Annotated in this window: 39 protein-coding genes (2 of these 39 only partly in view); 25 read left to right on the plus strand and 14 right to left on the minus strand. The window is 69.9% G+C overall.

Annotation, left to right across the window (positions count from 1 at the left end; all coding sequences use genetic code 11):
- From ACFFQA_RS05155 to ACFFQA_RS05165, 3 genes are all read right to left on the minus strand, one after another.
- A protein-coding gene (locus ACFFQA_RS05155; protein ID WP_377850453.1) for a thiolase family protein crosses the window boundary here: on the minus strand, nucleotides 1-642 show its 5' portion. 615 nt of this gene lie to the left of the window's left edge; 642 of the gene's 1,257 nt are visible here — the first part of the coding sequence; its start codon is at nucleotides 640-642; its stop codon lies off the left edge, out of view.
- 128 nt (nucleotides 643-770) lie between these two features.
- Nucleotides 771-2,024 (minus strand): HRDC domain-containing protein, encoded by a 1,254-nt coding sequence (locus tag ACFFQA_RS05160; protein WP_377850454.1) that lies wholly within the window; start codon nucleotides 2,022-2,024, stop codon nucleotides 771-773.
- Between the two features lie 338 nt (nucleotides 2,025-2,362).
- Entirely contained in the window at nucleotides 2,363-3,028 is a 666-nt protein-coding gene (locus ACFFQA_RS05165; RefSeq protein WP_172806562.1) for a response regulator, read from the minus strand.
- Between the two features lie 324 nt (nucleotides 3,029-3,352).
- On the opposite strand from ACFFQA_RS05165, the gene ACFFQA_RS05170 reads away from it, so the two are divergent.
- A complete protein-coding gene (locus ACFFQA_RS05170; protein WP_377850492.1) occupies nucleotides 3,353-4,483 on the plus strand; it encodes a dipeptidase in 1,131 nt (376 codons plus the stop codon).
- Between the two features lie 94 nt (nucleotides 4,484-4,577).
- Here ACFFQA_RS05170 and ACFFQA_RS05175 read toward each other — a convergent pair whose 3' ends face one another.
- Nucleotides 4,578-5,135: a DUF3000 domain-containing protein gene (locus tag ACFFQA_RS05175; RefSeq protein ID WP_377850493.1), complete on the minus strand. Its 558-nt coding sequence runs from the start codon at nucleotides 5,133-5,135 to the stop codon at nucleotides 4,578-4,580.
- A gap of 87 nt (nucleotides 5,136-5,222) precedes the next feature.
- Between ACFFQA_RS05175 and hemE the strand changes: the two genes are divergently transcribed.
- From hemE to ACFFQA_RS05195, 4 genes are read left to right on the plus strand one after another with little or no spacing between them, the layout of a single operon-like run.
- Complete coding sequence (gene hemE, locus ACFFQA_RS05180; RefSeq protein ID WP_377850455.1) at nucleotides 5,223-6,293, plus strand: uroporphyrinogen decarboxylase; 1,071 nt, start codon at nucleotides 5,223-5,225, stop codon at nucleotides 6,291-6,293.
- Between the two features lie 7 nt (nucleotides 6,294-6,300).
- Nucleotides 6,301-7,734, plus strand: coding sequence for a protoporphyrinogen oxidase (hemG, locus tag ACFFQA_RS05185; protein ID WP_377850456.1), 1,434 nt, complete (start codon nucleotides 6,301-6,303; stop codon nucleotides 7,732-7,734).
- Nucleotides 7,722-8,414 (plus strand): hydrogen peroxide-dependent heme synthase, encoded by a 693-nt coding sequence (gene hemQ, locus ACFFQA_RS05190; RefSeq protein ID WP_377850457.1) that lies wholly within the window; start codon nucleotides 7,722-7,724, stop codon nucleotides 8,412-8,414. Before hemG ends, hemQ begins: the two co-directional genes overlap by 13 nt.
- A 5-nt stretch (nucleotides 8,415-8,419) precedes the next feature.
- Nucleotides 8,420-9,067, plus strand: coding sequence for a hypothetical protein (locus ACFFQA_RS05195; protein ID WP_377850458.1), 648 nt, complete (start codon nucleotides 8,420-8,422; stop codon nucleotides 9,065-9,067).
- A gap of 197 nt (nucleotides 9,068-9,264) precedes the next feature.
- Here the strand turns inward: ACFFQA_RS05195 and ACFFQA_RS05200 are convergent, their stop codons facing one another.
- The 6 genes from ACFFQA_RS05200 to ACFFQA_RS05225 form a co-directional block, all read right to left on the minus strand.
- A complete protein-coding gene (locus ACFFQA_RS05200; protein WP_377850459.1) occupies nucleotides 9,265-9,621 on the minus strand; it encodes an SCO6045 C-terminal-like domain-containing protein in 357 nt (118 codons plus the stop codon).
- Nucleotides 9,618-10,424 carry an MbnB/TglH/ChrH family RiPP precursor modification enzyme gene (locus ACFFQA_RS05205; RefSeq protein WP_377850494.1) on the minus strand — a complete coding sequence of 269 codons (807 nt, stop codon included), beginning with the start codon at nucleotides 10,422-10,424 and terminating at the stop codon, nucleotides 9,618-9,620. The genes ACFFQA_RS05200 and ACFFQA_RS05205 overlap by 4 nt, the downstream gene beginning before the upstream one ends.
- 5 nt (nucleotides 10,425-10,429) lie before the next feature.
- Nucleotides 10,430-11,302 carry a TIGR04222 domain-containing membrane protein gene (locus ACFFQA_RS05210; RefSeq protein ID WP_377850460.1) on the minus strand — a complete coding sequence of 291 codons (873 nt, stop codon included), beginning with the start codon at nucleotides 11,300-11,302 and terminating at the stop codon, nucleotides 10,430-10,432.
- 199 nt (nucleotides 11,303-11,501) lie between these two features.
- Nucleotides 11,502-12,473 carry a TIGR04222 domain-containing membrane protein gene (locus ACFFQA_RS05215; protein ID WP_377850461.1) on the minus strand — a complete coding sequence of 324 codons (972 nt, stop codon included), beginning with the start codon at nucleotides 12,471-12,473 and terminating at the stop codon, nucleotides 11,502-11,504.
- 104 nt (nucleotides 12,474-12,577) lie between these two features.
- Complete coding sequence (gene msrB, locus ACFFQA_RS05220) at nucleotides 12,578-12,991, minus strand: peptide-methionine (R)-S-oxide reductase MsrB (protein WP_377850462.1); 414 nt, start codon at nucleotides 12,989-12,991, stop codon at nucleotides 12,578-12,580.
- Nucleotides 12,992-13,016: 25 nt separating this feature from the next.
- Entirely contained in the window at nucleotides 13,017-13,343 is a 327-nt protein-coding gene (locus ACFFQA_RS05225) for a hypothetical protein (protein WP_377850463.1), read from the minus strand.
- 115 nt (nucleotides 13,344-13,458) lie between these two features.
- Here ACFFQA_RS05225 and ACFFQA_RS05230 point away from each other — a divergent pair, with 115 nt between their 5' ends.
- The 4 genes from ACFFQA_RS05230 to ACFFQA_RS05245 all read left to right on the plus strand — a co-directional run bounded on the left by ACFFQA_RS05230 (nucleotide 13,459) and on the right by ACFFQA_RS05245 (nucleotide 19,487).
- On the plus strand, nucleotides 13,459-14,133 hold the full coding sequence (locus ACFFQA_RS05230; RefSeq protein WP_377850464.1) for a GntR family transcriptional regulator: 675 nt from the start codon (nucleotides 13,459-13,461) through the stop codon (nucleotides 14,131-14,133).
- Nucleotides 14,134-14,213: 80 nt separating this feature from the next.
- Complete coding sequence (locus ACFFQA_RS05235) at nucleotides 14,214-15,221, plus strand: alpha/beta hydrolase (RefSeq protein WP_377850465.1); 1,008 nt, start codon at nucleotides 14,214-14,216, stop codon at nucleotides 15,219-15,221.
- Nucleotides 15,222-15,249: 28 nt separating this feature from the next.
- Nucleotides 15,250-16,263 carry a non-homologous end-joining DNA ligase gene (gene ligD / locus ACFFQA_RS05240; RefSeq protein ID WP_377850466.1) on the plus strand — a complete coding sequence of 338 codons (1,014 nt, stop codon included), beginning with the start codon at nucleotides 15,250-15,252 and terminating at the stop codon, nucleotides 16,261-16,263.
- A 98-nt stretch (nucleotides 16,264-16,361) separates the two neighbouring features.
- Complete coding sequence (locus tag ACFFQA_RS05245) at nucleotides 16,362-19,487, plus strand: family 78 glycoside hydrolase catalytic domain (protein WP_377850467.1); 3,126 nt, start codon at nucleotides 16,362-16,364, stop codon at nucleotides 19,485-19,487.
- Nucleotides 19,488-19,870: 383 nt separating this feature from the next.
- Here ACFFQA_RS05245 and ACFFQA_RS05250 read toward each other — a convergent pair whose 3' ends face one another.
- Nucleotides 19,871-21,139: an HNH endonuclease signature motif containing protein gene (locus ACFFQA_RS05250; protein ID WP_377850468.1), complete on the minus strand. Its 1,269-nt coding sequence runs from the start codon at nucleotides 21,137-21,139 to the stop codon at nucleotides 19,871-19,873.
- A 609-nt stretch (nucleotides 21,140-21,748) separates the two neighbouring features.
- Between ACFFQA_RS05250 and ACFFQA_RS05255 the strand changes: the two genes are divergently transcribed.
- The 6 genes from ACFFQA_RS05255 to ACFFQA_RS05280 are packed head-to-tail and all read left to right on the plus strand — an operon-like array spanning nucleotide 21,749 to nucleotide 27,695.
- Nucleotides 21,749-23,248, plus strand: coding sequence for a sugar ABC transporter ATP-binding protein (locus ACFFQA_RS05255; RefSeq protein WP_377850469.1), 1,500 nt, complete (start codon nucleotides 21,749-21,751; stop codon nucleotides 23,246-23,248).
- Nucleotides 23,245-24,246 carry an ABC transporter permease gene (locus tag ACFFQA_RS05260; protein ID WP_377850470.1) on the plus strand — a complete coding sequence of 334 codons (1,002 nt, stop codon included), beginning with the start codon at nucleotides 23,245-23,247 and terminating at the stop codon, nucleotides 24,244-24,246. Before ACFFQA_RS05255 ends, ACFFQA_RS05260 begins: the two co-directional genes overlap by 4 nt.
- Nucleotides 24,239-25,195: an ABC transporter permease gene (locus tag ACFFQA_RS05265; RefSeq protein ID WP_377850471.1), complete on the plus strand. Its 957-nt coding sequence runs from the start codon at nucleotides 24,239-24,241 to the stop codon at nucleotides 25,193-25,195. The genes ACFFQA_RS05260 and ACFFQA_RS05265 overlap by 8 nt, the downstream gene beginning before the upstream one ends.
- Entirely contained in the window at nucleotides 25,192-26,262 is a 1,071-nt protein-coding gene (rhaS, locus tag ACFFQA_RS05270; protein WP_377850472.1) for a rhamnose ABC transporter substrate-binding protein, read from the plus strand. The genes ACFFQA_RS05265 and rhaS overlap by 4 nt, the downstream gene beginning before the upstream one ends.
- Before the next feature lie 8 nt (nucleotides 26,263-26,270).
- Nucleotides 26,271-27,431 carry an L-rhamnose isomerase gene (gene rhaI, locus ACFFQA_RS05275; RefSeq protein ID WP_377850473.1) on the plus strand — a complete coding sequence of 387 codons (1,161 nt, stop codon included), beginning with the start codon at nucleotides 26,271-26,273 and terminating at the stop codon, nucleotides 27,429-27,431.
- A gap of 45 nt (nucleotides 27,432-27,476) precedes the next feature.
- The gene (locus ACFFQA_RS05280; RefSeq protein ID WP_377850474.1) at nucleotides 27,477-27,695 is read left to right on the plus strand and encodes a helix-turn-helix transcriptional regulator; all 219 of its coding nucleotides are present in this window, start codon (nucleotides 27,477-27,479) and stop codon (nucleotides 27,693-27,695) included.
- Between the two features lie 7 nt (nucleotides 27,696-27,702).
- Here ACFFQA_RS05280 and ACFFQA_RS05285 read toward each other — a convergent pair whose 3' ends face one another.
- On the minus strand, nucleotides 27,703-28,077 hold the full coding sequence (locus tag ACFFQA_RS05285; RefSeq protein WP_377850475.1) for a hypothetical protein: 375 nt from the start codon (nucleotides 28,075-28,077) through the stop codon (nucleotides 27,703-27,705).
- Nucleotides 28,078-28,267: 190 nt separating this feature from the next.
- Here ACFFQA_RS05285 and ACFFQA_RS05290 point away from each other — a divergent pair, with 190 nt between their 5' ends.
- The 9 genes from ACFFQA_RS05290 (at nucleotide 28,268) to ACFFQA_RS05330 (ending at nucleotide 37,164) form a co-directional block, all read left to right on the plus strand.
- Nucleotides 28,268-29,017, plus strand: a complete 750-nt coding sequence (locus ACFFQA_RS05290) for a serine protease (RefSeq protein ID WP_377850476.1) — start codon at nucleotides 28,268-28,270, stop codon at nucleotides 29,015-29,017.
- 21 nt (nucleotides 29,018-29,038) lie between these two features.
- Nucleotides 29,039-29,953, plus strand: a complete 915-nt coding sequence (locus ACFFQA_RS05295; RefSeq protein WP_377850477.1) for a ribonuclease Z — start codon at nucleotides 29,039-29,041, stop codon at nucleotides 29,951-29,953.
- Between the two features lie 108 nt (nucleotides 29,954-30,061).
- A complete protein-coding gene (locus ACFFQA_RS05300; protein ID WP_377850478.1) occupies nucleotides 30,062-31,057 on the plus strand; it encodes a Fic family protein in 996 nt (331 codons plus the stop codon).
- A 10-nt stretch (nucleotides 31,058-31,067) separates the two neighbouring features.
- Nucleotides 31,068-31,487: an ASCH domain-containing protein gene (locus ACFFQA_RS05305; protein WP_377850479.1), complete on the plus strand. Its 420-nt coding sequence runs from the start codon at nucleotides 31,068-31,070 to the stop codon at nucleotides 31,485-31,487.
- A 268-nt stretch (nucleotides 31,488-31,755) separates the two neighbouring features.
- Nucleotides 31,756-31,929 (plus strand): hypothetical protein, encoded by a 174-nt coding sequence (locus ACFFQA_RS05310; protein WP_377850480.1) that lies wholly within the window; start codon nucleotides 31,756-31,758, stop codon nucleotides 31,927-31,929.
- Between the two features lie 393 nt (nucleotides 31,930-32,322).
- Nucleotides 32,323-34,494 (plus strand): AfsR/SARP family transcriptional regulator, encoded by a 2,172-nt coding sequence (locus ACFFQA_RS05315; protein ID WP_377850481.1) that lies wholly within the window; start codon nucleotides 32,323-32,325, stop codon nucleotides 34,492-34,494.
- A 12-nt stretch (nucleotides 34,495-34,506) separates the two neighbouring features.
- Nucleotides 34,507-35,268 (plus strand): thioesterase II family protein, encoded by a 762-nt coding sequence (locus ACFFQA_RS05320; protein WP_377850482.1) that lies wholly within the window; start codon nucleotides 34,507-34,509, stop codon nucleotides 35,266-35,268.
- A 90-nt stretch (nucleotides 35,269-35,358) separates the two neighbouring features.
- Nucleotides 35,359-36,852, plus strand: coding sequence for an amidase (locus tag ACFFQA_RS05325; protein ID WP_377850483.1), 1,494 nt, complete (start codon nucleotides 35,359-35,361; stop codon nucleotides 36,850-36,852).
- Nucleotides 36,853-36,882: 30 nt separating this feature from the next.
- Nucleotides 36,883-37,164 (plus strand): hypothetical protein, encoded by a 282-nt coding sequence (locus ACFFQA_RS05330; protein WP_377850484.1) that lies wholly within the window; start codon nucleotides 36,883-36,885, stop codon nucleotides 37,162-37,164.
- Here ACFFQA_RS05330 and ACFFQA_RS05335 read toward each other — a convergent pair.
- The gene (locus ACFFQA_RS05335) at nucleotides 37,150-37,485 is read right to left on the minus strand and encodes a hypothetical protein (protein WP_377850485.1); all 336 of its coding nucleotides are present in this window, start codon (nucleotides 37,483-37,485) and stop codon (nucleotides 37,150-37,152) included. The genes ACFFQA_RS05330 and ACFFQA_RS05335 overlap by 15 nt on opposite strands.
- 204 nt (nucleotides 37,486-37,689) lie before the next feature.
- Nucleotides 37,690-38,613 (minus strand): ornithine carbamoyltransferase, encoded by a 924-nt coding sequence (locus ACFFQA_RS05340; RefSeq protein ID WP_377850486.1) that lies wholly within the window; start codon nucleotides 38,611-38,613, stop codon nucleotides 37,690-37,692.
- A gap of 206 nt (nucleotides 38,614-38,819) precedes the next feature.
- Here ACFFQA_RS05340 and ACFFQA_RS05345 point away from each other — a divergent pair, with 206 nt between their 5' ends.
- Nucleotides 38,820-57,671: the 5' portion of a non-ribosomal peptide synthase/polyketide synthase gene (locus tag ACFFQA_RS05345; RefSeq protein WP_377850487.1), read on the plus strand. Its footprint extends 3,432 nt past the window's final position; the window shows 18,852 of its 22,284 coding nt (coding positions 1-18,852); its start codon is at nucleotides 38,820-38,822; its stop codon lies beyond the right edge, outside the window.

Raw genomic sequence — 57,671 nt, forward strand, 5'->3', positions numbered from 1 at the left:
GCCCTGCTCGGCGGAGCGGGTCGCCACCGGCACCAGGTCGGCGGCGATCCGCCCGGCCTTGTGCGCCTCGTCGTAGCGGGCCTGGGACAGCTCGGCGTAGCGGTCCGCGCGCTCCTTGGTGATGTGCGGGAACCGGTCGTGCAGGTTCTCCGCGGTCTGGCCCATCACCAGCGCGGAGGTGTCCACGATCCGGTCGGCGAGGAACCGCGGGTTCGGGTCGACGCCCTCACCCATCGGATGCCTGCCCATGTGCTCGACCCCACCGGCGATGGCGACGTCGTAGGCGCCGAACGCGATGCCGCCCGCGACCGAGGTCACCGCGGTCATCGCGCCCGCGCACATCCGGTCGATGGCGTAGCCGGGCACCGAGCGCGGCAGCCCGGCCAGCAGCGCGGCGGTGCGGCCGATGGTCAGGCCCTGGTCGCCGATCTGCGTGGTGGCGGCGATGGCCACCTCGTCGACGCGCTCCGGCGGCAGCTCGGGGTGCCGCCGCAGCAGTTCGCGAATGACCTTGACGACGAGGTCGTCGGCGCGGGTCTCGGCGTACATGCCCTTCGGACCGGCCTTGCCGAACGGCGTGCGCACGCCGTCGACGAAGACCACGTCCCGAACGGCGCGCCCCGCGATGGCAGGTGCGGCCACGGCGTGCTCCTCACTCGGTGCTGGAACTGGGAACTCGTGACGACCGGTATTACCGGCCGGTAACCACCACTCTAGCCGCACTTACCGGCCGGTAACCACGGGGCCGTGCCTGTCTGCTGGATCACAGCTCAGGAGGCCGCGCGCGCCAGCAGCGCCGCGCTCAGCAGCCCGGCCGTCAGGCCGATCTGCCAGTCGCGCGCGCCGCCGGAGGCCAGCGCCTCGCGCACGCCCGCCTCGGAGACCTCCGACGGCGGCTGCCAGCACAGCCTGCGCACCAGCTCCGGCTGGAGCATGTTCTCCACCGGCATCCGCAGCTGCTTGGCGCGCTCGGTCAGCGCGGAGCGCGCCGCCTGCAACCGCGCGGCGGCGGCCGGGTCGCGCTCGGCCCAGCGGTTCGGCGGCGGCGGACCGTCGTGCGGGGGAGAGGGGTCGGGCAGCTCGGACTTGGGCAGCGCCCGCGCCTCGCGCAGCGCGCCCGCCCAGATGTCCACCTGGCGGCGCTGGGCGCGGCCGCGGAACACCGGCAGCCCCAGCAGCTCCCGCTCGCCCGGAGGGTCGTTCAGCGCCGCCTCCACGATCGCGGCGTCCGGCAGCACCCGGCCGGGCGCGATGTCGCGCTGCCGGGCCAGTGCGTCCCTGGCCTGCCACAGCGACCTCGCCGCCGCGTACTGGCGGGGGGAGCGCAGCTTGTGGATGCCGGAGGTGCGGCGCCAGGGCTCGGCGCGCGGGCCGGGCGGAGGCGCGGTGCGCACCGCCTCGAACTCCTCCAGCGCCCAGTCCAGCTTGCCCTGGGAGATGAGCTCCTTCTCCAACCGATTGCGCAGCTCGACGAGGAGCTCGACGTCCAGGGCGGCGTAGGACAGCCACTCCTCGGGCAGCGGCCTGCGGGACCAGTCGGCCGCGCCGTGGCCCTTCTCCAGCCGGTAGCCGAGCAGCCGCTCCACGAGGGCGCCCAGCGCGACCCGCTCGAAGCCGCAGAGGCGGCCGGCCAGCTCGGTGTCGAACAAGCCGCCGGGCCGCAGGTCCAGCTCGGCCAGGCAGGGCAGGTCCTGCGAGGCGGCGTGCAGCACCCAGTCCGCGCCGTTGATCAGCTCGCCGAGCACGGCGATGTCGGAGCCGAGCGGGATCGGGTCGACCAACACCGACCCGGCGCCCTCCCGCCGCAGCTGCACCAGGTAGGCGCGCTGCGAGTAGCGGTAGCCGGAGGCCCGCTCGGTGTCCACGGCGTACGGGCCGTGACCGGTGGCGAGCCGGGCCACCGCGCCGCGCAGGGCGGGCAGCGTTTCCACCACCGGTGGCACCCCCTCCGCCGGTCTGGTGAGCGGCACCGGTTCGGCGGCGGGCGTGTCTGTGTCTGAGAGCGCGGGTGAGCCTGAATCCACGCCGTAAGACCTTAAGCGTCTCCCGCCACCGTCAGCAGCGGGAGACTCAAAGCTCTGTCGGAATTTCTGGGCAGGAGACACCCACGAGTGGACTCCTCCCCTTCGCCCGGGGCGGCCGGACCCGCTGCCGCGCGCAGCGCGTACGTGCTCGCCCTCGGGCGGAAGGTGCCCTGAAAGCCCTGGTGAGAGTGGATGCGGGCAGGAAGAAGAAGCGGGACCTCGCACGCACCGCGCGTACGGTACGAGGTCACGCCCTCGTCCCGCCTGGGCCCGGGCACGTGTTCGTCACGATCACGTGCCCGGCCAGGCGTGTCTTGCCCTCCCCCTCGCCGAGGGGTTCAGCGAATCACGCCGGCCCGCATGGCCAGCGCGACCATCTGTGCTCTGTCACCGGTGCCCAGCTTGCGCCCTATCCGCGACAGGTGAGACTTCACCGTGAGCGCCGACAGGTTGAGTGCCTCGCCGATCTCCTTGTTCGATCGGCCATCGGCAACCAGCTGCAGAACCTCGACCTCACGCGCGGAGAGTTCCCGCGGCGTGTTGTCGGTACCGGGAACCCGGGTGCCGGCCGCGAGGACCGGAGCCACACTGGGATCGGCGTACACGCCGCCCTCGAGGACCCTGCGCACCCCGTCGGTGACCACCATCGGCGAGGCCGACTTCAGCAGGTAGGCCTGTGCGCCTGCCTGGAAGGCGGCCCGTACCGCGTACGGGTCGTCGGAGGATGCCAGGACCACGATTCGAGGCCAGCCCTGGGCACGGAGTTCCGTGACCAGGTCGATGCCACTCCCGTCCGGGAGTCCGAGGTCGAGGATCGCGAGGTCGCACGGACCCGTGGCGAGAGCGCGCGCCCTCGCCTCGGCCACCGATGCGGCCTCGTGCACCGTGCCGGCTCCCATCTGCATGAGTCGGGCCGCGATGGCCTCCCTCAGCAGTGGGTGGTCATCGACCACCAGCACCGAAAACAGCTCTTCCCGCGGGTGCGGGACCATGTTCGCCGGCATGGTGCCGGCTGGCGTGGTTCGAACGGCCTGTCCTAAGCCGACGGCAGCCACGTCACTACCTCCCTGGAGTCGGTCGTGCCCCCCGACCGGCACCGGGACTTTCGACCGATCGGCCGCGCCACCGATCCACCGAAAGTGGTGTCGTCGGAGGCAGCGTAGCCGCCCGAGCGGGTAAGCGGGACGATCAATTGGGTATCTGTCCCGATCGGGTTGTGACTTTGCTGCGCTCTGATCACACGATCGTGGGATACCACGGTGGGTGGTTAACGTCTCGCCGCGATCGAGCGAATACAAGGAGTTGTGGTGCTAACAGACCGGGCCCTGATGAAGTCCAGAGAGGTCCTCCGGGCCGCTCCGATCCTCGACGGGCACAACGACCTGCCGTGGGCCCTTCGCACGATCGCCGGGGGCGACACGCTCGCCGCCGCGGGGGCACTGGACCTCTCCGTCGAGCAGTCCGCCACCCACACCGACATCGCCCGGCTGCGGCGCGGCGGCGTCGGCGCGCAGTTCTGGTCGGTCTACGTCCCCTGCGGATTCACCGGTCACAGCGCGGTCACGGCCGTGCTGGAGCAGATCGAGCTCGTCCACGACCTCGCAGCGAGGTACCCGCGGGACCTCCGCATCGCTCACACCGCCCACGAGGTGGAGACGGCGATGGCCGAGGGAAGGGTTGCATCCCTTCTCGGCGCGGAGGGCGGGCACTGTATCGCGGAATCGCTCGGTGCGCTCCGCGCGCTGTTCAGGCTGGGTGTGCGGTATATGACGCTCACCCACAACGACAACGTCCCGTGGGCCGACTCGGCCACCGACACGCCCGCGGCGGGCGGCCTGACGGACTTCGGCCGCGAGGTGGTCAGGGAGATGAACCGGCTCGGCATGCTGGTCGACCTGTCCCACGTGGCGCCGTCGACCATGCGCGACGCCCTGGACACCTCGGTCGCCCCGGTGATCTTCAGCCACTCCTCCTGCCGCGCGGTCGCCGACCACGTCCGCAACGTGCCCGACGACGTGCTCTCCCGGCTCGCGGGCAACGGCGGCGTCTGCATGGTGACCTTCGTGCCGAAGTTCGTCTCGGAGGAGCGGGCGGCCTGGGACGACGACCTGCGCGCCGAGCTGGAGAAGGCGGGCAAGGACCACCGGGACGCCGCGGTGTGGGCCCAGGGGCTGCGTGAGCGGGCGGAGCGGGTCGCCAGGCCCCCGGTCACCATCGAGACGATCGTCAAGCACGTCGAGCATGCCCGCGAGATCGCCGGGATCGACCACATCGGCCTCGGCGGCGACTACGACGGCGTCGGCGAGCTGCCGGAGGGCCTTGAGGACGTCTCCGGCTACCCGGCGCTGATCGCGGCGCTGCTGGAGCGCGGCTGGAGCGAGCAGGACTGCGCCAAGCTCACCTCCCGCAACGCCCTCCGGGTCCTCCACGACGCCGAGCAGGTCGCGGCGAAGCTCTGACACCCACCCGCCACGTGGCCATTCGCGGGCTTATGGACCTGTTCGGAGCTCCCGATGCGTCCATAAGCCCGCGAATGGCCGGGGGTGGTGGGGGTCAGCAGGTGGCTTTGGGGTGGCCGAAGAGGGTGACGCCCGCGGGCGGGAGGCCCGCGGCGCTGGCGAGCAGCTCGCAGAACGCCTGGCCGTGCGGGACGAGGTGGGGGTCCAGCGCGGTCCAGGAGCCGCGCAGCTCCAGGTCGTGGGTGTGCGTCGGCCCGGCGATGTCGCCGAAGCGGGCCGAGGAGGTCTGGGTGACCGTCCCGCCCAGCGCCGTCCAGCTCGCCCCGCAGCCCTCCAGGGCGTCGGTCAGCCAGGACCAGCCGACCTCGGGCAGCAGCGGGTCGCCGGCGAGCTCGGTGTCCAGCTCGGCCCGGACGAAGACCACCAGCCGCAGCACGCCGTCCCACGCCTGGGCTCCGTCGGGGTCGTGCAGCAGCACCAGCCTGCCGGTGGCCAGCTCGCCCGCCGGGCCGTCGACCTCGGCGCTGAGCGCGTACGCCCAGGGCGCCAGTCGCTGGGGCGGCTTGACCTCGCTGACATCCATCTCGGGCCGCGGCTGCACCGACCGCAGTGCGGCCACCGCCTCCCGGAAAACCTCGGGCTCCGCCGATATCCCGGTCACGGGAGCGACTCTAGGGCGCTGGCCCTCGGGACGGCCGTAGGCCACGCCGAGGTGCGAGCGTGGGACCATAACGGGGCGATGACGAATGCAACCGCGGTCTCCGCCCGCCGAGACCTCTCCCAGGCACCGCTTCTGGTCGCCGCGCGTGGCGGCGCGCCGGCGCACCCGCCCGTCTGGTTCATGCGCCAGGCAGGCCGCTCGCTCCCGGAGTACCGCGAGATCCGCAAGGGCACCGCGATGCTGGAGTCCTGCATGACGCCGGACCTGGTCTGCGAGATCACGATGCAACCGATCCGCAGGCACGGCGTCGACGCGGCGATCCTGTTCAGCGACATCGTGGTGCCGCTGGCCGCCGCGGGCATCGGCGTGGAGATCGTGGCCGGGGTCGGCCCCGTCGTCGCCGACCCGGTGCGCACGGTCGCCGACGTGGCCGCGTTGCCCGAGCTCTCCCTCGACCAGGTCGCCCCGGTCGCCGAGGCCGTGCGGCTGCTGACCGCCGAGCTCGGCCAGACGCCGCTGATCGGGTTCGCGGGCGCGCCGTTCACGCTGGCCTCCTACCTCATCGAGGGCGGGCCCAGCCGCAACCACGAGCGCACCAAGGCGATGATGCACTCCGACCCGCGGACCTGGCACGCGCTGCTGGGCGCGCTGGCGGACATCGCCGCGACGTTCCTGCGGGCGCAGCTGGACGCGGGTGTGGACGCCGTGCAGCTGTTCGACTCGTGGGCGGGCGCGCTCTCCGAGCGGGACTACCGCGAGTTCGTGCTGCCGCACTCCAAGCGGGTGCTGGGCGAGCTGGCCGACGCGGGCGTGCCGCGCGTGCACTTCGGTGTGGGCACCGGCGAGCTGCTGCCCGCGATGCGCGAGGCCGGGGCCGACGTGGTCGGTGTCGACTGGCGCATCCCGCTGGACGAGGCGGTGCGCAGGCTCGTCGCGGCCGATCCGACCGCCCCGGTGCCGGTGGTGCAGGGCAACCTCGACCCCGCGCTGCTGACCGCGGAGTGGAGCGCGCTGGAGCGCGAGGTCCGCCGCATCCACGCCGAGGGCAAGGCGGCCCGCGGGCACATCTTCAACCTGGGCCACGGCGTCCTGCCCGACACCGATCCCACGGTGATCACCCGGGTCGTCGAGCTCATCCACTCGCTGTAGGGGCTTCGTGGTGCGGGTCGGGATCGTTGGCGGCGGCGTCGCGGGGCTGACCGCGGCGCACGAGGTGCGGCGGCAGCTGGGTGACGCGGTGTCGATCACCGTGTTCGACCAGGCCGACCGGGTCGGCGGCAAGCTCCGGACCGTGGAGCTGGCCGGGCGGCGCGTCGACGTCGGCGCCGAGGCGTTCGTCAGCCGCAGGCGCGAGGCGTTCGAGCTGATCGACGAGCTCGGGCTGGGCGGCGAGCTGGTGCACCCCGCCGCCGGGGTCTCGCCCGCCGTGCACGCGGGCGGCCGGACGGTCGGGCTGCCGCCGAGGACGTTCCTGGGCGTGCCGGGCGACCCCTCGAAGCTCGCCGACGTGCTCTCCGCCGAGGCCGCCGCCCTCGCCGCCGCCGAGGCCGCGCTGCCGCCCGTGGAGCTGGGCGACGAGGACGTCTCCGTGGGGCGCCTGCTGGCCGAGCGGTTCGGGCCCGAGGTGGTCCGGAGACTGGTCGAGCCGCTGCTGGGCGGGGTCTACGCGGGCCGCGCCGACGATCTCGGCCTGCGCGCCACGATGGGGCCGCTGGCCGACGCGCTCGACAAGGGCGCCACCTCGATCACCGCCGCCGCCAACGCGGCGATGGGCCCGCCGCCCGCCCCCGGCAGCACGCGGCCGCCGGTGTTCGGCACGCTGCGCGACGGGCTCGGTGGGCTGGTCGACGCCCTCGCCGCCAGCTCCGCCGCCGAGCTTCGCCTCGGCACCACCGTGCGCGCGCTGCACCGCACCGCGCACGGCTGGCGGGTGGAGACCGGTCCGGTGCCGTCGCCGGAGTTCTTCGAGTTCGACGCGGTCGTGGTCGCGGCCCCGAGCCCCGCGGCGCGGAAGCTGTTCGAGCCCATCGCGCCGGTCGCCGCCGCGGGCTACGCGCGGATCGACGTGGCCTCGATGGCCGTGGTCTCGCTGGCGCTGCCGCCGGGGACCGAGCTGCCGCGGACGTCAGGGGCGCTGATCGCGCTCGGCGAGGAGCACGCCGACGGCACACCGTTCACCGCCAAGGCGTTCACCTACTCCAGCCGCAAGTGGGGCCACCTCGGCGGGGACACCGTGCTGCTGCGGGCCTCCGTCGGCCGGTTCGGCGAGGTCGGGGCGTTGCAGCGGGAGGACTCCGAGCTGGTCGCGGCCGTGCTCGCCGATCTCACCGAGCTGTCGGGACTGACGGTGAAGCCGGTGGACGTGGTGGTCCAGCGGTGGGGCGGCGGGCTGCCGCAGTACGGCGTCGGGCACCTGAGCGCGGTGGCCGACATCCGCCGTGCCGTCGCCGAACTGCCCGGCTTGGCCGTGGCGGGGGCCACTCTCGCGGGGGTCGGTGTGCCCGCGTGCGTCCTCACGGGCAGACAAGCCGCGACCCGGGTGGTCGAGCACCTTCGGGCCGGTGCGACCATGGATGCATGGCGCGCCTGAACTACACCGAGCTGAACGACACCATTCGCTACACCATGTGGTCGGTCTTCTCCTTCCCCGCAGGGCAGCTGTCTGGCCACGAGCGGGCGGCCGAGGAGGCTCAGCACTTCTTCGACGCCCTTGAGGACAAGGGCGACGTCGTGGTGCGCGGCGTGTACGACCTCGCGGGCCTGCGCGCCGACGCGGACTTCATGATCTGGTGGCACGCCGAGGAGATCGAGCCGCTCCAGGCCGCCTACACCGACTTCCGCCGCACCATGGTCGGCCGCGTCGCGAAGCCCGTGTGGAGCAACGTGGCGCTGCACCGTCCGGCGGAGTTCAACAAGAGCCACATCCCGGCGTTCCTCGCCGGTGAGGACCCGCGCCGCTACGTGTGCGTCTACCCCTTCGTGCGGTCCTACGAGTGGTACCTGCTGCCCGACGACGAGCGCCGCAAGATGCTCGCCGACCACGGCAAGGAGGCGCGCGACTACCCGGACGTCCGGGCCAACACCGTGGCCTCCTTCGCACTCGGCGACTACGAGTGGATCCTGGCCTTCGAAGCCGACGAGCTGCACCGCATCGTCGACCTCATGCGCCACCTGCGCGGCACCGAGGCGCGGCGGCACGTGCGCGAGGAGATCCCGTTCTACACCGGCACCCGGACGCCGGTTCAGGAACTGGTCCGCAACCTGCCCTGAGTTCGGTGAAGCGCTCCCCGCTCCAACGCGTGCCCGTCGTGGGGCTGGTCCTCGCCGCCCTGGCGGGCTGGTGCGCGCGCCGCAGCTCCCGTCGGCTGTGGCGCGGGATGTTCTGGCTGTTCACCGTGGTGCTCGGCTGGTTCGGCGCCGCGGGCCTGGTGGCGTCGTGGTGGGTGCACGAGGCGTCTGAGCTGCGGCGCTGGCGCTGGCTCTCGGAGCTGCTCCCGTTACGGCTGCGGCACTACCTCGTCGTCGCGCCCAGGGACATGGAGTTCGGTCCCGAGCTGCGCGAGGTCACCGGCCGCGCGCGGGTGACGGTCATGCAGCCGGAGTCGGAGTGGACCGTCCACAAGGGACTCGACGCGGTGCTCGTCGTGTTCGCCGCCGACGACCTGCCCGAGGCCGCCGACCGCGAGCGCTTCTTCGAACAGGCCAGGGCGGCACTGCGCAAGGACGGCAGGGTCGTGCTGGTGGAACAGCATCGCGGCCCGGCCACCACGGCGGTCTTCGGCCCGGTCGCGTGGCGCTTCCCACCGCGCGCGGAGTGGGAGCGCGCCGCGACGGCCGCCGGTCTGCGCCTGGTGGCCGCGCGCAGGGTGACTCCGTTCGTGACCGGTCTGGCGTTCACGCCGCTGCACCACCCGATGCGCTAGGTCGTGTCCTGCAAGCGGTAACACCACCCCCGGGTCCCCGTTTCGCGTTGTGGAGCCTTAACGCGAAATGGGAGCGCTCTTTTGCGCATCAAGGTGACAAAACGCGAAAACCCCGGCCACACCAGCTGGCCCACGCGCGCACCGGGGCGCTGCTGCGGCGCCGTCTCGGGGCTTCGGGACGACTTGCGGGACAGGCGCTAGTTCCTCTTGAAGGAGAACCACTTCCGGCGTCTGCGGGGGCGCTGGAGGTCGCCGCGTTCGTAGAGCCACTCGGTGAAGGACTCGGAGTCCGCTCGGTAGCCGACACCCGTTGGACGCGGGTTTTCCTTGGCGTAGCTGTGAAAGAGCGGCCGGAACCGGTCGCCGAGCGCCTCGGCGAGATCAGGGCGGACCGCAGCCATCACCCTGGTTCGCTTGGCCAGCAACGACCTCGACTGCAAGGCGAGCCGGTCCGCGTCGAAGCCCTCCGGTGCGGTCCCGTCGGAGACCAGCGCGCGCAGCAGCTCCGCCTGAGCGGCCGCGACACGGCGGCGCGCCTCGTTCTCCTCGGTCATCGCGCGGCCTCGACCACCCCGCGGATGCTCGCCAGCTCTCCAGCCAGCTCCGCGTCTGTGGGGTAGGCGTCGTCGCGTTCCAGCAGCACACCCGGCGGCTGGACCCGCGAGCACAGCTCGCCGAGCAGCTCCAGCACCGGCGCGGGCACCGCGTGGGCGTGCGTGTCGTGGTAGACGCCGTGCTCGTCCGCTCCGCCGGCCACGTGCACGTATGCCAGGCGCTCCAACGGGATCACGTCGAGGAACGCCCGCGCGTCCGTGCCGAGGTTGAGCGAGTTGGCGTGCAGGTTCGCCACGTCGATCAGCAGCCAGCAGTCCGTGCGCTCGACCAGCTCAGCCAGGAACTCGCCCTCGGTGAGGTTGGAGTCCGGCCACTCCAGCAGCGCCGCCACGTTCTCCAGCGCCAGCGGCACCGGCAGGGCGGCCTGGGCCTGCGCCACGTTGGCGCACAACACGTCCAGTGCGTCGCGGGTGCGGGGGACCGGCATCAGGTGACCCGCTTCGAGCCCACCGGCGCGGACGAACGCCACGTGGTCGCTGACCAGCGGGGCGCCCACCAGCTCGGCGACCGCGCCCAGGTGCTCGACCTTCGTCAGGTCCAGCGGGTCCGCTCCGCCCAGCGACAGCGACACCGCGTGCGGGATCACCGGCGTGCCGCGTTCCCGGAGCAGGCGCAGGGAGTCGGGGAGGTCGTGCGTGTGCAGGTTCTCCGCGATCGCCTCGACGAAGTCGACTCCCGGCAGGCGTTCCACGGTCAGGTCGATCTCCGGGCGCCAGCCGATGCCGATACCGAGCTCCGGGATGGTGTTCACGAGCCGCCTCCTCCGCCACCGCAACCACCGCCGCCACCGCAGGAGGAGCCACCGCCACCGCCGCAGGAGGACGAGCCCCCACCGCAGGACGAGCCCCCGCAGGACGAGCCGCCGCACGAGTATCCACCCGAGGTGGAGCAGGTGCTGTGCACCATGCCGCTGCCGGACTCCGTCGACGGCACCGAGCCCCTGCGGACCGCGGCCAGCACCTCGTCGTCCGGGCAGGCCGCGATCCCGCCGAACACGACCGCGCCGAGCACGGCGTGCTGGAGCTCCGGCGCGGTGTGCCGCATGCCCAGCGCCCGGTTGCCCGCGACCGTCCGCAGCGGCAGCTTCCAGCGCAGCATCGCGCTCGCGGAGATCAGGCCGATCATCGGCAGCCAGATCAGCTCCGGCGTCTCGGCGACGAACGCCAGCATGACGAACTCGAACAGGTGGATCGCGATCGCGGGGTAGGCCGCCCGACGCGCCAGCTGCGCCTGGTCCACGCCGTTGGCGAGCCCGTCGCGCGCGAGCCGGTCGCGGATCGCGGCGATCTCGGGCGAGCGGTGCAGCCGGTTGCTCAGTCCCCGCAACGACAGCGGGCTCGCGGTGTGCTGGAGCACGAGCGCGTCGACCTCGTCGAATCCGGTCGCGCCGCCGACGGCCTGGAACTGCCCGGTCGTCCTGGACAGCCGCAGCGCCCCCGCCTGGTACAGCCGCATCACCGACGTCTCGACCACCCTGCGCGGTCCGCCGGTGAGGTAGGCGATCTCCAGCGCGGTCAGGGGCAGCTCGCCCCGAGCGTCGCGCCGCTGGATCCGTGAGCGGACCGCAACGACCCAGCCGAGCGCGGCCACCAGGAGCAGCAACATCAGCGCGGAGTTCATCGGTCTCCCCTCCGGTGTGTCCGTTGTGGACCCTTGTGCGACCGCGAACCACCGCGCGGCAAGGAGAAGCTCACACTCCTGAAGGACACAGCGCCCCACTCGTGGTCCTCCCACGAGTGGGGCGCGTGCTCATCGCGGTCGCGGCCGAGTCAGCCGGTGGGACCCGCCCGATGTCCACCCCCAGCAGGGGACATCGTGCTCACCCGCCTCCTCCTCCGCCGCAGCCGCCGCCCCCTCCGCCGCAACCGCCTCCGCCGTCGCTGCTTCCCGAACCACATCCACTCCCGCCACCGAGGCCACCGGCGTAGAAGAACCCGCCTGCGGCACCGTGATCCGCGTAGGAAGCGGTGCGACCACGACGAACTAGACGTTGCGAACGCGCTTTTGGTTCACCCTTGATCGCGGAGATTCTGGTCGCCTGGTCCGGGTAGGCGGAGAATCCGCGCAGTGCGATCGGTCCCAGCTGCGGGTGGCGCAGCGCGGCGGTGTGCAGGCCGGGCACGTCCACCGCGGTGTCGGGCGCCGTGACGACCTGTGTCGCGGCGTTGGTCAGCCGCGCGCCCGTGCTGGTCAGCGCGGGCAGCCGCCACGCGCGCAGCAGCACGGCGAGCAGACCCGTCAGCAGGAGCAGCAGTGTGAGGTAGCCGATCGGGTAGCCGCCGAACAGTCCGGTGAACCACCGCAGCACACCGACGGCCCCGAGCAGGAGCAGCGGGATGACGCCCTTGCGGCTGCGCGCGGTCGCGTCGAGGTCGGTGACCAGGCCCGCCTGCACGACGCGGTCGCGCACCGCGCGCACGCTCTTGTGGTTCTCCAGCCAGCGGCCCAGCCGGGCGGCAGGGACCGGCGTCGCACCCTCGGTGGAGGACAGCACGGCCGCGTCCACCGGGTGCTCCGCCCGCGCGCCTTCGACGGCCTTCACCCCGCCCGCTGTGCGCGACGTGCGCAGCTTGTTCCCCAGCAGCAGCCGGGACATCGCCAGCTCGACCACGCGTTCGCCGCCCCCGGTGAGGTAGGCGAGCTCGTCAAGACCGACCGGCTCGGCGGAACCGGAGCGCGCCCCCCGGCGCACCCGCAGGCGCACCACGAGCGCCCAGACCACAGCGATCGCGAGTGCCGCTCCGTACAGCGCCAGGAAACCCGGCCCCGAAATGCCCCACGGTTCGTTCATCGCCACCCCCCAACCTCGCGAAGGAAGCAATATCGTGCGAGCTGGGTCACACCGGCTCAAAGTCTTTTGAGCAAGGCTTAGGGCAGCTTTAGGCAGGGGTTGAGCTAGGGGGTCTCGTCCGGCACCAGGCGCAGGCTGATCGAGTTGATGCAGTACCGCTGGTCGGTCGGCGTCGGGAAACCCTCACCCTCGAACACGTGGCCGAGGTGGCTGTGGCACCGCGCGCACAGTACCTCCACCCGGACCATGCCCATGCTCCGGTCCTCGCGCAGGATCACCCGGTCCCCGGCCAGCGGCGAGAAGAACGACGGCCAGCCGCAGTGCGACTCGAACTTGGTGTCGCTGCGGAACAGCTCAGCCCCGCAGGCGCGGCACTCGTAGACGCCCTTGGTCTTGGTTTCGGTGTACTCGCCGCGCCACGCCGGTTCGGTGCCCGCCTGGCGCAGCACCGCGTACTCGGCGGGGGTCAGCTGCTCCCGCCACTCCTGCTCTGACTTGACCACCTCGGCCGGTTCCATGACGCCACGGTAACCCTGTTCCGCCTCAGAGCAGGCCGAGCACCTCGATCAGGGTGAGCAGCGCGACCACGGCCGCGCTGAGCAGGGCCAGGATGACCGCCCAGCTGACGATGACCACGGAGAGCCTGCGGTGGCCCTCGCGCCGGTTGGCGGCCTCGGCGAAGTCTCCGACCTGGGTGAGGTAGCCCTCCACCGTGTAGGGCTTGGGCACCTTCTGCACCCGGTCCAGGTGCTCGGCGAAGGCCTGGGTCTCCGGGTCGTCCGGGTCGAGCCCGATGAGATCGTCCCGGAAGCGCCCCTGCGGCCCCTCGGGGTCGACGGGCTCCTGGTCACCGTGCTCCTGGCGGCGCATGACATCCACGGTACTGGGCGCGATGTGACGTTCTTGGCACGAAGGGGTCGCTTGACAGTGAAGCGGGCCGCCGACTGAACTGTTGACAGTCGCCGGTAGGAGCGGAGAGCCGCACGTGTCCCTCGACAACCCCCTGCACGTCAGCCTTGCCGAACGCACCCTCCAGGTCCTGCGTGAGCTCGTGCTCACCGGCGAGATCCCGCCGGGCGCGCGGGTCAACGAGGTCGAGCTCGCCACCCGCTTCGGCATCAGCCGCGGCCCGGTCCGCGAGGCCATCCGGCACCTGACCAGCGAAGGGCTGCTGGTGCTCCGGACCAACCGGGGCGCGTACGTGCCCAAGGCCGACGCGGGCCAGGTCCACGCGCTCTTCGAGCTGCGCGTCGCCCTGGAGGGCGAGGCGTCCCGCTTCGCGGCGCTCCGCCGCACCGACGACGACATCGCCGAACTGCGCCGCCGCAGCGCCAACGCGCGGGAGGCCTTCGAGGCCGGGCGGCGGTTCCCCTACCGGCTCGACCTGGACTTCCACGGCGCGCTGCTCCAGGCCGCGCGCAGCCCGTTGATCACCGCCCAGGTGCACCTGGTGCAGCAGCAGGTGATCCTGCTGCGCACGACGACACCGGTGGACCCGATGCACTCGCTGGCCTCGCTCGACGACCACGACCGCCTGGTCGAGGCGGTGGAGGCCGCCGACCCGGAACGCGCCGCCGAGGCCATGCGGGTCCACCTGCATCGCGTCCGTGACCAGCTGTTGACCTATCTCGAACCGTCGGAACAGGCGTTCTTGGGCTGAGTGGGTGGTGACGGCGGCTTCGCCGAGCGCACCGGCCACTTCGGACCAACACTGATGCTCCCTGCTCCGGGGAGGTCCTCATGCGCCGCCTGTACGCCCTGCTCGCCGCCTGTGCGTTGGCCCTGGTCGCGCCGGTTCCGGCGAGCGCCGCCGCCGAGCCGCACTGCCAGCCCTTCCAGCGGACCGTGCCGGTGGTGCTCGGCAAGGCGCTGCTGAGCGGGACGTTGTGCCGCCCCGACTTCGCGAGCACGGTCGTGGTGATGGTCCCCGGCGCCACCTACAACCACGCCTACTGGGACTTCCCGTACCAGCCGGAGCTGTACTCCTTCCGCCGCGCGATGAACGCGGCGGGCTACGCGACGGCCGTGATCGACCGGCTGGGCACGGGGGAGAGCTCCCGGCCGCTCGGCGCGCAGGTCACCACGCCGATCCAGGCGGGGGCCGTGCACGAGGTGGTGAAGGCGCTGCGCGCCGCGGAGATCGACGGAACGGCGTTTGACAGGGTGATCGTCGCTGGTCACGCGCTGGGTGCCACGATCGCGATCACCGCGACCGCGACTCACGGCGACGTGGACGCCCTGCTGGTCACCGGGCTCGCGCACAAGGCCAACGCCGAGCCGCTCGCCGAGCTGGTCGCCGGGCTGGTGCCCGCGGCGAAGGACGCCCTGCTCGGCCCGCGCGGCTACGACCCGACCTACCTGACCACCAAGACCGGGCTGCGCGGTCAGCTCTTCCACGCGCCGGGCACGGTCGACCCGGAGGTCGTCAAGACCGACGAGAGCACCAAGGACGTCGTGCTGCCGACGGAGGCCGCGGACGCCGTGGGGCTCTCGCTGGTGGCACCGCAGTCCGCCCGGGTGAACGTCCCGGTGCTGACCGCGCTCGGCGGCTCGGACCGGTTCATGTGCGGTGACTGCACGGACCTGGCGGCGTCAGAGCGCGTCTTCTACGCCGCTTCGCCTTGTGTGCAGGGCTATGTGCTCCCCGGAGCGGGGCACGCGCTGAACCTGCACCCCAGGACCGCCGAGTTCCAGCGGGCCGCCCTGACGTGGGTCGCGAAGGTGGTCGCGGGGCCGTTGGCGTGCTGATGTCAGTGGTCGTGCTTACGATCGCCCGGTGGCCAAGCAACAGCCCTGGGAAGTGCGGGTAGGCGAGCGAGCGGTGCGGGTGTCCAGCCCGGACAAGATCTACTTTCCCGAGCGCGGGATCACCAAGCGCCAGGTCGCGGAGTACTACCTCGCCGTGGCCGACCCGCTGCTGAAGGTGCTGCGCGACCGGCCGACCACGCTCAAGCGTTATCTGGACGGCGTGACCGGCGAGTTCTTCTACGCGAAGCGGGTGCCGAAGGGCGCGCCGGACTGGGTGGAGCCGGTGCGGATCACCTTCCCGTCCGGTCGCGCCGCCGAGGAGATCTGTCCCACCGAGCCCGCGGTGATCGTGTGGGCGGCCAACCTTGGCACCTTCGACTTCCACCCGTGGCCGGTCCGCAGGCCCGCCGTCGACCACCCGGACGAGCTGCGCATCGACCTCGACCCCCAGCCGGGCACGGACTTCGCCGACGCGGTCCGGGTGGCGGGCGTGCTGCGCGAGGTGCTGGCCGACGCGGGCCTGACCGGCTACCCGAAGACCTCGGGCGGGCGTGGCATCCACGTGCTGGTGCGGATCCGCCCGGAGTGGGACTTCATCGCGGTGCGGCACGCGGTGATCGCGATCGCCCGCGAGGTGGAGCGCCGGATGCCCTCGCTCGCGACGGTGTCGTGGTGGAAGGAGGAACGCGGGGAGCGCGTGTTCCTCGACTACAACCAGGCGGCCCGCGACCGCACGGTCGCCTCGGCGTGGTCGGTGCGCGGCACACCGCGCGCGACGGTCTCGATGCCGCTGACGTGGGACGACCTGTCCACTGTGGACCCCAATGACTTCGACGTCCTCACGGTTCCGGGGCTCCTGGCTTCGCGGGGAGACGCGCACGCGTCGATCGACGCGGAGTCGTTCGGGATCGAGACGGCGCTGGAGTGGTACGACCGCGACGCGCGACGAGGCCAGGGAGAGATGCCCTATCCGCCGGACTACCCCAAGATGCCGGGGGAGCCGAAGCGAGTGCAGCCGTCGAAGGCCCGCGCGGAGGACTGACCTGTTCGTTGTCCTGCTCTGGCCACAAACGGACACATCGGTGGGGCAGGGGCGAGCGTTCTCCCTACGGTGAGGCGAACCGACTCGGGGAGCCTCCAATGTCCAGTGGTGTCAACCGTCGCGAGTTCCTGGTCACGTCGGCGATCGGCGCGGGTGCGCTTGCCTTGCCCCTGTCCGGCACAGCCGCTGGTGCCCCGCAGCCCGGTGGTTCGTCGCCGCTCCGGATCGACCGTCTGACGGTTGAGTACGCCGAGGACCTGCTCGGCTGCGACGTCGCGAAACCACGGTTCGGCTGGGTGCTGAGCGCGGAGGGCAACGGCACGCGGCAGACCGCCTACCAGGTCGTCGTGAGCACCGCGCCGGGCGGACGAAACGTCGTGTGGGACTCGAACCGGATCGCCTCGTCGAGCTCGGTCGGTGTTGGGTACGAAGGCCCCGCCCTGCGGTCGCGGACCAGGTACTACTGGCGCGTCCGGGTGTGGGACGGCAACGGTGTGGCCACGTCGTGGAGCGGGGACGCCTGGTGGGAGACCGCGTTGCTCGGCGAGTCGTGGGGTGCTTCGTGGATCGGCACCGTGACTCCGGAGCCACTGCCCACTGTGGACGGTGCATCGTGGGTCGGAGCTCCCGGCTGGACGACCAACAGCGCTCCCGCAGGGCGGTTCTGGTTCCGGGGAGCAGTGGCTCTGCCAGTTGGCAAGGAGATCGCCCGCGCTGTTGTGGTCGCTACGGCCGACGACGATTTCACCCTGTACGTCGGCGGTGTGCAGGTTCTCTCGACTCCGCAGCAGACCGATGGGTGGAAGACCGCACGTGCCGCAGTGGTGACCGAAGCGGTCACGGGCCCGCGCGTCGTGTTGGCCTCGGTGATGAACAATCGTGGCACCGGGCAAGGGAATCCTGGCGGACTGCTGGTGAAGCTGGTGGTGTCCTTCACCGACGGTTCGCGCACCGAGTTCGTGACCGGTTCGGGTTGGCGAGTCAGTGCTACAGAGCAAAGTGGTTGGGAGACAACGGGCTTCGACGACAGCACTTGGGAATCGGCAATCGTGCTCGCGCCGTACGGCGGAGGGTTGTGGGGGAACAACGTCTCTGTCGCTACGCCTGAGCGGCCCGCTCCCGTGCTGAGGCGCGAGTTCAGCGTGTCCAAGCCCGTTGTCCGCGCTCGGCTCTACATCGCCGGTCTTGCGTACTACGACGCGCAGCTCAACGGCTCGAAGGTCGGCAACCAGGTGCTTGATCCGGGATTCACCGACTACGACAAGACCGTCCTGTATGCGGTGCATGACGTCGGAGCTTCGCTGCGCCGGGGGAAGAACACCATCGACGTGACCCTCGGCCGAGGGTTCTACGGCATGACAACGCCGAACGTGTGGGGATGGCACCGGCCGAAGTGGCGCGGCGAGCCCCGGTTGCTGGCGAAGCTCGTCGTCGACCACCCGGACGGCTCGGCGACGACGATCGCCACCGATCAGTCCTGGCTTGTCGCGGACGGGCCGACGGTCACGAACTCCTTGTACTCCGGGGAAACCTACGACGCCCGCGTCACGCCGAGCGAGTGGAAGCCGGTGAGCGTGGTGGCTGCCCCGAAGGGGCGACTGCGCGCCCAGCCGAACGAACCGATCCGTGTGGTCGACACGATCACGCCAACTCGGGTGAGCGAGCTGAAGCCCGGTGTGCACGTGGTCGACATGGGCCGCACCATGGCCGGCTGGACCAGGATCACCGTGCGCGCGGCAGCCGGAACGAAGATCACCCTGGTGCACGGCGAGCGGTTGAACGCCGACGGCAGCGTCCGCTTCGAGAACGGGCACGTCCAGGTTCCCCGGCACCAGCAGGACGAGTACATCTGTTCCGGCCGAGGTACCGAGACCTGGGAACCGCGCTTCTCCTACAAGGGTTTCCGCTACGTCCAGATCACCGGAGCGCGCCCGGTGGAGGTGCGCGGCCGCCTGGTGCACAGCGATGTGCCGGAGGTCAGCACCTTCCGCTGCTCGAAGCCCTACTTCGAGCAGCTCGACCGCATGATGCGCCGGACGATCCTGAACAACCTGCACAGCATCCCGACGGACACGCCGATGTACGAGAAGAACGGCTGGACCGGCGACGCCCAGGTCGGCGCGCCGACGATGGCCTACGCGTTCGGGATGCAGAGGTTCTTCACCAAGTGGATCGGCGACCTCGTGGACAGCCAGAACGCGGCGGGCCAGCTGCCGGTGATCGTGCCGAGCGGAGGATGGGGCTACCGGGAGCTGGCTCCGTCCCCGGAGTGGACGACCGTTTTTCCCTTCCTGGTGCGGGAAATGTACCGCTGGTACGGCGACTCGCGGTTGGCGGCGGACTGCTGGCCGGTCCTGGTGCGCTACATGGACTGGGAGATCGCCCGGATGGTCAACGGCCTGGTGGAGACCGCGCTCGGCGACTACCTCGCGCCGGACGCGCCCGGCGGGGTTCCGGACGAGGACACCAGGATCACCGCGACCGCGTTCTTCTACCGCGCGTTGCTCGCGGTCGCGGAGCTGGGAGAACTCCTGGGACACAAGGAGACGGCCGCTCGCTACCGTGGTGTGGCCAGCGCGGCGAAGGACAAGATGAATGAGACCTTCCTGCGTGACGGGCACTACCGGGCGGCCAAGGACAAGGGGTACCGGCAGACGTCGAACGCGGTCCCGTTGGCGTTCGGCATGGTTCCGCCCGGAGCCGTCAAGTCCGTTGTGGACAGTCTGGTCGCCGACATCCGAGCGCGAGGTGATCACCTCAACACCGGGACGCTGGGGACGAGTGTGCTCCTGCCCGTGCTGACCGCGCACGGGTATCCGGACGTGGCCAATGCGCTTGCTGTGCAACACACCTACCCGAGTTGGGGATACTGGGTGCGTGAAGGCGCGGACACCATGTGGGAGATGTGGCACGCCGACTCGCGCTCGCGTGACCACTATTTCCAGGGAACCGTGACGCAGTGGCTCTACGAGAACGTCGCCGGGTTGCGGCCGCTCGATGGTGGCTACGAGCGGTTTGTGGTGAAGCCCGACATGCAGGTCGATCTCGACTGGGCTCAGACTTCGATTGAGACCGTGCGGGGGAGGGTTTTCGTGGGGTGGTCCCGGATTGATCGGCGGGTGCGGGTTGAGGTCGTCGTTCCCGTTGGTGCCACCGCTGAGGTTCACGTTCCCGGTGGCGGTGTTCATGTTGTGGGGCATGGGAAGTGGCAGTTCGTCGAGTAGTGGTGGGTTGGGCATTGCGGTGTGAGGGGGTTCGGTCGGACGTTGTGGAGGGGGCGTTGGGGCTGGCGTTGTTGGGTGAGGGGTGTCGTTCGGGCGTTGCTGGGCGAGGGGTTTCGTTGGGGTGTTCCCCGTCCTTCCAGCGCGCTGAGCATGGGTTCGGGCGGGGTTCCTGCCCCAGCTACCGTTGCGTGCCCCTGACGTCCGAAGCCCGTTGAGCATCCTCCCGTCCTCCCAGCAACCCGTTACGTTCTCAAGAAAACCGATCTTTGAACTCAGCCCCGGCAGGTCAACCCACCTGGGAACCCAACGGTGGGCAGCCGTGGTCACCCGTCGAGGACGACGGCACTTACGTGCGGGAGAGCGATCCGGTACCCGCCAGCCCACTACCCAGGGTTCTCGTACCGACCACCGCCGGTCGGCAGCATCGTCTGCCACGCGGTGCGGATGTTGCGCCGGGGTTGTCGCGTGGGATCAACCCAGGAGGGTGGGATGAACACCGGCAACCCGTTGTCGAACTCGATCTCCCAGTCCCCGTCGTGGATCACCGTGTGGTGATGCCGACACAACAACACCGTGTTGCACAGGGCCGTCGGGCCACCTTCTGACCAGTGGATCACGTGGTGGGCGTCCGCCCACGCGGCGGGCATCGTGCACCCGGGGAACGCGCACCCTTTGTCCCGCACGGCCAGGGCTGTGCGGAGGGGTCCGGTGACGGTGCGCTGCGCTTGGCCGACGTCGAGGGGGATGCCCATGGTGTCCAGCACCACGGGGATGATCTTGGCGTCGCAGGCCATCCGCCGGATCGTCTTCGCCGTCATGGGTCCGCCCCAGGAGGCCCAGCCGCTGGAGAGGCCGTCGCGGAGGTCGGCGTAGTCGATGGTGACGCTGATGTGCGGGCGTTCCCCGCCGACCTTGGGCAGCTCACCTGCTTGCAGGGCCTGTGTGGTCAACGCGACCAGGGCGTCGGCTTGGCGTTGGTCGGTCGAGCGCAGGTCCACATCGTCGTCGGCGGGTTGGGGTTTGGACAACGCGTGGATGGCGGTCCGGAACGCCTCGCCACCCTCGGGGTCCAGACAGCCGCTGAGGTGCACCCAGCCCCGGGCGTCCTGGGAGACGCGCAGGAAGCGTTTGGCGATGCCTTCGTTCTCCTCGGCGAGAGTCCCGTCTTGGTCGAGGACGGCGCGGAGGTGTTTTCCGGCTTTCTGGAGTTCTTTGTGGTTGAGGAAGCGGGCCTGCTCGGCCAGGACTTTCTCGGCGTCGTCGGTGACCTCGACCGGGAGCGTCGCGGGGAGGGCGCGGAGGACGTCGGAGACCGCCAGGGCGTGGTCGAGGGTGATCGCCCCCTCCCGTAACGCCTGCTGCGTCGAGGGGAGGGTGGGGAGTTCGTGGACGAGGCGGCCGCGTCGGCGGGCTTCGTGCGGGGTGAGGTTGAGCGCGCCGCGCAGGAGGGCGGCGATGTCGCGGCAGCCGTGTTGCACGTGCAGGCTGCGCTGCTCGGCCTGGGTCGCTAACTCGTGGGAGACGGCCGTGATCAGCCGGGAGACCTTTTCCAGGGCCTGCAGCATCGGCAGGATCTCGGTCTCGGGCATCTGGTGGGAGCGGCCGGTGGCGAGGTGCTCCGACAAGTGATCGATGTAGTCGTGGGTGTCCAAGGGGAATCACCTCCTTTCGTCACACTCCATTGAACTCGAACACATGATCGACAGCAAAGCACGAGCGGGTGAAACCGTTGGGGTGAAAGGGAAATCGAAGACGCGGCACTCCCCATTCAGGTGAAGTGACGCGGTGTGGCTGGACTTGCGGCTCCAGTGTGACGAGCGCTCGCTGGTGCCGGTGTCCTTGCGGGGAAAGGGATTTCTCGATCGCTGGTTCCGAGGCTGCCGTGGCGAACTCAGTGTCGCGTAGTCGAGGTCGGGGCGTCGCTGGTGAGGGGGATGGCCGAATCTCGGGCGACCTTGGTGAAGAACGAGGCCGACGTGTGCCCGCGCGGAGGGGCGACTCGTTGCGGACGACGTTCGGCCTCGCCGTCGCGGTCACGGGTTCGGGGAGCCGTGCGGTCTGGGCGTTGAGGACGTTCGAGTCGGTGTCGAGTGAGGGCCCCGCGCGTTGGGCCAGCTCGCGTACACCGACCGTTCGTCTTATCGGCGCTCCGTTGCTCTGCTCGTTTGAACGTTCGGCAGGATCCTTGACTCGGCGCTGCAACGTGCGGAAACTAGCTGCTGAAACGTGATTGAAAGGTTTCATTTACGCGAGGAGATCCGGTGCGACCTGCGGTGCTTTCGGTGCGCGACGTCGCCAAGGGCTTCGGCGCGGTCCGGGCGCTGTCCGGGGTTTCGCTCGATCTTGTTCCGGGCTCGGCCCACGCGGTGCTCGGGGAGAACGGGGCCGGGAAGTCGACGCTGATCAAGGTGCTCGCCGGGGTGTTCCGGCCCGACTCCGGCGAGGTGCTGGTGGACGGCTCGCCGCGGCCGTTCGCCGATCCGGCCGACGCCCGTGCCGCCGGGGTCGCCGTGATCTACCAGGAGCCGACGCTCTTCGACGATCTTTCCCTCGCCGAGAACGTCTTCATGGGGCGGCAGCCGCTGCGCGCCGGTCGGCGTATCGACACGAAGGCCATGCACGCGGCCACCGCGGCGCTCTTCGAGCGCCTCGGGGTGCGGCTGGACCCGCGTCGGCCCGCCAAGGGCTTGTCCATCGCGGATCAGCAGGTGGTCGAGATCGCCAAGGCGCTGTCCTTCGACGCCAGGGTGATCGTGATGGACGAGCCCACTGCGGCGTTGTCGCCGGTGGAGGTCGCCAGGCTCTTCGGGGTCGCTCGCGCGTTGCTGGAGCAGGACGTCGCCGTGCTGTTCGTCTCGCACCGTCTCGACGAGGTCTTCGAGCTTTGCGACCACGCCACCGTGCTTCGCGATGGGGAGCTCGTGTGGTCGGGACCGTTGGCCGGTGCGACGCCAGAGGACATGGTGCGCCGCATGGTCGGTCGTGAGCTTTCCGCCCTCTTTCCCAAGCAGGACACCGTTCCTGGCCGGGTCGTGCTCGAAGCCCGCAGGCTCACCAGGGAAGGCGTGTTCACCGATGTGTCCTTCGAACTGCGGGCGGGGGAGATCGTGGCCTTGGCCGGGCTCGTCGGCGCCGGTCGCAGCGAGGTCGCGCGCGCGGTGTTCGGCATCGACCGGCTGGACGCGGGAGAGGTGCGCGTCGACGGCAGGCCCTTGCGCGGTGGGTCGCCCACCTCTGCCATGGCGGCCGGGATCGGGTTCGTGCCGGAGGACCGGCGGCAGCAGGGACTGGTGATGAGCGGGTCGATCGAGGGCAACGTGGGGTTGGCCTCGTTGGGCGCGTTGAGCCGGGGTGGTGTCCTCCGCCGCCGCGACGAGCGGGCGCTCGCGGCGGACTGGGCCGTCAAGCTGCGGGTGAAGTTCGCGCGGCTCTCCGATCCGGTCGGTGTGCTCTCCGGCGGCAACCAGCAGAAGGTGGTGCTGGCGAAGTGGTTGTCGCGCAACCCTTCCGTCCTGATCGTCGATGAGCCGACGAGGGGCATCGACGTCGGGGCGAAGGCCGAGGTGCACCGGCTGCTCTCCGAGCTGGCCGCCGAGGGGGTCGCGGTGCTGCTGATCTCGTCCGAGCTGCCCGAGGTGCTGGGCATGGCCGACCGGGTGCTGGTCATGCACGAGGGGCGGATCGCCGCAGAGCTGTCCAAAGAGGACGCCACCGAGGAGGCTGTCGCGCTGGCCGCGACCGGGCGGGCGGTGCGGTCATGACCGGGCTGGTGGCCAGGGTGGGGCGCGTGCGGGAACTGGGCATCGCGTTGGTGCTGTTGCTCGTCGTCGCCGCGACCGCGTTGGCCAACCCGCGTTTCGTCGAGGCGCAGAACGTGCGGGACCTGCTCCTGAACGCCTCGATCATCGCGTTGCTCGCCGTTGGGCAGACCGTCGTGGTGATCACGTGGAACGTGGACCTGTCCGTGGGGTCGGTGCTTGGACTTTCCGCGTTCCTCACCGCCGAGCTGGCGGCGGCCAACCACGGTGTTCCCGTTGTGGTGGCCTTGCTCGCCGGTGCGCTGGTCGGGCTCGGGTGCGGGGTGCTCAACGGGGCGATCGTGTCACTCGGCAAGGTGCCCAGCCTGGTGGTCACGCTGGGCACGCTCTATGTGTTCCGCGGGCTTGACTACCTTGTGGCGCAAGGGAACCAGGTCAACGCCGGTGACCTGCCACCGGAGCTGCTCGGCTTCGGCGGCGGTCGGGTGCTCGGTGTGCCGAACCTGGTGTTGATCACGCTGCTCGCGGTGCTGGTCGCCGCGTACTACCTGCGTTCCTACCGGTCCGGGCGGGAGTTGTACGCGATCGGCTCCAATCCCGGTGCCGCCGTGCTCGCGGGTATCCCCGTGGGTAGGAGGATCTTCGGGGCGTTCGCGGTCTCCGGGGCGGTCGCCGGACTCGCCGGGGCGTTGTGGACCACCCGCTACGGCACTGTGGACGCCGCCGCCGGGACCGGGCTGGAGCTCCAGGTCGTCGCGGCCGTTGTCGTCGGCGGAGTCGCGATCTTCGGTGGGTCGGGCACGGTGGTCGGCGCGGCGCTGGGCGCGTTGCTGCTCAGCACGATCTCCAGTTCCCTCGCGGTGATGGGGGTTCCCGCGTTCTGGCAGCAGGCCATCACCGGGGCGTTGCTGCTCGCCGCGATCACCGTGGACCGGATCGTGTCGCTCAGACTCGCCGCGGCACTGCGGCGCGGCACCGCGCGAGGTGGTCATGATGGGTGAGCGTCTGCGCGGGTTGCTGCGGTGGGAGACCGCGCTGGTCTTCCTGCTGATCGTGGTCGCGGTCGGCGGCGGCGAGACGTTCCTCAGTGGACAGAACCTGTTCTACCTCGGCCTGGACGTCGGCGAGATCGCACTCATCGCCTTGCCGCTGACGCTGGTGGTCGTGTCCGGGGAGATCGACCTGTCGGTCGCGTCCGTGCTCGGTCTGTCCAGCGCGCTGATGGGAACGTTGTGGAACGCGGGACTGCCGCTGGAGACCATCCTGCCGGTCGTGGTCGTCGTGGGAGCCGCGTGCGGTGCGGTCAACGGCGCGCTGGTCACCTATCTCGGGTTGCCGTCGCTCGCCGTCACCATCGGCACCCTCGCGTTGTACCGCGGCTTGGCTCTGGTGTTGCTCGGGGATACCGCCGTCGCTGACTTCCCCGCGAGCTACACGCAGTTCGGGACGACACCGGTCCCCGGAACCTGGTTGCCTTATCCGACTGCGCTGTTCCTCGTTCTTGCCTTGGCGTTCGCGGTGCTGCTGCACGCGACCCCGTTCGGCAGAGCCACGTTCGCCATCGGTGCGAACACCGAGGCGGCGCGCTTCTCCGGTATCCGGGTGAAGCGGACCAAGTTCGTGCTGTTCGTGATCACCGGCGCCGTCGCCGCACTCGCCGGGATCGTCTACACACTGCGGTTCTCCAGCGCCCGTGCGGACAACGGGACCGGACTGGAGCTCGCCGTCGTCGCCGCCGTCCTGCTGGGCGGGGTGTCGATCTTCGGAGGCAAGGGCACGCTCGGCGGGGTCATCGCCGGTGTGCTGCTGCTGGGTGCTCTGCGCAACGTGCTCATCCTCGATGACGTGTCCACCGAGACCCTGACCATCGTCACCGGTGTGCTGCTGCTGATCGGTGTGCTCGCGCCGTCGGTCGTGGCGCGGGTAGCGACAGGAAGGCGTGACCCATGAAGCGAAACCGCGGCGTCGCGGTTCTGGCACTGGCACTGTGCTCCGCTCTCGCGCTCACCGCGTGTGGTGGGACCACAAAGGACAGTGCTGGGGCACAACAGAACCAGCAGGGCGGTTCGGCGACCGCCGATCCCAACGCCAAGCTCAGGACCGGGTTGAAGGTGACCTACCTGCCGAAGCAGATCAACAACCCGTACTTCACCGTGGTGCGCAACGGGGTCCAGCAGGCTTCGGGCGAGATCCAGGCCGACTTCAAGGCGACCGGCCCCTCCGACGCCAGCGCCTCGTCGCAGGTGACCTACATCAACACCGCCGCTCAGCAGCGACAGGACGCGCTCGTGCTGGCCGCCAACGACCAGAACGCGGTGGCCCCGGCGCTGAAGGCCGCGCGGGCACAGGGGATGAAGGTCGTCACGCTGGACTCCGACGTCGCGGCGGACGCCAGGGATGTCTTCGTCAACCAGGTCGACTCCAGCGAGATCGCGGTGAAGCAGGTCGAACTGCTGTCGCAGGCGGTCGGCGGTTCCGGTGAGTTCGCCATCCTGTCGGCCACGGCGAACGCCACGAACCAGAACACGTGGATCGGGGTGATGAAGCAGGAGCTGGCCAAGCCGCGGTACTCCGGGCTGAAGCTCGTCGAGATCGCCTACGGCAACGACGACGACCAGGTGTCGTTCCAGAAGACGCAGGCGCTGTTGCAGGCGCACCCCAACCTCAAGGGCATCGTCTCACCGACCACCGTCGGGCTCGCCGCCGCGGGCCGCTACCTCAGTTCCTCGGAGTACAAGGGAAAGGTCGCGCTGACCGGGCTCGGTACCCCGAACCAGATGCGCGCCTACGTCAAGGACGACACCGTGAAGGCGTTCGCGCTGTGGGAGCCCGCCAAGCTCGGCTACCTGGCGACCTTCGCGGCGGCGGCGCTCGTGTCGGGGCAGATCACCGGTGCGGAGGGGCAGGGCTTCACCGCGGGAACCCTGGGCAAGTACACGATCGGCAAGTCCGGTGAGGTGGTTCTCGGCCCGCCGACCGTGTTCACCAAGGACAACGTCGACAAGTTCGACTTCTAGGAGAAGCGATGTTCTCCGCACAGGCGGCGCGAGTCCTTCGGGCGCAACGGATCGAGACCCCGTCGTGGGCGTACGGCAACTCCGGGACGCGGTTCAAGGTCTTCCCGAGGGAGGGTGTGCCGCGCACCCCGCAGGAGAAGATCGACGACGCGGCCAAGGTGCACGAGCTGACCGGTGTCGCGCCCAGCCTCGCGCTGCACATCCCGTGGGACCGCGTGCCGGACTTCGCTGAGCTGCGGCGCTACGCCGCGGACCGCGGGATCGCGCTCGGAGCTATCAACCCCAACGTCTTCCAGGATGACGAGTACCGCTACGGCAGCGTGTGCGCCCCTGACCCCGGGGTGCGCCGCAAGGCGATCGACCACCTGCTGGAGTGCGTGGAGATCGGTGTCGCGACCGGCTCCAAGGTGCTCTCGGTGTGGTTGGCCGACGGCACGAACTACGCCGGCCAGGACGACATCCGCGCGCGGCAGGACCGGATCACCGAGGCGCTGACCGAGGTCCATGACGCGATGCCGCGGGACATGCGCCTGTTGTTGGAGTACAAGCTCTTCGAGCCGCACTTCTACACGATGGACGTTCCGGACTGGGGCACCTCGTTCGCGCAGTGCCTGCGGATCGGCGAACGCGCGCAGGTGCTCGTGGACACCGGTCACCACGCACCCGGCACCAACATCGAGTTCATCGTCGCCGTGCTGTTGCGCGAGGGGCGGCTCGGCGGTTTCCACTTCAACAGCCGCAACTACGCCGACGACGACCTGATGGTGGGCGCCGCCGACCCCTTCCAGCTGTTCCGGATCATGCACGAGATCATCGGCGGTGGTGGGCTGGAACCCGGTGGCGGCGTCGAGCTCATGCTCGACCAGTGCCACAACCTGGAGCCGAGCGTGCCCGCGATGATCCGGTCGGTGATGAACGTGCAGGAGGCCACCGCGAAGGCGCTGCTCGTCGACCGGGCCGCGCTCGCGAGCGCACAGGCCGATGGCGACCTGCTCGCGGCGAACGCGGTGGTCACCGACGCCTTCAACACCGACGTGCGGCCGCTGCTCGGCGCGCTGCGGGAGGAGATGGGGCGCCACCCGGACCCGGTCGCGGCCTACCGCGAGAGCGGCTACCAGCAACGGATCGAGGCCGAACGCGGCCAGGGCGGGATGAGCTGGGGCGCGTGACCTCAATCGTCCACACAGGACCGACAAGAGGCTGGAGGCACGGACATGACGGTGACCACCGACGAGCGGGAGACGCTCCTGGGCTACGAGGACCTGGTGCTGTTGCGGTTGCTGGCCAGCGGCCTGCCGATCGAGTCCGTCGGGCGGCGGATGGAGCTGTCCGGCCGGACGGTGCGCAGGCGGACCAGGGCCATCTGCGACCACCTCGGCGTGTCCACGCCGATCGAGGCCGTGGTGTGGGCGGCGCGGCGGCGGTTGCTGTGACGGCGGCTCAGAGGTCCGGCAGCGGGTCCGGCGGCATGGCGTAGTCGCCGGACAGCTCCGCGTCGGCGGCGCAGACCACCGAGACGTACTCGTCGTCGAACTCCATCACCAGGTCGCCCAGCGTGATCGTCGGGCCCGCGCCGGAGTCCACCGGGCCGAGCTCGGTCGCCCTCGGGTGCTCCGCCCACACCGACTCGGGCCGGTCGTGGCTGAACGGGCTGCACGCGAGCACGATCACCTTGCGCTCGGTCACCGCGACGATCACCCCGAAGGAGCCGCCGTAGCGGTCGGCCGACGCCATGGCGGGGAACAGGTAGTGCAACGCCTCGTTCGGGGGCAGGAAAGCCCGGCAGCGCTGGCGGACGGCGGAGGACAACGGCATGCCGCACCTGTCTGGGTCGTAGGGGCCTGAGCCGAAGTGTCGCCGCTCAACGGGCGAATCACAAGGACGTGCGGAAAACAGCGAGTCACCGTGTCGTCCCGCGGGCTCGCTCGTTCGAGTCGTTCTCCCGCGCGGAGGGTTTGCCGCCGCCGCACGGTGCCGATGCGAACGAGGAGCCGAGGAGGTCGCCATGCGTCGAATCGCCGGTCTGCTGCTCACGGTGCTCACCCTCGCCGCGCCGACGCCGCCTCCCGCCCAGCCCGACATCGTCGGCGGCGTCCCGGCCTCCGCGGAGTCCTACCCCTGGCTCGTCGGGGTTCTCGACGTCAACGGAACGCTGTACTGCGGCGGGACGCTCGTCGCCCCGCTGAAGGTGCTCACGGCCGCGCACTGCGTGGGCAGGAGGCGACCTGCGGACCTCAAGATCGTGCAGGGGCGCACGAACACCACCAGCACGACGGGCCGCACGATCAAGGTCGCCACGGCGTGGGCGCACCCGGGCTTCCGCACGGTGACCGAAGGCGACGACGTCGCCGTGCTCACCCTCGCCGAACCCGCCTTCGTCCTGCCGCTGTCCCTCGCCGCGCCGAAGGACGTCCTCGCGTACTGGCCCGGCCTGCCGGCCACCGTCTTCGGCTGGGGGCGGATCTTCGAGGCGGGCCCGGTGTCGCCGGTGCTGCTCACCGTCTCGGTTCCCGTCGTCGACGACACGACGTGCAAGTCGGCCTACCAGTCCTACGACCCGCTGAAGATGGTGTGCGCCGGGCGTCCGCAGGGTGGGGCGGACGCGTGCCAGGGCGACTCCGGCGGGCCGCTCGTGGTGGGGGACAAGCTGATCGGAGTGGTCTCGTGGGGCGAGGGCTGCGGCGCGCCCGGCAAACCGGGGGTCTATGCCAGGGTCGCCGCCTACCAGCCGCTTATTCAGCAGCAGCTGGGCTGACGGGTGATCTATCGTCGCCGCGTGTCCAACCGAGAGCTCGTCGTGCTGGGAACCGCCAGCCAGGTGCCGACCCGCAGGCGCGCCCAGAACGGCTACCTGCTGCGGTGGGACGGCGAGGGCCTGCTGTTCGACCCGGGGGAGGGCTGCCAGCGGCAGATGCTCTTCGCAGGCGTCGCGGCGAGTGAGATCACCCGGATCTGCCTGACGCACTTCCACGGCGACCACTGCCTCGGGGTTCCTGGCATCGTGCAGCGGCTGTCGTTGGACCGGGTGCCGCACCCGGTGCGCGCGCACTACCCGGCGTCGGGGCAGGAGTACTTCCGGCGGCTGCGCTACGCGACGGTCTTCCACGAGATCGCGGACCTGCGCGAGGAGCCGGTCGAGGCGGAGGGGCCGATCGCGACGGGGGACTCCTGGACCCTGCACGCGCGGCGGCTGGAGCATCCCGTCGAGTCCTTCGGCTACCGGCTCACCGAGCACGACGGCGTTCGGATGCTGCCCGATCGCCTTGCCGCTCTTGGGGTCTCCGGGCCGCTCGTGCGCGCCGTGCAGCGCGACGGAGCGGTCACCGTGGACGGTCGGCGGGTGGCGCTCACCGACGTCAGCGAACCCCGTCCCGGCCAGAGCTTCGCCTTCGTCATGGACACCCGGCTCTGCGACGGCGTGTTCGCGCTCGCCGACGGGGTGGACATGCTCGTGATCGAGTCGACCTTCCTGGAGCCGGAGGCCGCGCTCGCCAGGCAGGTCGGCCACCTCACCGCAGGGCAGGCCGCGAAGGTCGCCGCGGAGTGCGGGGTGCGCACCCTGGTGCTGACCCACTTCTCGCAGCGCTACCCCGACCCCCAGCCCTTCCACGACGAGGCCGCCGCGGTGTTCGGCGGGGAGATCGTCGTCGCCGCCGACCTGACCACGGTCCCGGTCCCCAAGCGCCGATGAGCACCGAACTTGTATGGAGCAGTTTGTTGGCGGCAACCCAAACAAACTCCGGGATAAAGTGTTCGGTACGGTTAGTTGGGAGGAGACCAAACAAATTCGGGGGTGTGCATGAGGGGGCCAGGTCGGCCGACCCGCGCCGCTGTCTACCAGCGGCTGGAGGAAGCCGTCGCTGAGTTGCGGAGCAGGCTCGGTGGCCTTCCGCTCCCCGCCGAGGCGGAGGACATCTGGTCCAGCATCTGGCACCAGGAGGCGCACAACAGCACCGCGCTCGAAGGAAACACGCTCGTGCTCCGCGAAGTCGAGAGGCTTCTTGAGGAGGAGCGGGCCGTCGGTGCCAAGCCACTGCGCGACTACATGGAGGTTCGCGGGTACGGCGACGCTGCGCACTGGGTCTACGGACAGGCGCTTGACCCCGGTGACTGGCAGACCGGGGAACTGATAACCGCTCAGGAAGTCCGACACGTCCACCACCTCTGCATGGCTCCTGTGTGGACAGTCGACCCGCATCCACACGCGGGTCAGGGTGAGGGGCCGGGAAGCTTTCGCAGGCATGAGATCGCCGCTTTCCCAGGGGGGATGAAGCCGCCGCCGTGGACCGATGTCGACCATCGCATGCGGGGTTGGTTGGACGAGGCGAACGCTCTTCGTGACACCGGCGAGGAGCCACTTCCTGAGGCGCTGGCCGGAGTGCACAACTCCTTCGAGGTGATCCATCCTTTCCTGGATGGAAACGGACGGGTCGGCAGGTTGGTGCTCAACCTCTTGCTCGGTCGTCTTGGCTACCCGCCCGCGATCATCTACAAGCGCGACAGGGACAAGTACCTCCGTGCCATGCGCAAGGCGGACAAGGGGGAACGTGGTCCGCTCGGTGAGCTGATCGCGCGCAGCGTCACGGACAACCTGTACCGCTTCGTCATCCCCGCGGTGGCGGGGCCGGTCAAGCTGGTCCCGCTCGCCGCGCTCGCGACCGAGGAGATCTCGGGCAATGCACTGCGGACGGCAGCTGTCCGTGGTCGCCTCCGTGCGGTCAAGGGGGATGACGGTGTGTGGCGTTCCAGTAAGAAGTGGGTTCAGGAGTACCGGGAAGCGAAGTACCGCCGCTGAGGGGGCGCCGATGAGCACCGAGCTGCCGCCCGTTGTCGAGTTCGCCTTCCCCGGGCCGCTGCGCGACCAGCTGGTGGCGGCCGTGCTCAGCGGAGCGAAGACCGCCACCACCGGTTTGCTGGTCGAGTACGAGCGCGGTGGTGAGGAGCTGCCCGTCGTCGGCGCCCGGTGGACCGTCGTGGACTCCGACGGCCGTCCGGTGGCGGTCATCGAGACCGTCGAGGTCCGCGTCCTGCCGGTCGGGGAGGTCGACCTGGCCCACGCGGTGGACGAGGGCGAGGGGTACACGTCGGTCGCCGAGTGGCGGCAGGGGCACGAGTCGTTCTGGCACGGCGAGGCGATGCGGGCCGCCCTCGCCGATCCCGGGTTCACCGTGGACGACGCCACCCTCGCCGTCGCCGAGCGCTTTCGGCTCGTCGTCGTGTTCTGAGCCCGCTTGATATCGGAGGAGCCTCCGTCTTCGGGCGTGGTCCTTTTATCAGGTCCTCTTTTCGATCCGTTATCGGTCGCCTATCCGTTCTCGCGGCGGCGAAGCACATGCCCGTCTGGATCGCAGCCAAATGCCGATATCTATATGAAAATGCTCCGGGCTAGCGTCGCCCTGGTACGGGGTTCGGCCTGGACTGAGGGACGGCAGGGTGGCCGTGAGCGGTGGGACAAGGCGAGTCGTTGTCGCCGCTGTCGTCGGAGGAGGCGTTGTGTGGGTCATCGGGCGCGTGCTCAGCGCGTGGCGGCGCGGGGACGAGGCGCTTGCGGAGAGCCGCAGGCTCGCGGAGCGGCAGGCGGTGGCCCATGCCAGGCTCCGCGAGGAGATGGCCGAGATCAACGGGCGGGTCACCGCCATTCAGAGACTCTTGGAGGATTCGATCTAGATCGAAGTATCGAACGCCCGGACTGCTCCGTCCGAGGGGAGGCGCTGCGCTGGACGGGGCAGCGCGGGCGTGGGTCCATCGGCGGCCAGGCGATGCAGCTTCGTGGATGTCCGTGGGATTTTGAATGTTGCGGAAGGCTGAAGTTTCGCGTCCGAAGGTGTGATATCGATAGGGCTCAGAAGCTTTATGGCGTTGTCGCAAAGCGGTATCGCGGCGAGGTCGTGAACAGAGGGTGGCAGGTTTACTCCGGACGAGTGGGGATGGAGGATCCGGCGCCTGTTGCCTCCTGTTGTGGTCATGTGTGCTCACGCGTGGCGTCGTCACCATCGTTCACATCTTGTATGGGTTTCCCTGGAATCTGGGGGTTCAATGGGCACCCGTTTCGTATTCAGCATGCTCGGACCGCTGGAGGTCCGGGCGGGTGAGGCCGTCGTGCCGGTCTGCGGCCAGCGGCAGCGCACCGTGCTGGCCATGCTGCTGCTCTCGCCAGGCCGGGTCGTCTCGGTCGACAGCCTCGTCGACGCCGTCTGGGAGGGCGCGCCGCCCGCGACCGGACGCACCCAGATCGCCATCTGCGTTGCCGGTCTGCGCAAGGCGTTCAAGGCGGCGGGCTGCACCGATGACGTGATCATCACCAGCTCGCCCGGCTACAAGCTGCTCGCCGACGAGCACCTGATCGACGTCGTGCAGTTCGAGCGGGGCATCGCCGCCGCCGAGCTCGCCGCGCGGCAGGGCCTCGTCGAGCAGGCCGAGGAGGGGATGCGCGAGGCGCTCGAACTCTGGCGCGGCCGGGTGCTGGCCGGGGTCTCCGGCCGCGTGGTGGAGTCCGAGGCCGCGCGGCTGGAGGAGCTGCGGCTCGGCGTCTGCGAGCGGCGCACCTCGCTGCGGCTGGAGCTGGGCCAGCACCGCGAGCTGGTCGGCGAGCTGACCGCGCTCGTGCGCGAGTACCCGCTGCGGGAGCAGGCCCGCGCCTGCCTGATGCTGGCGCAGTACCGCTTGGGCAGGCGAGCCGAGGCGCTGGAGACCTTCCGGACCGGCAGGCGGCAGTTCATCGACGAGTTCGGCATGGAGCCGGGACCGGTGCTGCAGAGCTTGCAGCGGGCGATCCTCAACGACGACGCGGAGCTGACGCCGCCCGCCGTGCGGCAGGGCCGGCCGGAGCCGGTGGCCCGCACCGCGCCCGCGCAGCTGCCGACGGGCGTCGCGCAGTTCACCGGGCGCGCCGTCGAGCTGTCCGCATTGGACAGCCTGGTCTCCTGCCGCGGGCTCTCCGTCGGGTTCGTCACCGGGGCCGCTGGCGTCGGCAAGACCGAGCTCGCGCTGCGCTGGGCGCGCAGCGTCGCCGAACGCTTCCCTGACGGTCAGCTCTTCGTCGACCTGCACGGCTACGACCAGGACAACGAGCAGGCGCAACCGGGTGAGGTCCTCGCGGGTTTCCTGCGCGCGCTCGGGGTCGCGGACGCGATGATCCCCGCCGACCTCGGTGAGCGCTCGGCGCTGTTCCGCAGCCTGCTCGACGGCAGGCGGATGTTGGTCGTGCTGGACAACGCGGCGTCCTGCACGCAGGTTCGCCCGTTGCTGCCGGGCGCGGGGGACAACGTCGTGCTGGTCACCGGGCGGGACCAGCTCGGCGAGCTGCTCGGCGGGCACGGCGCGCTTCGCCTGCGCCTGACCGGGCTCAGCCGGGGCGAGTCGGCCGAGCTGCTGGGCGCGGTGACCGCGCGGCGGGGCGAGGCCGAGCGGGGCGAGGCCGGGCGGCTCGCGGAGCTGTGCGGCGGGCTGCCGTTGGCGCTGCGCGTCTCCGCCGCCCGCCTCGCGGCCAAGCCGCACTGGAGCCTGGCGCACCTCGTGCGGCTGCTTGAGGACGACGAGCGGCGGATGGACGAGCTCAGCCCCGGCGGGCGCGGAGTGCGGGCGAGCTTCGAGTCCAGCTACCGCCGGTTGTCGCCGTCCGCCGCGGTGCTGTACCGGCGGCTCGGCCTGCTCGACGTTCCGGACTTCGCCGCGTGGGTCGGCGCAGCCGTGCTCGACAGCGGGCTGGTGGAGGCCGAGTCGCTGATGGAGGAGCTGGTCGACGCGCAGCTGCTGGAGGTCGCCACGGCGGCCGACGGCACCATGCGGTACCACTTCCAGTCGCTCTTCCGGTGCCACGCACGGGAGAAGGCGATGCTTGAGGAGAGCGTGGACGAGCGCGACGACGCGTGCCAGCGTGCGTTCGGCACCTGGCTCGCCCTGGCGAACGCGGCGCTGGACCAGGAAGAGGGTGCCGAAGTGCGCTCGCACCTCCCCCGCCGCGTCGATCCGCGCGAGCTGATCTCCGACCCCGCGTCGTGGTTCGAGTCCGAGCGGGCTTCGGTCGTCGCGGCCGTCGAGCAGACCCTGCGGATGGGCCTGGTGCTGCTGGCGCTGGACCTGGCGACCGCCGCGTGGCGGCTGCTGGTCAACGACAGGCCGATGCCGCTCAGCCCGGTCCTGGAGCTCGCGTCCGCCGAGGGCGGGGCCTCCCGGCCGCGGTCCAGGGAGAAGCGGTTGATCAGCAAGCTCATGGGTGAACTGGCCAGCTGAGAGGACGGACGAATGACCACGGCAGAAGGCGAGGCGACCAGGACGTGGTTCCGGCGCTACCGGCCGGTGGCGCGGCCGAGGGCGCGGCTGGTGTGCTTCGCCCACGCGGGCGGCGGGCCGAGCGCGTTCCGGTCCTGGCACGAAGGGCTTCCCTCCGACGTCGAGGTGCTCGGCGTGCGCTACCCCGGCAGGCAGGACCGGGTGGTCGAGGACTGCGTCGCGCGGATGGAGCCGCTCGCCGACGCGATCGCGGACGCGGTGAAACCGTTGCTGGACAGGCCGATGGTGTTCTTCGGCCACAGCATGGGCGCGTGGGTCGCCTACGAGGTGGCGCTGCGGCTCCACCGGGACCACGGCTTCTCCCTCGACCAGCTGCTGGTCTCCGGGCAGGTCGCGCCGCACCGCCACGAGCCGGGCGGAGAGGACCCCGGGGCCGAGGCCGTGATCGCGGAGGTGCGGCGGCTCGGCGGATACGACGCGCAGCTGTTCGAGGACCCGGAGCTGCGTGAGCTGGTCCTTCCCGCGATCCTGGCCGACTTCTCGTTGGTGCGGACCTACGCTTGTGACCCGCAGCGGCGCGTTGACGCCCCGGTGGTCGCCCTCTTCGGCGAGCAGGATGAGGACGCGCGCCCCGAGGACGTCCGGGCGTGGGCGGAGCGGACCACCGGCGGTTACGCGCAGCGCAGCTTCCCCGGCGGTCACTTCTACCTCGCCGAGCACGAGACCGCTCTGCTCCGGGAGATCTCGGCGCTGCTGGCCCCCGCGCACGCCTGATTCCGCGATAACGAGACGAAAAACCGGTTCTCTACCGTCGGTTTCGACCACGATCCTCGACAGGAAGGCCGGACGGTGCCAGCGAGCGCGGTGACGGACACTCTTGAGGAAGCCACGCTCGCCGGGCTGCGGGACCGGATGGCGGCGGGTGAGCTGAGCGCTCTCGACCTCACGCGGTACTACCTGGAACGGATCGAGCGGTTCAACGTGCGCGGCCCGCAGCTGCGCGCGGTGATCGAGGTCAATCCCGACGCGGAGAACGAGGCGCGCCGCTTGGACGAAGAGCGCAGTCGGGGAACCGTCCGTGGTCCGCTGCACGGCATTCCCGTGCTGCTCAAGGACAACATCGACACCGCGGACGCGATGCGCACGACAAGCGGCTCGACCGCTCTGCTCGGTTCCCGGCCCGCCCAGGACGCAACGGTCGCGGCGAAGCTGCGCGCCGCCGGGGCGATCCTGCTGGGCAAGGCCAACAAGACGTCGTGGATCATCGGCTCCTCGGGGTGGAGCGCGCGGGGCGGTCAGTGCCGCAACCCTTACCGGCTCGACCATTCGCCGCACGGCTCCAGCTCCGGCTCGGCCGTCGCCGTCGCGGCGAACCTGTGCGCGGTGGCCCTGGGAACGGAGACCGTGGGCTCGATCCTGGGGCCTGCGGCGGCGAACTGCGTCGTGGGTTTCAAACCGACGGTCGGCCTGACCAGCCGTGCGGGGATGATCCCGGCGATCAGGAGCTTCGACTCCATCGGCCCGCTGTGCCGCACGGTCGCCGACGCCGCCGTGGTTCTCTCGGCCATCGCCGGTGTGGACCTCCGTGACAGCGCGACCGCCGGTGCGGCCGAGAACGCGCACGCCGACTACACCGGCTTCCTGGCCGAGGACGGCCTCCGCGGCGCGCGCATCGGTGTGCCCCGTTCGGTTTTCTTCGGCTACAGCGAGGAAGCGGACGCGATCACCGAGCAGGCGATCGAGGTCATGCGCGCGGCGGGCGCCGAGATCGTGGACAACGCGGACATCGCCACCGCCGCGCAGCTGACCACGCATCCGGCCATCGGCATGGTGGTCGTCCAGGAGACCAAACACCACCTGGAGCGCTACCTCGCGGAGACACCAGGCGACCACCCGAAGACCATCGCCGAACTCGTGGAGTTCAACCGCGCCAACGCCGACACCGAACTTGTCCACTTTGGACAGGGCTCGTTGGAGATGCTGGCGGGGTTCGGCGACGTCGACCTGAACGACCCGGCCTATCGCGATGCGCTCACCGTGGTGCGTTCCCTCGCGGGCGAGCAGGGCATCGACGAGGTGCTGCGCCGGCACGGGCTCGACGCGCTGGTGATGCCGACGTGTCCGCCCGCGTGGCCGATCGACCTGGTCGAGGGCGATCCCGAGCCGCAGGGCGCGGCGGTCCCCTCGGGCGTGGCCGGATACCCGGCGGTGAGCGTCCCGGCAGGCTTCGCGGACGGGCTTCCGGTCGGGATCACCTTCACCGGGACGGCGTGGAGCGAGCCCACCCTGTTCCGGCTGGCGCGCGGATTCGAGCGGGCGCTGCCGGTGCGCAGGGCACCCGGGTTCGACAAGGTCTGACCAGGCTGCCGATCGGGAGGAGTCACGCCGGTGTCCGCACCCCCACAGGTGGACCGCGGTTCCGTGCTCGCCGAGGTCCTCGGTCGCGAGCTGGCACTGCTGCGCGTGACCGCCGACCGCGCGGACCCGTTGGAGGAGACGGTGTTGAGCCTCGTCGAGTGCGCGGCGCTCGCCGCGGAGGCGGTGCGGGACCTGCGCTCCGGCGGGCTGCCGACGGAGCGGTTGCCGGGCGTGCTGGAGGACGTGCTGGCCACCGCGCGCGCGGCGGTGCTGACCGCCTCGCACGCGGTGGTGGACTCACGCGGGGCGTGAGGGGTTCTCGAACCAGCAGATGTCGCTGAGATCGGGGAAGTCGCCCCGTGCCAGGTAGTCGGCTCCCTCGCGTTCGATGCGCTCGGCTGACGCCTCCGGTGTGCCCGGCCAGGGTTCGAACCCGTCGTCGGTGAGGGAGCCGGGGGTGATGGCGCCTTCGCGGACAAGCCGAGCCGTGCCGTCGATGGCCATCCGCAACCAGGCGACATCGTCCGTGCCACCCAGCGCGTGGCGGGCCGCCGCGACCGCGCTGGAGAAGGAGTACCAGTCGTCGTCTTCGAGCATGTACTCGCGGAACTCGTGCCACACGCTCAGTTCCATCCCTCGGGCCATCCTTCTCTGTTCCATCGCCCGTCTGGGATCCGGGTTCCTGTTCGCACGGTCACGGGCTTCGCGCTATGGGAACTTGTTGCGCAAGAGAGCGCTCCCAATTCGCGTTAAGTTGCCAAAACGCGAAACGAGGGGCGGGGTGGGGGTGGTGTGCGGTCGTGTTTGCCAGTCTAGGTATTGCCACCGGTGGCAAAGTCAGCCGATGCACCATTCGAGCACGGCCTTGGCGCTGTGCAGTTTCGCCTCCGCCTGGTCGAAGGCGATGGAGCGGGGGCCGTCCAGCACACCCGCGCTCACCTCCTCGCCGCGGTGTGCTGGCAGGTCGTGCATGAACACCGCGCCGGGGCTGGTGTCCAGCACGGACTCGTCCACGTGGAACGGTGCGAACAGGGTGCGCCAGTCCGGGTCGCTCTTCGAGGTTCCCGTCGTCTGCCACCGCGTCGTGTAGACGACGTCCATCGGCGTCGGCAGGTCGAGCATGTCGTGGCGTTCTTCGACCAGTGATCCGTTCTGCGCCGCGTAGTGCTTGGCCCGCACCAGGATCTCCGGATCCACGCCGAAGCCGGGGGGCGTGCGCAGGTGCAGTTCCGTCCCCGGGTAGCGGGTCAGGCCGAGCGCGAGCGCTGCCGCGGTGTTGTTGCCCTCGCCCAGGTACAGCACGCGCAGGCCGTCGATCCCGCCGAAGTGGCCGGCCATCGTGGTCAGGTCCGCCAGCGCCTGGGTGGGGTGCTCGCGCGCGCTCATCGCGTTGACCACGGACATCCGGTTCTGGGCGGCCAGCGCGCGCAGCTCCTCCGTCGTGCCCGCGGTCCTGGCCACCAGGCCGTCGAGCATGCGGGCCATCACCTGGCCCGTGTCCTCGATCGTCTCGCCCGTGTTGAGCTGCAGGTCGTCAGGGCCGTAGCTGATGATCCGCGCGCCGAGGCGCAGGGCCGCCGAGGAGAACGCCGTGCGGGTGCGGGTGGAGGTCTTGCGGAAGTAGACGCCCAGCACCGTGCCGGACAACGGTTCTCCGGCCGCGACGCCCTTCGCGTGCTCGACGCCCCTGGCCACGATGTGGCGCAGGTCGGCGTCGGAGAGGTCGGCGAGGGAGATCAGGTGCTTGCGCGTCGGGGTCATCTGCTCCGCTCCTACTCCGTGCAGGGACCGCCACGGTAGCCACCACCCATATCGTTCCGGCATCGTGCCGCCACTGCCTCGGAGAATGCGGCAATAACGGGACGAAAATGCGCGTGGATAGCCTCGTTCTCGACGGTGGTGAAGTCGGCCTTCCGGGCTGCTTTCCGGCCGTGCAGCGGTTTTCGGTCTACTCGGGAGTCGGTAACGTGGATGGTCTGGCGATGCGCGGCCCGCTTTCTCCGTACAGCGGTGGGGACGTGATCCCCGCGCCGATCCCGGTGCTCGTCCAGGAGCAGGCCGCTCGCACGCCGGACGGTCTCGCCGTGGTGTTCGCGGACCAGCGGCTGACCTACGCCGAGCTGAACGCGCGCGCGAACCGCTTGGCACGCAAGCTGATCGGGCACGGTGTCGGACCGGAGCGCACGGTCGCCCTCGCGCTGCCGCGGTCGGCCGACGTGGTGGTGGCGATGCTCGCCGTGCTCAAGGCGGGTGCAGCGTACCTGCCGATCGACCCGGACTACCCCGCCGACCGCATCGCGTTCATGATGAGCGACGGTGCTCCCGCCTGCCTGATCACCACGTCGGATGTGGCCGGGACCCTGCCGACAACGTCGGCCACGGTGCTGGTGCTGGACAAGACCGAAACCGGTGACGACTCCGATCTCGTTGGTGTGCGGCTGGATCCCGCCAACGCCGCGTACGTCATCTATACCTCTGGCTCCACGGGGCGTCCCAAAGGTGCCGTCCTGCCGCACCACGGCGTGGTCAACCACATGCTGTGGCAGGCGGAGGAATGGGGGATCGACAGCTCGGACGTGGTGCTCGCCAGGACCGCGTTCAGCTTCGACGCGTCGGGCACGGAGATCTGGCTGCCACTGCTGATCGGCGCGACCATCTGCATGGCGCCTGGCGACGTCACCCGTGATCCGGAGCGCCTTGTCGCTTACGCGGCCGAGCACGGTGTGACGGTCGCTCAGTTCGTGCCGTCGCTGCTCGCGGTTACAGCACCGGCGATCCGCGCCAACTCCGACCTCGCGCTCCGCGTCGTTTTCGTCGCTGGTGAGGTGCTTCCCACCGCGCTCGCCGAGGAGGTCGTCTCCCAGTGGGGTGTGCGGTTGGCGCACCATTACGGCCCCACCGAGGCGTCGATCGACGTCACCGCATGGGACGTCGAGCCGGGGCTCGGTGACCGCTCCGTGCCGATCGGCACGCCGGTGTGGAACACGCGGGCTTACATTCTCGACGCGGCACTTCGTCCCGTTGAGCCTGGTGTTGATGGCGAGCTGTATGTCGCGGGTGTCCAGCTCGCGCGCGGCTACCTCAACCGGCCGGGACTCACCGCCGAGCGCTTCGTCGCTTCTCCTTTCGTTGCCGGTCAAAGGATGTACCGAACCGGTGACCTCGCCCGGTGGGGTGCTGACGGACTGATCGAGTTCATCGGCCGCGCCGACGACCAGGTCAAGATCCGTGGGTTCCGCATCGAACTGGGCGAGATCGAGTCTGTCGTGCTCGACGCGCCTGGCGTCACGCAGGCCGCCGTGCTGGCACGCGAGGACCGTCCCGGAGACAAGCGCCTCGTCGCCTACGTGGTGTCCGAAGTGGACCAATCTGTGGTCCGGGAGCACGTGGCCGAGCGGTTGCCCAGCCACATGCTGCCCAGCGCGTTCGTCGTGCTGGACGCGCTGCCGCTGGCACCGAACGGGAAGCTCGACCGGCGCGCGCTGCCCGCGCCCGACCTCGGCGGCGGTTCGACCAGTCGCGCGGCGAGGACCCCGCGTGAGGAAATCCTGTGCGGCCTGTTCGTCGACGTCCTCGGTCTGGACCGGGTTGGGATCGACGACGGGTTCTTCGAGCTCGGCGGGGACTCGTTGCTGGCGGCCCGGTTGATCAGCCGCATCAGGTCCACTGTGGACGCCGAGATCTCGGTGCGGACCCTCTTCGAGGCGTCGACCGTCGCTGAGCTGGCCGAGCGGCTGGAGGAGTTCGCCAGGACGCGTCCCGCGCTGGTTTCCACCATCAGGGCCGAGCCGTTGCCGCTGTCCTCCGCGCAGCGCGGTCTGTGGTTCCTGCACCGCCTTGAGGGGCCGAGCGCGACCTACAACATTCCCCTGGTGCTGCGCATGACCGGCACCGTTGACCACAACGCGCTGCGGAGTGCGGTGCGGGACGTGGTCGCCCGGCACGAGACGTTGCGCACGATCTTCCCCGACGTGGACGGTGTCGCGCGACAGCAGGTTCTCGACGCCGTTCCCGAGATGTCCTTTGTGGACACAAATGACCTTGAGAACGCCGTCGCCGAGGCAGCTCGCTACCCGTTCGACCTGGCCACCGAGACCTCGTTGCGGGTCACCCTGTTCTCGACGGCGAACAACGAGCACGTGCTGCTCCTGCTCATGCACCACATCGCCAGTGACGGCTGGTCGGAACGGCCGCTGGTCAACGACCTCGCGGTCGCCTACACCGCTCGGGTGGACGGGCGTGCGCCGGAGTGGCGCGAGCTTCCCGTCAGCTACTCCGACTACACCTTGTGGCAGCAGGAGGTTCTCGGCGCTGAGGACGACCCGGAGAGCCTGATCGCCGGGCAGCTCAAGTTCTGGCGCGAGGAACTGAACGGACTGCCGCAGCTCGTCGAGCTGCCCACCGACCGGCCGCGGCCCGCGATCGCCAGCCACCGTGGTGAGGAGCTGCGGCTCACCCTCGACGCGGAGCTGCACCGCGGTATCACCGAGCTTGCCAGGAACACCGGCAGCACCGTGTTCATGGTCGTGCAGGCAGCTCTCGCCGCGCTGATGACCCGCCTCGGCGCGGGCACCGACGTGCCGCTGGGCACTCCGGCGGCAGGGCGCGCCGACGAGCAGCTGGACCAGCTCGTCGGCCACTTCGTCAACACCTTGGTGCTGCGCACCGATACCTCCGGCGACCCGACGTTCCGTGACCTGCTCGACCGCGTCCGCCAGTCGGACCTCGCCGCGTACGCGCACCAGGACCTGCCGTTCGAGCGCCTCGTCGAGGTGCTGAACCCGGAGCGGTCGCTCGCGTACCACCCGTTGTTCCAGGTGATGCTGACCTTCGAGAACCTCGGCGAGGCGCGCCCGGAGCTGCCCGGGTTGCTCGCCGAGGTCGACGAGGTGCCGACCGGTGTCGCCAAGTTCGACATCGACATCCGCCTCCAGGAGCGCTTTGCCACCGACGGCTCGCCCGGTGGTGTGGACGCGATCGTCGAGTACGCGACGGATCTCTTTGATGGCGCCAGCGTTGAGCTACTGGTGCGTCGGCTCGCGCAGCTGCTTCGAGGTGCGGTGGCGGACCCGGCCATGCGCATCGGCTCGCTTGACGTCTTGATGGACAGTGCGGAGATGGAGCGCCGGGCCCGCGCGGACGACCAGATCCGCGTTCGGGGCGTGCGCATTGACTCCGACCGGATCTGCACTGTCCTGAGTGGACATCCTGCGCTTGCTGAGGCCGCTGTCGGGAAGTTCGTCAGTGAGGACCGCGAGCACCTGGTCGGCTACGTGGTGCCGGAGAGAGGACGCTCGGTTCGAGTCGTCGACCTGCGGGAGCACGCCGCGCGGTCGTTACCGGACTACTTGGTGCCACAGGCTTTCGTGGTCCTCGACGCGTTGCCGAAGACGGCGGAAGGTTTGCTGGACCGCGCTGCACTGCCCGCGCCGGAACTTGTTTCGGGTGAGGACGTGGCACCGCGCACCGCACAGGAGAAGGTGCTCGCCGGGCTGTTCGCCGAAGTGCTCGGGCTGTCCGAGGTCGGACTGAACCAGGGGTTCTTCGACCTCGGTGGAGACAGCATCGTTTCCATCCAGCTCGTCAGCCGTGCACGCAAGGCGAGTTTGCGGATCACGCCGCGCGATGTCTTCGAGCACAAGACCGTCGCGCGGATCGCCGCCGTCGCGGGTGTGGTGGAGCCGACGTCCGCGGTGACTCCGGACGTTGCTGTTGGCGTGGTCGCGCCAACGCCGATCATCTCCGACCTGCGTGAGCTGGGTGGGCCGATCGACGGCTACCACCAGTCGATGCTGGTCTACGTACCCGCTGGGCTCGGCGTCGACAACCTGACCGCGGCGCTCGCGGCCGTGCTCGACCGCCACGACGTGCTGCGGGCACGACTGTCCAGTGTGGACTGGTCGCTCACCGTCCCTGAGGCCGGTTCGGTCGACGCGGCCACCTGCGTTCGTCGGGTCGCCGGGTTCGACGAGGCGACTCTGAGCGCGCAGATCGCCCAGGCGCAGTCCGAGTTGGACCCGTGGGCCGGCGTGATGGTGCGCGCGGTGTGGTTCGACGCCGGCATGGATGTTCCGGGCCGCCTCTTGGTGCTGGTGCACCACTTGGTGGTGGACGGTGTGTCGTGGCGGGTGCTGCTGCCCGACCTCCGCTCGGCGTGGGAGTCCGCGTCATCTGGCGGGACTCCGGAACTCGCTCCGGTCGGCACGTCGGTGCGCCGGTGGAGCGAGCACCTCGCCGTGCAGGCCCGCGAACGTGCCCACGAGGTGGACCTCTGGAAGTCGGTTCTCGGCACCGCCGACCCGCTGTTGGGCGAGCGCCCGCTGGACCGGAGCCGGGACGTGCGGTCCACCGCCAAGTCGCTGACTCTCACGCTGCCGACGTCGATCACCGCGCCGCTGCTGGGGGCTGTGCCCGCATCCGTGCACGGTGGCGTCAACGACGTGCTGCTGAGCGGTCTCGCACTGGCTGTCGCCGACTGGCGTCGCCGCCGTGGGGTCGATGAGTCCGCGCTCGTGCTCGAACTCGAAGGGCACGGTCGCGAGGACATCGCCGAAGGGCTTGACCTCGCGCGGACCGTTGGCTGGTTCACCAGCGCCTACCCGGTCCGCCTCGATGCGGGTACCCATGAGCTTGACGACGTGCGCTCCGCCGCCCGAGTGCTCAAACGCGTCAAGGAGCAGCTGAGGTCCTTGCCGGACAACGGGATCGGCTACGGGTTGCTGCGGCACCTCAACGCCGAGACCGCGCCCGAGCTGGCCGCGCTCGCCCGCCCACAGATCGGGTTCAACTACCTCGGCCGCTTCGCCGCGCCCGAGCCCGCCGACTGGGCCGCTGCGCCCGAGGCCCCCGCGCTGGGCGCAGGGTTCGACGTCGACATGCCGCTGGGACTGGTTTTGGAGCTCGACGCGGTCACCGAGGACGACGCGAACGGGCCGCGCCTGGTCGCCACGTGGACGTGGGCCGGGGAGATCCTGTCCGAAAAGGACGTTCGCGAGCTTGCCGACGGGTGGTTCACCGCGCTGGAGGCGTTGTCCTCGCTGGCGCGGCAGCCGGAGTTGGGTGGTCTCACCCCGTCCGACCTGCCACTGGTCTCCCTGTCGCAGAACGACATCGAGAGCCTTGAGCAGGCAATGCCCGGCTTGGCCGACGCGCTGCCGCTCGCACCGCTCCAGGAAGGTCTGCTCTTCCACTCGCTCTACGACGAGCAGGCCACCGACGTCTACTCCGTGCAGGAGGTGTACTCGTTCCACGGTTCGCTCGACGCGCGCGCATTGCGTGCCGCCGCGGCGGAACTGCTTGAGCGGCACCCGAATCTGCGCGCCGGGTTCTGGCACGAGGGCCTTTCGCAGCCGGTCCAGGTCGTGCCCGGCACGGTCGAGCTGCCGTGGGCGGAGGTGGACCTGTCCGGTCTCGCCGCTGCGGAGCGTGAGGCTGAGCTGGTCCGGATCACCGGTGCCGACCGCGCGCACCGCTTCGACCTGACCAGGCCGCCGCTGCTGCGCTTCACGCTGGTCAAGCTCACCGCAGACGACCACCGGTTTGTCATCACCAACCACCACATCCTCTTCGACGGTTGGTCGATGCAGCTCCTGCTGGACGAGCTGTTCGCGCTCTACAAGGGGAAGCCGCTGCCCGCCGTCGCCGAGTTCCGGGACCACCTCGCCTGGCTGGCACGACAGGACCGGGAGGCCGGGGACGCGGTGTGGCGGGAGGCGCTGGACGGCCTGACCGCGCCGACCCTGCTCGCCAAGGGCACGCCCGGCACGCAGCAGACACCGGAGCAGTTGCTGCTCACGGTGCCCGCGGAGCTGACCGACAGGCTCCACGACCGCCTGCGCTCGAACGGCTTGACGCTTAACACCGTCGTCCAGGGCGTGTGGAGCCTGTTGCTGGGCAAGCACACCAGCCGGGACGACGTCGTGTTCGGCGCGACCTTCTCGGGCCGCTCCTCTGCGCTGCCCGGCGTCGAGTCGATGATCGGCATGTTCATCAACACGCTGCCGGTGCGCGTGCGACTGCGGCAGGAAGAGTCCCTTGTGGACCTCCTCGTCCGCGTGCAGGACGAGCAGTCACGGCTCATCGAGTTCCAGCACCTCGGGCTCAACGACGTGCAGCGGCTCGCCGGGCTGGGGGAGCTGTTCGACACGCTCACGGTGGTCGAGAACTACCCGCACGACGACGATGACGTCTGGACTCCCGCACCGGGGTTGCGTGTCGCGGTGTTGGAGGACCACGACGCCACGCACTACCCGTTGACCCTGTCGGTGCTGCCGGGCAAGAATCTCCGCCTGCGGCTGGAGTACCGGCCGGACCTCTTCTCCGCCAAGGACATCGAGCAGCTGGCCGCTGACCTCATGCGACTGGTCGAAGCTGTGGTGAGCGACCCAACGCGTCTTGTGTCCGAACTGGACATTCTGACGGTCGCTTCGGCAGAGAAGTCGGTCGAGGAGGCAGGGCCGGAGGAGGGAGGTCCCGCTCAGCTGTCGTGGCGTGCTCCGCGCACTCCGGAGCAGGAGATCCTGTGTGGACTGTTCTCCACCGTGCTCGGTGTGCCGACCGTGGGCATCGACGACAACTTCTTCGAGCTGGGCGGGCACTCGCTGACCGCGATCCGGCTGCTGAGCCGCATCCGGTCGATGTTCGGCGTCGAGCTGGCGATCCGGCACCTGTTCGAGTCGCCGACTGTCGCCGCGCTCGCGGAGCGGATGAAGGGCGCCAGCGAGGCACGCCTGGCGCTTGCGCCGATGGAGCGCCCGGAGCTCATCCCGCTGTCGGCGGCGCAGTGGCGGTTGTGGTTCCTGTACCGGCTTGAGGGCAGGAGTGCGACCTACACGGTTCCCCTGCTGCTGCGGATGTCCGGTGAGTTGGACCGTGGTGCGTTGGAGGCCGCGATCGGTGACATCGTGGAGCGGCACGAGACGCTGCGCACGATCTTCCCCGAGGTTGACGGCACCCCGCACCAGCTGATCATCGACGCTGACCGCGCACGTCCGGACTTCCAGCTCGTGGAGACCGACGAGGCCGGGCTCGCCGAGGCGCTGAAGACGGCGACACGGCACGGCTTCGACCTCGCGACCGAGCTGCCGCTGCGGGTCACCCTGTTCTCGCTGGGCAACGACGAGCACGTGCTGCTGTTCCTGTTGCACCACATCGCCAGTGACGGTTGGTCGGACGCGCCGTTCGCACGCGACCTCTCGGCGGCCTATGGCGCGCGGCGCAGGGGAACTGAGCCGTCGTGGCCGGAGCTTCCCGTGCAGTACGCCGACTACACGCTGTGGCAGCAGGAGCTGTTGGGCAGCGAGGACGACGCGGAGAGCCTGCTGTCGCAACAGGTCGCGTTCTGGCGCGAGGAGCTGGCTGGCCTGCCGGAGCAGCTGGAGCTGCCAACCGACCGTCCGCGTCCCGCCGCCGCCAGTTTCAAGGGCGACGAGGTCCACTTCGAACTCGACGCGCAGCTGCACCGCGACCTGCTGGAACTGGCGCGGCACACCAACACCACGCTGTTCATGGTGTTCCAGGCCGCCGTGTCGGCGCTGCTCACCAGGCTCGGCGCGGGCACGGACATCCCGCTCGGCGGTGTGATCGCCGGCCGCACGGACGAGGCGCTGGACGAGCTGATCGGCTTCTTCGTCAACACCTTGGTGCTGCGCACGGACACCTCGGGCGACCCGACGTTCCGCGAGCTGCTGGCGCGGGTGCGGGACACCGACCTCGCCGCGTACGCGCACCAGGAGATCCCGTTCGAGCGGCTGGTCGAAGTGCTCAACCCGGTGCGCTCGCTCGCGCACCACCCGCTGTTCCAGGTGATGATCCTCTTCCAGAACAACGCCGAGGCCGAGCTGAACATGCCGGGCCTGCGCGCGAGCCTGGAGGACGTCGGCTCCGGTGTGTCCAAGTTCGACCTGGACTTCGACATGCAGGAGTGCCACACCGACTCCGGCGAGCCGGACGGGCTCAAGGGCCTTGTCGAGTACGCGACGGACCTGTTCGACCGGAGCACGGTCGAGAAGATCGTCGCCCGGCTGGCGCGGCTGCTGCGCGCGGTCGTCGCCGACCCGGACCGGCCTATCTGGCAGACCGACATCCTGGAGCCCGCCGAGCGCCGCGGCCTCCTCGCGGAGTGGGGCGCCTCGGTCGCCACCGGTACGGACACCACCGTCCCCGCGCTGTTCGAAGCCGCTGTCGCCGCGAACCCGCATGGCACGGCTGTGGTTTTCGAGGACACCAATCTGTCCTATGTGGAGCTGAATGAGCGTGCGAACCAGCTGTCGCACAAGCTGATCGCCGATGGAGTTGGGCCGGAACGCATTGTCGCGCTGGCGTTGCCGCGTTCAGCTGAACTCGTTGTCGCTGTGCTGGCTGTGCTCAAGGCTGGTGGTGCCTACCTGCCGCTGGACCCCAACTATCCCGCTGAGCGCATCGCGTTCGTCATCGAGGACGCACAGCCGACGGTTGTGGTGACCAGCTCCCAAGTCGCAGTGGAGCTGCCTTCGCCGGTCGCGCGGATCGTGGTCGAGGAGCACGAGGGCGGGTCGGTCGAGAACCCGGTTCGTGCCGACCTGCGCCCGGACAACGCGGCGTACGTCATCTACACCTCTGGTTCGACCGGCAAGCCGAAGGGCGTGCTGATCCCGCACCAGAACGTGGTTCGGTTGTTCGAGCGCACCGAGCAGTGGTTCCACTTCGGACAGTCGGACGTGTGGACGCTGTTCCATTCCTACGCCTTCGACTTCTCGGTGTGGGAGCTGTGGGGGCCGCTGCTCAACGGCGGCAAGCTCGTCGTGGTTCCGCACGAGGTCTCGCGTGCGCCCGCCGACTTCCTGTCACTGCTGGAGCGCGAGCGGGTCACGGTGCTCAACCAGACCCCTTCCGCCTTCTACCAGCTGGTTCAGGCCGACCTGGAGAATCCGCGCACGGATCTCGCGTTGCGCTATGTGATCTTCGGTGGCGAAGCCCTTGAGCTGTCGCGGCTCTCGGCTTGGTACGAGCGTCACGCCGACGACGCGCCGGTGCTGGTCAACATGTACGGCATCACCGAGACCACGGTCCACGTCACCCACCTGGCGCTCGACGAGGAGACCGCCGCGGCCAGTGCCAACAGCACCATCGGCACGGCCATCCCCGACCTCCGGGTGTACGTGCTGGACCAGGGACTTCAGCCCGTTCCGCCCGGTGTGACGGGCGAGATGTACGTGGCCGGTGCCGGGCTGGCGCGTGGGTACCTGGGCCGCGCCGCACTGAGCGCCCAGCGCTTCGTCGCCGATCCTCATGGTCCAGCGGGTTCGCGGATGTACCGCACCGGCGATCTTGCACGCCGCGACATCAACGGCGAGCTGTCGTACTTCGGCCGCGCGGACGACCAGGTCAAGATCCGTGGCTTCCGCATCGAGCTGGGCGAGATCGAGGCCGCCGTCCTTGACGGTCCCGGTGTCGCGCAGACCGCCGTGATCGTTCGCGAGGACCGGCCCGGCGACAAGCGCCTTGTCGCCTACGTGGTCGGTGACACGGACATCGCGCGCCTGCGCGAGCAGGTGTCGGCCAGTCTGCCTGTGCACATGGTGCCCAGTGCCTTCGTGATGGTGGACGCTCTCCCGTTGACGCCCAATGGGAAGCTTGACCGCAAGGCGTTGCCCGCACCGGAACTGGCCGCGTCGAGCACGGGCAGGGCTCCGCGCAGCCAGCGCGAAGAGATCCTTTGTGGACTGTTCGCTGACGTTCTCGGTGTCACCAAGGTCGGAATCGACGACAGCTTCTTCGAGCTGGGCGGTCACTCGCTGCTCGTCACCCGGCTGATCAGCCGCATCCGGTCCGTCCTCGGCGCGGAGCTCGCGGTGCGCGCGCTGTTCGAAGCGCCGACTGTCGCCGGGCTCGCCGAGCGCATCGACGAGGCCAACGGCGCACGGCTCGCACTGGTCGCCATGGAGCGGCCTGAGCGGGTGCCGCTGTCGTTCGGCCAGCGTGGGCTGTGGTTCCTCAGTCGCCTTGAGGGGCCGAGCGCCACCTACAACGTGCCGCTGGTGATGCGGTTGTCCGGGCCGCTCGACAGGGACGCGCTGCACTTGGCGATGCGCGACGTCGTCGCCCGGCACGAGAGCCTGCGCACCTTGTTCCCCGAGGTCGAGGGCACGCCGTACCAGCACATCCTGGACATGGACCAGGTCACTGTGGACATCCACGTCGTGGACACCGACGAGGAGAACCTGACCAGGCAGCTCGAAGACGCTTCGCAGTACCACTTCGACCTCGCCACCGAGCTGCCGCTGCACGTGACGTTGTTCCGGCTCAGCGAAAACGAGCACGCACTGCTGCCGCTGATGCACCACATCGCGAGTGACGGTTGGTCGGAGACGCTGCTCGGTGACGATCTGTCCATCGCGTACGCGGCTCGTGCGGAGGGGAATGCTCCACAGTGGACTCCGCTTCCTGTGCAGTACGCGGACTACACGCTGTGGCAGCGCGAGCTGCTCGGCCGTGAGGACGACCCGAACAGTGCGATCTCCCGCCAGCTGGTGTTCTGGAAGGAAGCGCTGAAGGACCTGCCGGAGCTCGTCCAGCTGCCCACCGACCGGGCTCGCCCACCAGTGGCGACCTACGGGGGCGACGAAGCACCGCTGCGACTGGGCGCGGAGCTGCACGAGGGGCTGCTCGCCCTGGTGCGCCAGACGAACACGACCCTGTTCATGGCCGTTCAGGCCGGTCTGGCCGCCTTGATCACCAGGCTCGGCGCGGGCACGGACATCCCGATCGGCAGCCCGATCGCCGGGCGGACCGACGAGGCGCTGGAGGACCTGTTCGGCTACTTCGTCAACACCCTGGTGCTGCGCGCGGACACCTCCGGCGCGCCGACCTTCCGTGAGCTGCTCGACCGCGTGCGGGAGACCGACCTCGCCGCGTTCGCCCACCAGGACGTTCCGTTCGAGCGGTTGGTCGAGGTCGTCAACCCGGTGCGGTCACTCGCCCGCCACCCGCTGTACCAGGTGATGCTGACCTTCGAGAACTTCGACGAGGTCGACGTCACGATGCCCGGTTTGCGTACCTCGCTGGTGGATGTCGTCGGTGGGGCGTCGAAGTTCGACATGGACGTCCGGCTCCAGGAGCGCTACGGCGCCGACGGTGAGCCCGCGGGCATCGTCGGCGAGATCGAGTACGCCACTGACCTGTTCGACCGGTCCACTGTGGATGGCTTCGGGGAGCGGCTGATCCGGCTGCTCACCAACGCGGTCGCCAACCCGGACGTGTCGATCTGGGAGCTTGACCTGCTCTCCGAGGACGAGCGCGCCGTCGTGCTCGCCGATCCGGCGGTGACCGTGCTCGACGAAGGCGGTCAGCCGGTCCCACCCGGGGTCACCGGTCGGCTGCACCATTGCGGGATCGCGACCGGGGAACTCGCCCGGCGCAATGCCAACGGTGCGCTTGAGTTGCTGGGCAGCGTGGTGGACGTGGAGACGGTGCGCGGCTTCCGCGTCAACCCCGCCGAAGTCGCCGCGCGGATCGCGGAGGTCGGCGCAGTCGCCGAGGCGGTCGTCCTGATCCGCGATGGCCAGCTCATCGCCTACCTCGTTCCGACCTCACGGATGGACAGCGCCGCCGCACGGCAGATCGCCGAGAACGTGCTGCCGGAATACCTGGTGCCGCACAAGTTCGTGGTGTTGGAGCAGTTGCCGCTGGGCGAGGACGGACGCGTTGATCGCGCCGCGCTGCCCACGGAGGAGACTGAGACCAACGGGGCTTCCCGCGCTCCTCGTACCCCGCAGGAGGAGATCCTGTGCGGCCTGTTCGCGGAGGTCCTAGGCGCTGAACGCGTGGGCGTCGATGACAGCTTCTTCGACCTCGGTGGTCATTCCCTGTCCGCGATCCGTCTGCTGAGCCGTGTCCGGTCGGCATTCGGGGTGGAGCTCCCGGTGCGCACCCTGTTCGGTGAGCCGACTGTGGCAGGGCTGGCTGCTCGTCTGCACGCCGGTTCGGAGGCGCGCGTCGCACTGCGCCCGGTGGAGCGCCCCGAGCGCATCCCGCTCTCCTTCGCGCAGCAGCGGTTGTGGTTCCTGCACCGCCTTGAGTCGGGGACGACCTACAACGTTCCGCTGATCCTGCGGCTTACTGGAGAACTGGACCAGGAGGCGCTGCGAGAGGCACTGGGCGATGTGGTCGCGCGGCACGAGAGCCTGCGGACGGTCTTCCCGGAGGCCGATGGCAACCCGTACCAGCGCATTCTGGACGTGAAGCCCGATCTGCACGTCGTGCCTGTTGACGAGTCCGGTCTGAACGCTGAGCTGGACCGTGCGGCGCGCTACGAGTTCGACCTGCTGGTCGAGCCTCCGCTGCGTGCAACGCTGTTTCCGGTCGGTGCCGATCAGCACGTGCTTCTGTTGCTGCTGCACCACATCGCCAGCGACGGATGGTCGGATGCTCCGTTCGCCAACGACCTGTCCACGGCCTACGGCGCACGGTGCCAGGGAGATGCTCCACAGTGGACTGCGCTTCCCGTGCAGTACGCGGACTACACGCTCTGGCAGCAGGAGGTCCTCGGTAGTGAGGACGATCCGGAGAGTGTGATCTCCGCGCAGCTCACGTTCTGGCGTGACGCGCTCAAGGGCGTGCCGGAGCTGCTGCCGCTTCCGACCGACCGTCCCCGGCCCGCCGTCGCCAGCCACCGTGGTGACGAGATCCAGGGGGTGATCGACGTTGACCTGCACCGGCGGGTGGCCGCGGTCGCGCGGCGGACCAACACCACCGTCTTCATGGTGTTGCAGGCGGCGTTGGCGACGCTGCTCACCAAGCTCGGCGCGGGCACGGACATCCCCATCGGCACGCCGGTCGCCGGTCGTGCGGACGAGGCCCTGGACAACCTGGTCGGGTTCTTCGTCAACACGGTGGTGCTGCGGACGGACACCTCGGGCAACCCGAGCTTCCGCGACCTGCTCGGCCGGGTCCGCGAGTCCGACCTCGCCGCATTCGCTCACCAGGACGTTCCGTTCGAGCGCTTGGTGGACGTGGCCAAGCCGGTGCGGTCGCTGGCGCACCACCCGCTGTTCCAGGTGATGATGGTCTTCGAGAACAACGCCGAGGGTGTTTTCTCGATGCCTGGCCTCGAAGCCACGTTCGTCGACGACGTGGACATGGGTGCCGCCCGGTTCGATCTGACCTTCCACATCCAGGAGAACCTCGCTGCCGACGGCGCGCCCGACGGCATCGGCTTCGACCTGGAGTTCGCCGAGGACCTGTTCGAGTGCAGCACGGTCGAGAGGATCGCCGCGCAGCTGATCCAGGTGCTCGACACCGTTGCCGATGACCCGGACATCACGATCAGCCGCGTCAGCCTGAGCGACGAGGACGCGCTGATGGTCGGTGCTGACTTGTCTACTCCGGACAGTTCACTCCATGAGGCCATCACGGCTGTTCCCGGCGACGCGACCGCACTGGTGCACAACGGCACCGAAGTGTCCTATGCGGACATCTTCACCACCGTTGTTCCGGAGCGAATCGCGGCCATCCTGGAGACAGTTCGCAGCGGCGAACCGTTCGTGGTCACCACTGCTCGGGGCCGGACCGTGACGCTGTCGCAGGAGGCAGTTGCCGCGCGCCTCGCCGCACGCCAGGCACAGCACCCGCTCACCAGTGCGGATCGGGTGCTGTGCCACTCCACCCCCGGCTCGATCACCGAGCTGTGGGAGGTGCTGTGGCCGCTGACCTCCGGAGCGGTCGTCGTTGTCGGAGAGCTGGCCACCACGGACGCCACGGTCGCGCACGCCACCCCGTCCCAGCTCGCCGCACTGCTGCGGGAGTCGGTTCCCGCGCAGCTGCGGCAGGTGTTCAGCACAGGCGAGAGGCTGCCAGCGGCTGTCCAGCAGGCGTGGTTCGAGTCCGGGGAAGTCCCGCTGTGCAACAGCTACTCGATCGCCGACTTCGCTGGTGAGGTCGCTTCGTGGCGCTGCGACCCCGACTCGTGGGGCGGAGCTGTGCCCTTGGGGCAGCCCGTCGCCGGGGCTCGGATCTACGTGCTCGACTCGGGCCTGCGCCCGGTTCCGCAGGGCGTGGTGGGTGAGATCTACGTGGCCGGGGCCGGGCTTGCGGGCGATCTCGTCGCCGACCCGTTCGGCGCACCGGGTTCGCGGATGCTCCGCACCGGTGACCTGGGACGCCGTAACGCCGATGGTGACCTGGAGCTCGTCGACTCCGCCGTCAAGGCGCGCGGTTTCCAGGTGCGTCCCGCTGAGCTGGAGTCGGTGCTCGCCGACCGATGGGACATCGCCGAGGCCGCTGTGGTCGTCCGCGAAGGCAAGCTCATCGGCTACGTCGTGCCGGTGCCGGGCAACGATGTCGATTCCGCCTCGCTGCGCGAGTACGTCGAGGCGATCGTGCCGGAGTACCTGGTGCCGTCGTCATTCGTCGTGCTCGACGGCATGCCTTTGGACCGCAACAGCAGGATCGACCGCGCCGCACTGCCCGAGCCCACTGTGGACAGTGACTCAGGTCCGCGCGGCCCGCGCTCACCGCAAGAAGAGATCCTGTGCGGACTCTTCGCGGAGGTGCTTGAGGTCGAGAGCATCGGTGTTGACGACGGCTTCTTCGAGTGGGGTGGGCATTCGCTGCGCGCCACCAAGCTCGTGAGCCGCATCCGTGCCGCGTTCGGCGTCGAGCTTCCGGTACGAGTGCTGTTCGAGTCGCCGACCGTGGCAGGGCTCGCGGAGCGGCTAGGCAGTGCTTCGGCGGCGCGTCCGGAACTCGCGCGCCGTGAGCGGCCGTCGGAGATCCCGCTGTCGGCGGCGCAGCGGCGGTTGTGGTTCCTACACCGACTTGAGGGACCGAGTGCCACGTACAACGTGCCGCTGGCGATGCGGCTGACCGGTTCGCTGGATCGCGAGGCGTTCGAGCAGGCACTGGCCGACGTGGTCGCCAGGCACGAGAGCCTGCGCACGGTCTTCACCGAGGTTGACGGCACTCCCTGTCAGGTCGTGCTGCCTTCGGCCAATCCTGAGCTGGTTGTTGTCGAGTCCACTGAGGATGGAGTTGCCGACGCGCTCAACTTCGCGGCCGACTACGCGTTCGACCTGACGGCGGAGATTCCGCTGCGAGTCACGTTGTTCCCGCTCGGCGGCGACGAGTACGCGTTGCTCGTCCTGATGCACCACATCGCCAGCGATGGTTGGTCCCTTGAGCCGCTGGCGAAGGACCTCGCCGCTGCTTACGAAGCCAGGCTGCGCGGGGAAGCTCCTGTGTGGACGGAGCTTTCGGTCCAGTACGCGGACTACACGTTGTGGCAGCAGGAACTCCTCGGAAGTGAGGACGACCAGACCAGCCTTGTCTCGCAGCAGGTGTCGTTCTGGCGCAGCACCTTGGACGGCCTTCCGGAGCAGCTGGCGCTTCCGGTCGATCGCCCGCGCCCGCCAATTCCGAGCTATCGGGGCGCTGCGGTCGAGTTCGGTTTGGACGCGACGTTGCACGCGGGCGTCGCCGAGCTGGCCAAGCGCACGGGCAGCACGGTGTTCATGGTTGTTCAGGCAGCGCTTTCGGCTCTGCTGAGCCGTTTGGGCGGTGGCTCGGACATCCCGCTCGGCACCGTGGTCGCGGGCCGCACCGATCAGGCGCTCGATGATCTGATCGGGTTCTTCGTCAACACGGTGGTGCTGCGGACCGACGTCTCCGGCGACCCGACCTTTACGGAGTTGCTGGCACGGGTTCGAGAGACCGACCTCGCGGCGTTCGCCAACCAGGACGTGCCGTTCGAACGCCTCGTCGAAGTGTTGAGCCCCACGCGGTCGCTGGCGCACCACCCGCTGTTCCAGGTGATGCTGACCTTCCAGAACAACGATGGCGGCGACTTCGCCATGCCGGGCCTGCGCGCCGGGTACGCCGACGTTGACACCACCGTGTCGAAGTTCGACCTCACGTTCTTCGTCGAGGAGAACTACTCCGCCGACGGCGTGGCCGAAGGCATGAGCGGTGAGGTCGAGTTCGCCACTGACCTGTTCGACCACAGCACCGTCGAGACGATCGTGCGACGGCTCGCCAGGATGCTGGCGGCGGTGGTGGCAGAGCCGGACCAGGCGATCGGCCGGGCTGATGTGCTCGCGGAGGACGAGCGCGAGCGGATTCTGGTGCACTGGAACGACACCGTCGCCCCGGTCCCGGCTGCCACGCTGCCGGAGCTGTTCACCGCTCAGGTCGCGGCCAACCCGGACGCGGTGGCAGTGGCGTTCGAGGACGTTGAGCTGTCCTATGTGGACCTGAACGCGCGGGCGAACCGCCTTGCGCGCCACCTGGTCTCGCTCGGCGTGGGAACGGAGTCGATCGTCGCCGTCGCGGTGCCGCGTTCGGTTGACCTGGTGGTCTCGCTGCTGGCCGTGCACAAGGCCGGTGGCGCGTACGTGCCGATCGACCCGGACTATCCGGTTGACCGCATTTCGTACATGCTCACCGACTCCGCTCCGGCGTGTGTCGTCACGACCTCGACGGTCTCATTGCCAGAGCTGTCAGCGCGGCAGGTGGTTCTCGACTCGCTTGACCTGGAAACGCTGTCCGACAAGGACTTCGCGACCTCGTTGAGGCCGAGCCACCCGGCGTACGTGATCTACACCTCCGGTTCGACCGGTCGCCCCAAGGGCGTTGTCGTTTCGCACAAGGGTGTGGCGAGCCTGTCGGCGGCGCACGTGGCGAACTTCGAGGTCGGTACGGGCAGCCGGGTCCTCCAGTTCGCGGCGTTGAGCTTCGACGCGGCGGCCTGGGAAGTGATCATGGGCCTGCTGTCGGGCGCGACGCTCGTGCTGGCTCCCGCGGGCAAGCTGCTCCCGGGCGCGGCCCTCGCCGAGGTGGTGGCGCGGCACGGGGTCACGCACGTGACGCTGCCGCCGACAGCGCTGGCCGCGCTGCCGGAGAACGCGTTGCCGGAGGGTTCGACGCTGGTCGTCGCCGGTGAAGCGTGCCCGCCGGAGCTGGTGGACCTGTGGTCCCGTGGTCGCCGAATGATCAATGCGTACGGACCGACGGAGACGACGGTCTGCGCGACGATGAGCGATCCGTTGTGCGGCAAGGTGACCCCGTCGATCGGGCGTCCGATCACCAACGCCCAGGTCTACGTGCTGGATGCCGCACTGCGTCCGGTCGCGCCGGGTGTCGCGGGTGAGCTGTACGTGTCGGGTGCGGGCCTGGCGCGCGGTTACCTCGGTCGTCCTGCGTTGACGGCGGAGCGGTTCGTGGCCTCGCCGTTCGCGGTGGGGGAGCGGATGTACCGCACCGGCGACCTGGCGCGGTGGACGCCAATCGGCGAGCTGGAGTACCTGGGCCGGGCGGACACGCAGGTCAAGGTACGTGGTTTCCGCATCGAGCTGGGCGAGGTCTCGTCGGTCCTCGTCCAGCACCCGGCGGTCACCGCCGCCACGGTCATCGTTCGGACCGATCGCGCCAACGACCCGCGAGTGGTCGCTTACGTCGTCGGGACCGGTGACGGGTTGCGGGAGCATGTGGCCGCGAGCCTGCCGGACTACATGGTGCCCAGCGCGTTCGTGGTTCTGGACGAGATTCCGTTGCTGCCCAACGGGAAGGTGGACCGCAAGGCGCTTCCCGCGCCGGAGGTCGCCACCGTCGTCTCCCGTGCTCCGCGCAACCCGCGTGAAGAGCTGATGTGCGGCCTGTTCGCCGAGGTGCTGGACGTTCCGGCGGTCGGCGTCGATGGCAGCTTCTTCGACCTCGGTGGTCACTCGCTGCTGGCCACCAAGCTCGTCAGCCGGATCCGGTCTGTCTTCGATGCCGAGGTCGCCGTGCGCGCAGTTTTCGAGGCGCCGACGCCCGCCGAGCTGCTGGAGCGGCTGGCCGGGGCCGACCGTGCGCGTGCTCGGCTGGTACGGGCGGAGCGCCCCGCGGAGATCCCCTTGTCGGCGGCACAGCGGCGGTTGTGGTTCCTGCACCGCCTTGAGGGACCGAGCGCGACCTACAACGTGCCGCTGGTGCTGCGGCTGACCGGGACCATCGACGTCGAGGCCATGCGGGCCGCGATCGGTGATGTCGTCGCCAGGCACGAAAGCCTGCGCACCGTCTTCCCCGAAGCCGATGGAGTCCCCTACCAGCTCATCCTTGAGCCCGCCGAGGCGCGGCCCGTGCTGCGCGTCGTCGAGACCGAGGAACTCGAAGCTGCTGCGGAAGAGGCCGCACGGCACGCGTTCGACCTGTCGAGCGAGTTGGCGGTCCGCTCGTGGTTGTTCACAACGAAGCAGGACGAGCACATCTTGTTGTTGCTGCTGCACCACATTGTCAGCGACGGTGCTTCGCTGGAGCCGTTGTCCCGCGATCTGTCCACCGCGTACGCGGCGCGGCTTCGCGGTGAAGCTCCAGTGTGGACGGAGCTTGCGGTGCAGTACGCGGACTTCACGCTCTGGCAGCGCGAAGTGCTCGCCACCGAGGAGGAGCTTCAGGTCGCCTTCTGGCGGGACGCCCTCGCCGGTGTTCCCGACCTGGTCGAGCTGCCGATCGACCGCCCGCGCCCGCCGACGCCGAGCTACCGGGGCGACGAGGTCAGCTTCACCGTCGACGCGGAGCTGCACCGGAAGCTGACTGAGGTGGCCCGCGAGACCGGGACCACGCCGTTCATGGTTGCGCAGGCCGCGCTCGCGACCCTGTTCACCAGGCTGGGCGCCGGAACGGACATTCCGCTCGGCACCGCGGTCGCCGGGCGGACCGACGAGGCGCTCGACGAGCTGGTCGGCTTCTTCGTGAACACCGTGGTGCTGCGGACCGACACGTCCGGGGCACCGACGTTCCGGGAGTTGCTCGGCCGCGTGCGGGAGGCCGACCTCGCGGCGTTCGCGCACCAGGAGGTGCCTTTCGAG

This window comes from Allokutzneria oryzae (assembly GCF_042429765.1).
Classification (GTDB): domain Bacteria; phylum Actinomycetota; class Actinomycetes; order Mycobacteriales; family Pseudonocardiaceae; genus Allokutzneria; species Allokutzneria oryzae.

Bases quoted from the DNA above. Each gene is read 5' to 3' on its own strand.
- ACFFQA_RS05165 (WP_172806562.1), bottom strand. From the start codon at position 3,028: ATGCCGGCGAACATGGTCCCGCACCCGCGGGAAGAGCTGTTTTCGGTG.
- ACFFQA_RS05170 (WP_377850492.1), top strand. From the start codon at position 3,353: ATGAAGTCCAGAGAGGTCCTCCGGGCCGCTCCGATCCTCGACGGGCAC.
- hemE (WP_377850455.1), top strand. From the start codon at position 5,223: ATGACGAATGCAACCGCGGTCTCCGCCCGCCGAGACCTCTCCCAGGCA.
- hemQ (WP_377850457.1), top strand. From the start codon at position 7,722: ATGGCGCGCCTGAACTACACCGAGCTGAACGACACCATTCGCTACACC.
- ACFFQA_RS05200 (WP_377850459.1), bottom strand. From the start codon at position 9,621: ATGACCGAGGAGAACGAGGCGCGCCGCCGTGTCGCGGCCGCTCAGGCG.
- ACFFQA_RS05210 (WP_377850460.1), bottom strand. From the start codon at position 11,302: ATGAACTCCGCGCTGATGTTGCTGCTCCTGGTGGCCGCGCTCGGCTGG.
- ACFFQA_RS05215 (WP_377850461.1), bottom strand. From the start codon at position 12,473: ATGAACGAACCGTGGGGCATTTCGGGGCCGGGTTTCCTGGCGCTGTAC.
- msrB (WP_377850462.1), bottom strand. From the start codon at position 12,991: ATGGAACCGGCCGAGGTGGTCAAGTCAGAGCAGGAGTGGCGGGAGCAG.
- ACFFQA_RS05225 (WP_377850463.1), bottom strand. From the start codon at position 13,343: ATGCGCCGCCAGGAGCACGGTGACCAGGAGCCCGTCGACCCCGAGGGG.
- ACFFQA_RS05235 (WP_377850465.1), top strand. From the start codon at position 14,214: ATGCGCCGCCTGTACGCCCTGCTCGCCGCCTGTGCGTTGGCCCTGGTC.
- ACFFQA_RS05245 (WP_377850467.1), top strand. From the start codon at position 16,362: ATGTCCAGTGGTGTCAACCGTCGCGAGTTCCTGGTCACGTCGGCGATC.
- ACFFQA_RS05260 (WP_377850470.1), top strand. From the start codon at position 23,245: ATGACCGGGCTGGTGGCCAGGGTGGGGCGCGTGCGGGAACTGGGCATC.
- ACFFQA_RS05265 (WP_377850471.1), top strand. From the start codon at position 24,239: ATGGGTGAGCGTCTGCGCGGGTTGCTGCGGTGGGAGACCGCGCTGGTC.
- rhaS (WP_377850472.1), top strand. From the start codon at position 25,192: ATGAAGCGAAACCGCGGCGTCGCGGTTCTGGCACTGGCACTGTGCTCC.
- rhaI (WP_377850473.1), top strand. From the start codon at position 26,271: ATGTTCTCCGCACAGGCGGCGCGAGTCCTTCGGGCGCAACGGATCGAG.
- ACFFQA_RS05280 (WP_377850474.1), top strand. From the start codon at position 27,477: ATGACGGTGACCACCGACGAGCGGGAGACGCTCCTGGGCTACGAGGAC.
- ACFFQA_RS05285 (WP_377850475.1), bottom strand. From the start codon at position 28,077: ATGCCGTTGTCCTCCGCCGTCCGCCAGCGCTGCCGGGCTTTCCTGCCC.
- ACFFQA_RS05290 (WP_377850476.1), top strand. From the start codon at position 28,268: ATGCGTCGAATCGCCGGTCTGCTGCTCACGGTGCTCACCCTCGCCGCG.
- ACFFQA_RS05300 (WP_377850478.1), top strand. From the start codon at position 30,062: ATGAGGGGGCCAGGTCGGCCGACCCGCGCCGCTGTCTACCAGCGGCTG.
- ACFFQA_RS05305 (WP_377850479.1), top strand. From the start codon at position 31,068: ATGAGCACCGAGCTGCCGCCCGTTGTCGAGTTCGCCTTCCCCGGGCCG.
- ACFFQA_RS05315 (WP_377850481.1), top strand. From the start codon at position 32,323: ATGCTCGGACCGCTGGAGGTCCGGGCGGGTGAGGCCGTCGTGCCGGTC.
- ACFFQA_RS05320 (WP_377850482.1), top strand. From the start codon at position 34,507: ATGACCACGGCAGAAGGCGAGGCGACCAGGACGTGGTTCCGGCGCTAC.
- ACFFQA_RS05335 (WP_377850485.1), bottom strand. From the start codon at position 37,485: ATGGAACTGAGCGTGTGGCACGAGTTCCGCGAGTACATGCTCGAAGAC.
- ACFFQA_RS05340 (WP_377850486.1), bottom strand. From the start codon at position 38,613: ATGACCCCGACGCGCAAGCACCTGATCTCCCTCGCCGACCTCTCCGAC.